This window comes from Aeromonas sp. 2HA2 (genome assembly GCF_029237345.1).
Classification (GTDB): domain Bacteria; phylum Pseudomonadota; class Gammaproteobacteria; order Enterobacterales; family Aeromonadaceae; genus Aeromonas; species Aeromonas salmonicida.
The window spans coordinates 173,015-227,881 of the sequence record NZ_JAACGB010000007.1 but is presented as its reverse complement, the minus strand read 5'-3'; the positions used below and the strand labels follow the sequence as shown (position 1 = coordinate 227,881).

50 protein-coding genes (1 of these 50 running past the window's edge) are annotated in these 54,867 nt (G+C 58.4%); 25 read left to right on the top strand and 25 right to left on the bottom strand.

All coding sequences use genetic code 11. The annotated features are described in order from the left end of the window. A partial coding sequence (locus GWQ29_RS11895; RefSeq protein ID WP_275919500.1) for an integrase core domain-containing protein occupies positions 1–124 on the top strand: 124 nt, incomplete at its 5' end. Positions 125–136: 12 nt separating this feature from the next. On the opposite strand, the gene GWQ29_RS11890 is transcribed toward GWQ29_RS11895, so the two are convergent. Continuing rightward, complete coding sequence (locus GWQ29_RS11890; protein ID WP_005315494.1) at positions 137–388, bottom strand: DUF1289 domain-containing protein; 252 nt, start codon at positions 386–388, stop codon at positions 137–139. Positions 389–538: 150 nt separating this feature from the next. On the opposite strand from GWQ29_RS11890, the gene mltA reads away from it, so the two are divergent. Further along, positions 539–1,690, top strand: a complete 1,152-nt coding sequence (mltA, locus tag GWQ29_RS11885; RefSeq protein WP_275919495.1) for a murein transglycosylase A — start codon at positions 539–541, stop codon at positions 1,688–1,690. 204 nt (positions 1,691–1,894) lie between these two features. Here mltA and yfaE read toward each other — a convergent pair whose 3' ends face one another. The 5 genes from yfaE to ubiG all read right to left on the bottom strand — a co-directional run bounded on the left by yfaE (position 1,895) and on the right by ubiG (position 7,732). Continuing rightward, the gene (gene yfaE / locus GWQ29_RS11880) at positions 1,895–2,215 is read right to left on the bottom strand and encodes a class I ribonucleotide reductase maintenance protein YfaE (protein ID WP_059167745.1); all 321 of its coding nucleotides are present in this window, start codon (positions 2,213–2,215) and stop codon (positions 1,895–1,897) included. Positions 2,216–2,291: 76 nt separating this feature from the next. Continuing rightward, the gene (gene nrdB / locus GWQ29_RS11875; RefSeq protein WP_275919494.1) at positions 2,292–3,425 is read right to left on the bottom strand and encodes a class Ia ribonucleoside-diphosphate reductase subunit beta; all 1,134 of its coding nucleotides are present in this window, start codon (positions 3,423–3,425) and stop codon (positions 2,292–2,294) included. Positions 3,426–3,505: 80 nt separating this feature from the next. Next, positions 3,506–5,773, bottom strand: a complete 2,268-nt coding sequence (gene nrdA / locus GWQ29_RS11870; protein ID WP_017411669.1) for a class 1a ribonucleoside-diphosphate reductase subunit alpha — start codon at positions 5,771–5,773, stop codon at positions 3,506–3,508. Positions 5,774–6,329: 556 nt separating this feature from the next. Continuing rightward, positions 6,330–7,016 (bottom strand): HAD-IA family hydrolase, encoded by a 687-nt coding sequence (locus GWQ29_RS11865; protein ID WP_275919493.1) that lies wholly within the window; start codon positions 7,014–7,016, stop codon positions 6,330–6,332. Beyond that, positions 7,016–7,732 (bottom strand): bifunctional 2-polyprenyl-6-hydroxyphenol methylase/3-demethylubiquinol 3-O-methyltransferase UbiG, encoded by a 717-nt coding sequence (ubiG, locus tag GWQ29_RS11860; RefSeq protein WP_042866469.1) that lies wholly within the window; start codon positions 7,730–7,732, stop codon positions 7,016–7,018. Before ubiG ends, GWQ29_RS11865 begins: the two co-directional genes overlap by 1 nt. Positions 7,733–7,933: 201 nt before the next feature. On the opposite strand from ubiG, the gene gyrA reads away from it, so the two are divergent. After that, positions 7,934–10,738 carry a DNA topoisomerase (ATP-hydrolyzing) subunit A gene (gyrA, locus tag GWQ29_RS11855; RefSeq protein ID WP_275919492.1) on the top strand — a complete coding sequence of 935 codons (2,805 nt, stop codon included), beginning with the start codon at positions 7,934–7,936 and terminating at the stop codon, positions 10,736–10,738. A gap of 268 nt (positions 10,739–11,006) precedes the next feature. Further along, positions 11,007–11,177 (top strand): hypothetical protein, encoded by a 171-nt coding sequence (locus GWQ29_RS11850; protein ID WP_275919491.1) that lies wholly within the window; start codon positions 11,007–11,009, stop codon positions 11,175–11,177. 83 nt (positions 11,178–11,260) lie between these two features. Here GWQ29_RS11850 and GWQ29_RS11845 read toward each other — a convergent pair whose 3' ends face one another. After that, complete coding sequence (locus GWQ29_RS11845) at positions 11,261–12,316, bottom strand: PA0069 family radical SAM protein (protein ID WP_275919490.1); 1,056 nt, start codon at positions 12,314–12,316, stop codon at positions 11,261–11,263. Positions 12,317–12,492: 176 nt separating this feature from the next. Here GWQ29_RS11845 and GWQ29_RS11840 point away from each other — a divergent pair, with 176 nt between their 5' ends. From GWQ29_RS11840 to cobB, 12 genes are all read left to right on the top strand, one after another. Beyond that, positions 12,493–13,080 (top strand): tetratricopeptide repeat protein, encoded by a 588-nt coding sequence (locus GWQ29_RS11840; RefSeq protein WP_192873205.1) that lies wholly within the window; start codon positions 12,493–12,495, stop codon positions 13,078–13,080. Between the two features lie 235 nt (positions 13,081–13,315). Further along, entirely contained in the window at positions 13,316–15,244 is a 1,929-nt protein-coding gene (gene thrS, locus GWQ29_RS11835; RefSeq protein WP_021138702.1) for a threonine--tRNA ligase, read from the top strand. Between the two features lie 21 nt (positions 15,245–15,265). Next, positions 15,266–15,796, top strand: a complete 531-nt coding sequence (gene infC, locus GWQ29_RS11830) for a translation initiation factor IF-3 (protein WP_155603220.1) — start codon at positions 15,266–15,268, stop codon at positions 15,794–15,796. A gap of 86 nt (positions 15,797–15,882) precedes the next feature. Further along, entirely contained in the window at positions 15,883–16,080 is a 198-nt protein-coding gene (rpmI, locus tag GWQ29_RS11825) for a 50S ribosomal protein L35 (protein WP_005315535.1), read from the top strand. Positions 16,081–16,095: 15 nt separating this feature from the next. Then, positions 16,096–16,452: a 50S ribosomal protein L20 gene (gene rplT / locus GWQ29_RS11820; RefSeq protein ID WP_005300683.1), complete on the top strand. Its 357-nt coding sequence runs from the start codon at positions 16,096–16,098 to the stop codon at positions 16,450–16,452. Between the two features lie 322 nt (positions 16,453–16,774). Beyond that, positions 16,775–17,758, top strand: coding sequence for a phenylalanine--tRNA ligase subunit alpha (pheS, locus tag GWQ29_RS11815; RefSeq protein WP_005315542.1), 984 nt, complete (start codon positions 16,775–16,777; stop codon positions 17,756–17,758). 12 nt (positions 17,759–17,770) lie between these two features. After that, a complete protein-coding gene (gene pheT, locus GWQ29_RS11810; protein ID WP_275919489.1) occupies positions 17,771–20,170 on the top strand; it encodes a phenylalanine--tRNA ligase subunit beta in 2,400 nt (799 codons plus the stop codon). 3 nt (positions 20,171–20,173) lie between these two features. Next, positions 20,174–20,470, top strand: a complete 297-nt coding sequence (gene ihfA / locus GWQ29_RS11805) for an integration host factor subunit alpha (protein ID WP_005300715.1) — start codon at positions 20,174–20,176, stop codon at positions 20,468–20,470. Between the two features lie 54 nt (positions 20,471–20,524). Next, the gene (locus GWQ29_RS11800) at positions 20,525–24,487 is read left to right on the top strand and encodes a transporter substrate-binding domain-containing protein (RefSeq protein WP_275919499.1); all 3,963 of its coding nucleotides are present in this window, start codon (positions 20,525–20,527) and stop codon (positions 24,485–24,487) included. 1 nt (position 24,488) lies between these two features. Next, positions 24,489–25,736, top strand: coding sequence for a response regulator (locus GWQ29_RS11795; RefSeq protein ID WP_275919488.1), 1,248 nt, complete (start codon positions 24,489–24,491; stop codon positions 25,734–25,736). A gap of 3 nt (positions 25,737–25,739) precedes the next feature. Further along, positions 25,740–26,339 carry a GNAT family N-acetyltransferase gene (locus tag GWQ29_RS11790; protein ID WP_275919487.1) on the top strand — a complete coding sequence of 200 codons (600 nt, stop codon included), beginning with the start codon at positions 25,740–25,742 and terminating at the stop codon, positions 26,337–26,339. A gap of 90 nt (positions 26,340–26,429) precedes the next feature. Continuing rightward, positions 26,430–27,203 (top strand): Sir2 family NAD+-dependent deacetylase, encoded by a 774-nt coding sequence (gene cobB, locus GWQ29_RS11785; protein ID WP_275907005.1) that lies wholly within the window; start codon positions 26,430–26,432, stop codon positions 27,201–27,203. 72 nt (positions 27,204–27,275) lie between these two features. On the opposite strand, the gene GWQ29_RS11780 is transcribed toward cobB, so the two are convergent. The 7 genes from GWQ29_RS11780 to GWQ29_RS11750 all read right to left on the bottom strand — a co-directional run bounded on the left by GWQ29_RS11780 (position 27,276) and on the right by GWQ29_RS11750 (position 34,055). Further along, positions 27,276–28,289 (bottom strand): substrate-binding domain-containing protein, encoded by a 1,014-nt coding sequence (locus tag GWQ29_RS11780; protein WP_275907006.1) that lies wholly within the window; start codon positions 28,287–28,289, stop codon positions 27,276–27,278. Continuing rightward, positions 28,289–29,221, bottom strand: a complete 933-nt coding sequence (rbsK, locus tag GWQ29_RS11775; RefSeq protein WP_275919486.1) for a ribokinase — start codon at positions 29,219–29,221, stop codon at positions 28,289–28,291. The genes GWQ29_RS11780 and rbsK overlap by 1 nt, the downstream gene beginning before the upstream one ends. A 109-nt stretch (positions 29,222–29,330) precedes the next feature. Beyond that, on the bottom strand, positions 29,331–30,206 hold the full coding sequence (gene rbsB / locus GWQ29_RS11770) for a ribose ABC transporter substrate-binding protein RbsB (RefSeq protein WP_021138711.1): 876 nt from the start codon (positions 30,204–30,206) through the stop codon (positions 29,331–29,333). Positions 30,207–30,243: 37 nt separating this feature from the next. Beyond that, a complete protein-coding gene (gene rbsC / locus GWQ29_RS11765; RefSeq protein ID WP_021138712.1) occupies positions 30,244–31,212 on the bottom strand; it encodes a ribose ABC transporter permease in 969 nt (322 codons plus the stop codon). Further along, complete coding sequence (gene rbsA / locus GWQ29_RS11760) at positions 31,209–32,774, bottom strand: ribose ABC transporter ATP-binding protein RbsA (RefSeq protein ID WP_275919485.1); 1,566 nt, start codon at positions 32,772–32,774, stop codon at positions 31,209–31,211. Before rbsA ends, rbsC begins: the two co-directional genes overlap by 4 nt. Before the next feature lie 20 nt (positions 32,775–32,794). Beyond that, positions 32,795–33,214: a D-ribose pyranase gene (gene rbsD / locus GWQ29_RS11755; RefSeq protein WP_275909193.1), complete on the bottom strand. Its 420-nt coding sequence runs from the start codon at positions 33,212–33,214 to the stop codon at positions 32,795–32,797. A 223-nt stretch (positions 33,215–33,437) separates the two neighbouring features. Further along, positions 33,438–34,055, bottom strand: a complete 618-nt coding sequence (locus tag GWQ29_RS11750; protein WP_275909194.1) for a glutathione S-transferase family protein — start codon at positions 34,053–34,055, stop codon at positions 33,438–33,440. 276 nt (positions 34,056–34,331) lie between these two features. On the opposite strand from GWQ29_RS11750, the gene GWQ29_RS11745 reads away from it, so the two are divergent. Further along, entirely contained in the window at positions 34,332–35,069 is a 738-nt protein-coding gene (locus GWQ29_RS11745) for a hypothetical protein (RefSeq protein WP_005315577.1), read from the top strand. Between the two features lie 76 nt (positions 35,070–35,145). Continuing rightward, positions 35,146–35,826: a DUF2987 domain-containing protein gene (locus tag GWQ29_RS11740; protein WP_059167760.1), complete on the top strand. Its 681-nt coding sequence runs from the start codon at positions 35,146–35,148 to the stop codon at positions 35,824–35,826. Positions 35,827–35,907: 81 nt separating this feature from the next. Here GWQ29_RS11740 and ttcA read toward each other — a convergent pair whose 3' ends face one another. The 11 genes from ttcA to ccoN all read right to left on the bottom strand — a co-directional run bounded on the left by ttcA (position 35,908) and on the right by ccoN (position 46,105). Then, positions 35,908–36,816 carry a tRNA 2-thiocytidine(32) synthetase TtcA gene (gene ttcA / locus GWQ29_RS11735; RefSeq protein ID WP_005315582.1) on the bottom strand — a complete coding sequence of 303 codons (909 nt, stop codon included), beginning with the start codon at positions 36,814–36,816 and terminating at the stop codon, positions 35,908–35,910. 82 nt (positions 36,817–36,898) lie between these two features. Further along, a complete protein-coding gene (gene uspE / locus GWQ29_RS11730) occupies positions 36,899–37,846 on the bottom strand; it encodes a universal stress protein UspE (RefSeq protein ID WP_005315586.1) in 948 nt (315 codons plus the stop codon). Positions 37,847–37,987: 141 nt separating this feature from the next. Continuing rightward, a complete protein-coding gene (locus GWQ29_RS11725) occupies positions 37,988–38,743 on the bottom strand; it encodes an FNR family transcription factor (RefSeq protein WP_275919484.1) in 756 nt (251 codons plus the stop codon). A 68-nt stretch (positions 38,744–38,811) separates the two neighbouring features. After that, positions 38,812–39,498, bottom strand: coding sequence for a sulfite exporter TauE/SafE family protein (locus GWQ29_RS11720; RefSeq protein ID WP_059112705.1), 687 nt, complete (start codon positions 39,496–39,498; stop codon positions 38,812–38,814). Beyond that, the gene (gene ccoS / locus GWQ29_RS11715; RefSeq protein WP_005315597.1) at positions 39,482–39,670 is read right to left on the bottom strand and encodes a cbb3-type cytochrome oxidase assembly protein CcoS; all 189 of its coding nucleotides are present in this window, start codon (positions 39,668–39,670) and stop codon (positions 39,482–39,484) included. The genes GWQ29_RS11720 and ccoS overlap by 17 nt, the downstream gene beginning before the upstream one ends. Positions 39,671–39,782: 112 nt before the next feature. Continuing rightward, positions 39,783–42,176 (bottom strand): heavy metal translocating P-type ATPase, encoded by a 2,394-nt coding sequence (locus tag GWQ29_RS11710; RefSeq protein ID WP_275919483.1) that lies wholly within the window; start codon positions 42,174–42,176, stop codon positions 39,783–39,785. 86 nt (positions 42,177–42,262) lie between these two features. Further along, positions 42,263–42,751: a FixH family protein gene (locus tag GWQ29_RS11705; protein ID WP_021138722.1), complete on the bottom strand. Its 489-nt coding sequence runs from the start codon at positions 42,749–42,751 to the stop codon at positions 42,263–42,265. A 130-nt stretch (positions 42,752–42,881) separates the two neighbouring features. Further along, positions 42,882–43,859, bottom strand: coding sequence for a cytochrome-c oxidase, cbb3-type subunit III (gene ccoP / locus GWQ29_RS11700; RefSeq protein ID WP_005315607.1), 978 nt, complete (start codon positions 43,857–43,859; stop codon positions 42,882–42,884). After that, on the bottom strand, positions 43,859–44,038 hold the full coding sequence (locus GWQ29_RS11695) for a CcoQ/FixQ family Cbb3-type cytochrome c oxidase assembly chaperone (protein ID WP_005315611.1): 180 nt from the start codon (positions 44,036–44,038) through the stop codon (positions 43,859–43,861). Before GWQ29_RS11695 ends, ccoP begins: the two co-directional genes overlap by 1 nt. An 11-nt stretch (positions 44,039–44,049) precedes the next feature. Further along, complete coding sequence (gene ccoO / locus GWQ29_RS11690) at positions 44,050–44,664, bottom strand: cytochrome-c oxidase, cbb3-type subunit II (protein ID WP_005315614.1); 615 nt, start codon at positions 44,662–44,664, stop codon at positions 44,050–44,052. A gap of 16 nt (positions 44,665–44,680) precedes the next feature. Further along, positions 44,681–46,105, bottom strand: coding sequence for a cytochrome-c oxidase, cbb3-type subunit I (ccoN, locus tag GWQ29_RS11685; protein ID WP_034523587.1), 1,425 nt, complete (start codon positions 46,103–46,105; stop codon positions 44,681–44,683). Positions 46,106–46,388: 283 nt separating this feature from the next. On the opposite strand from ccoN, the gene GWQ29_RS11680 reads away from it, so the two are divergent. The 7 genes from GWQ29_RS11680 to GWQ29_RS11650 form a co-directional block, all read left to right on the top strand. Next, positions 46,389–46,847 carry a hypothetical protein gene (locus tag GWQ29_RS11680; RefSeq protein ID WP_265462290.1) on the top strand — a complete coding sequence of 153 codons (459 nt, stop codon included), beginning with the start codon at positions 46,389–46,391 and terminating at the stop codon, positions 46,845–46,847. 110 nt (positions 46,848–46,957) lie between these two features. Further along, positions 46,958–47,416 carry a GAF domain-containing protein gene (locus tag GWQ29_RS11675; protein ID WP_005315627.1) on the top strand — a complete coding sequence of 153 codons (459 nt, stop codon included), beginning with the start codon at positions 46,958–46,960 and terminating at the stop codon, positions 47,414–47,416. A gap of 106 nt (positions 47,417–47,522) precedes the next feature. After that, the gene (gene proQ, locus GWQ29_RS11670) at positions 47,523–48,155 is read left to right on the top strand and encodes an RNA chaperone ProQ (RefSeq protein ID WP_017412180.1); all 633 of its coding nucleotides are present in this window, start codon (positions 47,523–47,525) and stop codon (positions 48,153–48,155) included. Positions 48,156–48,163: 8 nt separating this feature from the next. Then, a complete protein-coding gene (gene prc, locus GWQ29_RS11665; protein WP_275919482.1) occupies positions 48,164–50,179 on the top strand; it encodes a carboxy terminal-processing peptidase in 2,016 nt (671 codons plus the stop codon). 136 nt (positions 50,180–50,315) lie between these two features. After that, positions 50,316–52,940 carry an aminopeptidase N gene (gene pepN / locus GWQ29_RS11660; protein WP_275919481.1) on the top strand — a complete coding sequence of 875 codons (2,625 nt, stop codon included), beginning with the start codon at positions 50,316–50,318 and terminating at the stop codon, positions 52,938–52,940. A 113-nt stretch (positions 52,941–53,053) separates the two neighbouring features. Further along, positions 53,054–53,275: a DUF2835 domain-containing protein gene (locus GWQ29_RS11655; RefSeq protein WP_005315647.1), complete on the top strand. Its 222-nt coding sequence runs from the start codon at positions 53,054–53,056 to the stop codon at positions 53,273–53,275. A 278-nt stretch (positions 53,276–53,553) separates the two neighbouring features. Continuing rightward, positions 53,554–54,867, top strand: the 5' end (the start) of a protein-coding gene (locus tag GWQ29_RS11650) for an NAD-glutamate dehydrogenase (protein WP_275919480.1). Its footprint extends 3,528 nt past the window's final position; 1,314 of the gene's 4,842 nt are visible here — the first part of the coding sequence; it begins with the start codon at positions 53,554–53,556; the stop codon falls past the right edge of the window.

Here is a 54,867-nt window from a genome sequence, read left to right as displayed (position 1 = left end):
GGCAGAACACTTGCAACCGTGGCTGCATGAGTACAACTGGCATCGTCCTCATGCAAGTCTGGGCTATAAGCCCCCCATCAGTCGTCTTCAATCTGTGAACAACCTGGTGGGTTTACACAGCTAGCCCGTGGGAAATTTAAAAATCCCAGCCGGACTGCGCTGGCTGGTTGGCTTGCTCGGCCTCTTGTGCCTTGCGGCGCGCGGCCTCAACCCGTGCCTTGCGGCCACGGCAAAGACGCATCACCTCCTGCTGCTGGGTCTGTGTCATGGTGAGCCAGTTGAAACGCTCCTCCCGATTGCGCAGGCAGCCCTTGCAGTAGCCCTTGTTGTTCACTTCGCATACCCCGATACAGGGGCTCTGTAGCGGGAAGATCTCGAGCTGTTCCATCCATGGCCTCTCACACCTTGTTACCTTGTTATAACCCAGAAGATCCCCTTTGGAGAAATCCGTCGCCAAGGGGGTGAAGGCGTTTGCTTTCCCCCAGCAAATTTGGCATCTTCCCCGCCAAGCATGAGGCTTGGTGTTATATGAGGACATATGAACAAACACGCGTACTGGCTGACCGCTGCCGTGCTGGGGCTGGCCGGTTGTGCGGGCAATCCTGAGCAGGTGCAGGTGCCCAAAAAGAAACCCGATGCCGGATGTTTTCTCAACTGCGAGGTGCCGGAAAATCTGGGCAAGCAGTATCTGGACGGTGCCCTGCCGGGCGATCTGGTGCGGGTAGAGCGCATCAACAGCCGCCAGCATTCTGATTTCAGCAAGTTCGGCCCCCAGAGCCGGCTGGTGCTGGAGCGTTCCGGTAAGATGACCCGCCGTTATGGCGAGCTCTATCATCAGCTCTCCCGCTGGGTGGCCAATGGTGGCAATCCGGCCCATATTACCCAGTACGGCATCAGTCTGGCCCAGCTGGGCGGCGCCGATCGCATGGGCAACGTGCTGTTCACCGGTTACTACTCGCCTGTGCTGGAGGTGCGCCATCGCCCGGATGCCAAGTACAAGTACCCCATTTATGCCATGCCAAAATGTGGTGGCCGCTGCCCAAGCCGGGCCGATATCCATCGGGGGGCGTTGGCCAACCGTGGGCTGGAGCTGGGTTACAGCAAGTCTCTTATCGACAACTTCCTGATGGATGTGCAGGGCTCGGGCTTTGTGCATTATGGGGATGACGATCGGTTGCAATACCTGGGTTACAGCGGCAAGAACGGTCACGGCTATGTGAGCATAGGCCGGGTGCTGATCGACCGGGGCGAGGTACCCAAAGAGAAGATGTCGATGAAGGCCATCAAGGATTGGGCCAACGCCCAACCGGAGGAGAGCGTCAAGGAGCTGGTTGAGCAGAATCCCTCTTATGTCTTCTTCGAGCGTCGCCCCACCAATGACGTGATTGGTGCCGCCGGTATTCCGCTGTTGCCGCTGGCGGCCGTTGCGGCCGACAAGAGTTTGCTGCCGATGGGCACCCCCATCCTGGCGGAAGTGCCTTTGCTCGACAAGGCCGGCAACTGGACCGGCAAGCACCAGTTGCGGCTCTTGATTGCGCTGGATGTGGGTGGCGCCGTGAAGAAAGGGCACCTGGATCTTTACCACGGCATGGGTGAGAAGGCGGGTGTGGCGGCCGGTCACTACAAGCACTTTGGCCGGGTCTGGAAACTGGGTCTGCACCATGGGCCGACTGCTGCGCCTTGGTTATAAGCAACACAGGATATAAGCGAAACAGGGATTGTAATGGAATAAGGCGACTGTGGCGGGTGATGCCGTTTTTCAGCTAACCCATACAAGACGCTGATGACCCTTTCCCTGCTCCTCCTCCTTCGAGGGGCGGCGTCAAAGAAAAAGCCGCCGGAGGCAATCCGGCGGCTCTTTTGTATGTGCTTATGCCCTGTCTGCCGAGGAGGCTCAGCCCTTCGTCAGGTCCAGCCGGATGGCACCGACCGGTTTGCAGCAACAGGGCAGACATTCACCCGGGGAGACAAACGCCAGCGGCACATTGGGGTAGTGCACCGAGCCTGCCAGCAAGGGCGTGCGGCAGGCGCCGCAATAACCGCTGCGGCACTGGAACTCCAGCTGATGGCCGTGACGCTCCAGGGTCTCCAACACGCTCTCGCCGGGATGGGCGAGCAGGGTGCCATCACAGGTATGTACCAGCGGCGCCTGTGGTGCCTCCTGCTGCGTTGCAGGCTGCAGGGTAGGGGCCAAGGTGTTGGTTGCGTCACTCACAGTTCAACGTCACCTGATAAATTGTCTGCATCTAGGTTTCTGCCGGTCTGACCGAGCAGCATATCGGGTAGCTGACTTACAGCTCGAAGTCACCGAGATCATCGGCGTGTACTTCGCTGTCAATCTGGCCGACCAGGTAGGAGCTCACTTCCACTTCCTGCGGGGCAACCTGCACGTTGTCGGACGACAGCCAGGTGTTGATCCAGGGGATCGGGTTTTGCTTTGCGCCGGCAAAGGCTGGCTGCAGACCGACCGCGTTCATGCGCAGGTTGGTGATGTACTCCACGTACTGGCAGAGGATGTCTTTGTTCAGGCCGATCATGGAGCCGTCCTGGAACAGGTACTCGGCCCACTCTTTCTCCTGAATGGCGGCTTCCTTGAAGATCTCGAAGCAGGCTTGCTCGCACTCGGCGGCAATCTCGGCCATCTCGGGGTCGTCCTGGCCGGTGCGCATCAGGTTCAGCATGTGCTGGGTGCCGGTCAGGTGCAGCGCTTCGTCACGGGCGATCATCTTGATGATCTTGGCGTTGCCTTCCATCAATTCGCGCTCGGCGAAGGCAAAGGAGCAGGCGAAGCTGACGTAGAAGCGAATTGCCTCCAGTGCATTGACGCTCATCAGGCACAGATAGAGCTTCTTCTTCAGCTCGCGCAGTGTGATGGTGCGCATCTGTCCGGCGACGCTGTGAGTCCCTTCACCGTGCAGGTTGTAGAGCGCGGTCGCTTCAATCAGGTCATCGTAGAAGCAGCTGATGGAGCCCGCGCGTTTGAGGATCTGCTCGTTGGTCACTATGTCATCGAACACCTGACCCGGGTTGTTGACGATATTGCGAATGATGTGGGTGTAGGAGCGAGAGTGGATGGTCTCCGAGAAGGCCCAGGTCTCGATCCAGGTTTCCAGCTCCGGAATGGAGATCAGCGGCAGCAGCGCCACGTTCGGGCTGCGACCCTGGATGGAATCCAGAAGAGTCTGGTACTTCAGGTTGGAGATGAAGATGTGCTGCTCGTGGGGCGGCAGCGCCTGATAGTCGATGCGGTCGTGGGAGACATCCACCTCTTCCGGGCGCCAGAAGAAGGAGAGCTGCTTCTCGATCAGCCGTTCAAAGACTTCGTGTTTTTGTTGATCATAACGGGCCACATTGACCGATTGGCCAAAAAACATCGGCTCTTTGAGCTGGTCGTTTTGGGTTTGGCAGAAAGTTGAATAGGCCATGGTTACCAGAATGTATTGAATGGATAAACAGGAGAGCGGGAGCTTGTCGCTCCCGCCCGGTTGTCAGATCTTGCAATGGCTTATATTTTACAAGCCCCACCGGCACAACCGTCATCTTGCATATCGGCTTGTGCGTCATCCGCACCATCACGGGTGTTGTGATAGTAGAGGGTCTTGAGGCCGTATTTGTAAGCGGTCAGCAGATCCTTGAGCAACTGTTTCATCGGTACCTTGTTGCCTTCGAAACGGGCGGGGTCGTAGTTGGTGTTGGCGGAGATCGCCTGATCCACAAACTTCTGCATGATACCAACCAGCTGCAGATAGCCATCGACGCTCGGTTGCTTCCAGAGCAATTCGTATTGATCTTTCAGGCGATGATACTCGGGCACCACCTGTTTGAGAATGCCATCCTTGGAGGCCTTGACCGAGACCAGGCCGCGCGGCGGCTCTATGCCGTTGGTGGCGTTGGAGATCTGGCTGGAAGTTTCGCTCGGCATCAAGGCGGTCAGGGTGGAGTTGCGCAGACCCACTGTCTTTATCTCTTCACGCAAGGTTTCCCAGTCCAGGTGCAGCGGCTCGTTGCACAGGTTGTCGAGATCCTTTTTATAGGTATCGATGGGCAAAATGCCCTGGGCATAGGTGGTCTCGTTGAACGCCGGGCAGGGGCCGAATTCGCGGGCCAGCTGCACGGAGGCTTTCAGCAGGTAGAACTGGATCGCCTCGAAGGTGCGGTGGGTCAGTGCCAGACCGGAGCCGTCGGAGTAGCGGGCGCCGTTCTTGGCCAGGTAGTAGGCGTAGTTGATGACGCCAATGCCCAGGGTGCGACGGTTCATGCTGCCTTTCTGGGCGGCCTTGAGCGGGTAATCCTGATAGTCGAGCAGGGCATCCAGGGCGCGCACGGCGAGATCCGCCATCTCTTCCAGATCTTCCAGCTTCTCGATGGCACCGAGGTTGAAGGCAGACAGGGTGCACAGGGCAATTTCGCCCTCTTCGTCATCCACGTTGTTGAGCGGCTTGGTGGGCAGTGCAATCTCGAGGCAGAGGTTGGACTGGCGTACCGGCGCCACGCTTGGATCGAACGGGCTGTGGGTGTTGCAGTGATCCACGTTCTGGATGTAGATGCGACCGGTACCGGCACGCTCCTGCATCATCAGGGAGAAGAGGTCGACCGCCTTGATGGTCTTCTTGCGAATGGCCGGATCCTGCTCGTACTTGACGTAGAGTGCTTCGAACTTGTCCTGATCCGCAAAGAACGCATCGTACAGGCCAGGGGCATCGGACGGGGAGAACAGAGTGATGTCACCGCCCTTGATCAGGCGCTGGTACATCAGCTTGTTGATCTGCACGCCGTAGTCCATGTGACGGACCCGGTTCTCTTCCACGCCGCGGTTGTTTTTCAGTACCAGCAGGCTCTCCACTTCGGTGTGCCACAGCGGGTAGAAAAGGGTGGCCGCACCACCGCGTACACCGCCCTGAGAGCAGCATTTGACCGCAGTCTGGAAGTACTTGTAGAAGGGGATGCAGCCGGTGTGGAAGGCTTCGCCGCCACGGATGGGGCTGCCCAGACCACGGATGCGGCCGGCGTTGATGCCGATGCCGGCGCGCTGGGAGACATAACGGACGATGGCGCTGGCGGTGGCATTGATAGAATCCAGGCTGTCATCGCATTCGATCAGCACGCAGGAGCTGAACTGACGGGTCGGGGTACGCACACCGCTCATGATGGGGGTCGGCAGCGAAATTTTGAAGGTCGACACCGCATCGTAGAAACGCTTGATGTAGCTCAGACGGGTATCTTTCGGATACTTGGAGAAGAGGCAGGCCGCTACCAGTATGTAGAGGAACTGCGGGCTCTCGTAGATCTCGCCGGTGACGCGGTTCTGCACTAGGTACTTGCCTTCCAGCTGCTTGACGGCGGCGTAGGAGAAGTTCATGTCACGCCAGTGATCCAGGTGCTCGTTGAGCTCCTCGAATTCGGCCTGGGTGTAGTCGGTCAGCAGGTGCTTGTCATATTTGCCCATGTCTACCAGACGGGCGACGTGCTGGTAGAGGTGGGGCGGCTCGAACTGGCCGTAGGCTTTCTTGCGCAGGTGGAAGATGGCCAGACGGGCAGCCATGTACTGGTAATCCGGACTTTGCTCGGAGATCAGGTCAGCAGTGGCCTTGATGACGGTTTCGTGGATATCGGCGGTACGGATACCGTCATAGAACTGGATGTGGGACTTGAGTTCCACCTGGGAGACCGACACGTTGTCGAGCCCTTCAGCGGCCCAATCCAGCACGCGGTGAATTTTATCCAGATCGATGGGTTCTTTGTGGCCGTTACGCTTCGTCACAAACAAGTTCATTGGCTGATGACCTTCAGTTGATTCCCGAAAAACCATCGCACTGCGCTGGCCTCGGCGCCGTGAACGGCTGCGGGAGGTGGGGGCGTATTGTGCGATGAATCACAAGATATAGTGTTATTTTGAGTTCGAGCTACAAGATAGTGAGGTCGCCCTCGCTTTGCAATCTGTGGATAAGGCATTAGCTGTGGATAAATTGTGGGTGTCGAGACCCATGTTAGTGGACGCTCACAGTGAGTGGGTTTTCATGCGTCCGATCCGGTAAATGCAAGTCTGATGATCGAACATGGAAAATTTAAATAACTTTTTTTGCTTGCGAAAACGGGGTGTTTTTACTAGCAAATTCAGTCTGGTTATCCCTTGTGCAGCAAGGGTCAAAAGGTGTCCTGTCCCAGTCTGTTGGCGGTTGCCAAACCGCAAAAAAGGGAGATCAATCCGGACCTCCCCTGGTCTCATCCTTGTGCCTGCAACGGTCGCCAATCGTGCTCATCTGGCCACCGATTGGCGATAAAGCTGCCTTTATTATCCATCAATCTTGGCTGTCTGGCGGCTAACAGGATTAGCTCAGCTCGTAACGCAGCCAGTGGTGCAGGGCCTGCACGGTATCGAAGTGCAGATCCGCGCCCCAGTCGGCGGGATCCTCGTCATCACTCAGATAACCCCAGCCCGCGACGGCGGTGCGCATGCCCGCATTGCGGCCCGCCTCTATGTCACGCACATGATCCCCCACATAGAGGCAGTGGGCGGCGTCGACCCCCAACTGTTCACAGGCAAAGTACATGGGGGCGGGGTCGGGCTTGCGCACCGGCAGGGTGTCGGCACTGACCGTCACGCCGCAACTGGCAAGCTCGGGCAAGGCGGCCAGCAGCGGTTCGGTGAGAAAGCCCGGCTTGTTGGTGACTATGCCCCAGGGCAGGGCACGTTCGTCCAGCCATTCGATGAGTGCCACCATCCCCTCATAGGGGCGGGTGCCGACGCAGAGGTTCGCCGCGTAGTAGTCGAGCAGGGCGGTGCGCAGGCGAGTGGCCCCCAGCTCTTCGAGCAGCTCATCGCCAAGCCCGGCTTTGAGCAGCCCAAGCGCGCCGTGGGAGGTGGTCTGTCGGATGATGCCGTCAGAGAGCGGCGCAAAGCCTTCGCTCACCAGCACATGGTTGACGGCGGCGCCCAAGTCCGGCGCCGTATCGAGCAAGGTGCCATCCAGGTCAAACAGCACACAGCGCAGTGGTACCGGCGTGTTATCGATCATCAGCCATGCTCCGGGCGGATGAACTCCACCATGTAGTTGACGTCGACATTCTTGCCAAGCTTGAACTGGTTGGAGAGCGGCGCATAGTGCACCCCGCTCATGTCCCGTACCAAAAGGCCTGCTGCTTCACCCATGCGACACAGTTCGGCGGGGGTGATGAACTTCTTGTGATCATGGGTCCCTTTGGGGACCATCTTCATCAGGTATTCGGCGCCGATGATCATCATCAGATAGGCTTTCGGATTGCGGTTGATGGTGGAGACGAACACCCGTCCGCCCGGGCGCACCAGAGTGGCGATGGCGCGCAGCACCGAAGCCGGATCAGGCACATGTTCCAGCATCTCCATGCAAGTGACCACGTCATACTGGCCAGGGGCCTGGCCTGCGTGTTCCTCCGCCGTCATCTGCTGGTATTGGAGCTCTACCCCTTGTTCCAGGGCGTGCAGGCGGGCGACCCCGAGAGGCTCCTTGCCCATGTCGATGCCGGTGACGTGAGCACCCCGACGGGCCATGCTCTCGGAGAGAATGCCACCACCGCAGCCGATGTCGAGGATGCGTTTGCCAAACAGGCCGCCGCTCTTGTCGGTGATCCAGTCAAGGCGCACCGGATTGATTTGATGCAGTGGCTTGAATTCGCCCTCCATGTCCCACCAGCGGGAGGCAATGGCTTCAAATTTGGCGATTTCTGTCAGATCGACATTGGCATCACTATTCATATTTTGTGGATCCTGTGGCAGGGCGCGCAGGTAGCAAGACTCGGGCGCAATCTATTGTCCTGGCGGGCATTATAACGGAGACACTTTGTCACACCAGCCCGACTTGTTAGCCGGATTTGTGGCTTAAGGTATTTGGCTCAGTGTGTTACCATGGCGCGCTGTTTAAGCCAAAGAACAACTAATTAGGGATTAAGGCTTTCTATGAGCGATCTGGCCAGAGAGATCACGCCGATCAACATCGAAGAAGAGCTCAAGAGTTCCTATCTTGATTACGCCATGAGCGTGATCGTAGGACGAGCTCTGCCGGATGTGCGTGATGGCTTGAAACCGGTTCACCGCCGCGTTCTGTTTGCTATGAACGAGTTGGGGAACGACTGGAACAAGCCCTATAAAAAATCGGCCCGTGTGGTCGGTGACGTAATTGGTAAATACCACCCGCACGGCGACAGTGCCGTGTATGACACCATTGTCCGCTTGGCGCAGGATTTCTCCATGCGTTACATGCTGGTCGATGGTCAGGGCAACTTCGGTTCGGTCGACGGCGACAGCGCCGCCGCCATGCGTTACACCGAAGTGCGGATGGCCCGCATCTCCCACGAGCTGCTGGCCGATCTGGACAAAGAAACCGTGGATTGGGTGCCCAACTATGATGGCACCGAGATGATCCCTGCTGTCATGCCTACCAAGGTGCCCAACCTGCTGGTTAACGGTTCATCCGGTATCGCGGTGGGCATGGCGACCAACATTCCTCCTCACAACCTCACGGAGATAGTGAACGGTTGTCTGGCGCTTATCGAGAATGGCAATCTCACCATCGATGAGTTGATGACCTACATCACAGGGCCTGATTTCCCCACCGGCGCCATCATCAACGGTCGTGCTGGCATAGTGCAGGCCTACCGTACCGGTCGTGGCTCCGTCTATGTGCGTGCCAAAGCCGAAGTGGAAGTGGACGACAAGACCAGTCGCGAGACCATCATCGTTCACGAGCTGCCTTATCAGGTTAACAAGGCGCGGTTGATCGAGAAGATCGCCGAGCTGGTCAAAGAGAAGAAGGTCGAGGGCATCAGTGCCCTGCGCGATGAGTCTGATAAAGACGGCATGCGCATCGTTATCGAGATCAAACGTGGCGAGTCTGGCGAGATTGTGCTGAACAATCTCTACAAGCACACCCAGCTGCAAACCACGTTCGGCATCAACATGGTGGCGCTCGATAACAACCAGCCCAAGGTGATGAACCTTAAAGACATTCTGGATGCGTTCCTGCTGCACCGCCGTGAGGTCGTGACCCGCCGGACCGTGTTCGAGCTGCGCAAGGCGCGGGATCGGGCTCACATCCTTGAAGGTCTGGCCGTCGCGCTGGCCAACATCGACCCGATCATAGAGCTGATCCGTCACTCCGATACGCCCGCAGATGCCAAAGCCAAACTGGTTGCCCGCGGTTGGGAACTCGGCAACGTGGCCGCCATGCTGGAAAAAGCAGGCGACGACGCGGCCCGCCCCGAGTGGCTGGAGCCGGAATTCGGCATCCGCGAAGGTCAATATTTCCTGACCGAGCAGCAAGCCCAGGCCATCCTTGACCTGCGTCTGCACAAGCTGACCGGCCTCGAGCACGGCAAGATCCTGGAAGAGTATCAATCTCTGCTGGATCTGATTGCCGAGCTGCTGTTCATCCTGGCAAGCCCGGAACGGTTGATGGAAGTGATCCGCGATGAACTGCTGGCCGTGCGCGAGCAGTATGGCGACGAACGTCGCACCGAGATCAGCGCCTCCAGCGCCGAGATCAACATCGAAGATTTGATCACGCCGGAAGACGTGGTGGTTACCCTGTCTCACCAGGGTTACGTGAAATACCAGCCGATCACCGACTACGAGGCCCAGCGCCGCGGTGGTCGTGGCAAGTCGGCCACCCGGATCAAGGAAGAGGACTTTGTGGAACGTCTGCTGGTGGCCAACACCCATGACACCATTCTGTGCTTCTCCACCCGTGGCAAGGTCTACTGGCTCAAGGTGTATCAGCTGCCGGAGGCGTCCCGTGGCGCCCGTGGTCGTCCGATCATCAACTTGCTGCCGCTGGAAGAGGGTGAACGTATCACCGCCATCCTGCCGGTCAAAGAGTATGCCGACGACAAGTATGTCTTCTTCGCTACCGCCGATGGTACCGTGAAGAAAACCAGCCTGTCTGCGTTCAGCCGTCCGCTCTCCTCCGGTATTCGTGCCATCAACCTCAAAGAGGGTGATGAGCTGATCGGGGTGGACATCACAGATGGCAGCAACGAGATCATGCTGTTCTCCGATGCGGGCAAGGTGGTTCGCTTCAATGAAGGTAGCGGCCGCGCCGATGCAGCCGATGCTGATGTCAGCGATGATGTCGACGGGGATGACGAGAGTGTCATTGACGCTGGCAACGACGATGATGGCAGCGACAACGGCGAAGGCAGCGAGAGTACCGAAAGCAAGGGTACCTTCAAGGGCGTACGTCCCATGGGCCGTACCGCCGGTGGGGTACGCGGTATCCGCCTGCTCAACGGCGACAAGGTGGTTTCCCTGATCGTCCCCCGTGGCGAGGGTGCCATCCTGACCGCGACCGAGAACGGTTACGGCAAGCGTACCGCGCTGATCGAGTACCCGACCAAGAGCCGTGGTACTCAGGGCGTTCGTTCCATCAAGGTGGACGAGCGTAACGGCAAGGTGATCGATGCGATCCAGGTCGACGATACCGACCAGATCATGCTTATCACCAATGGCGGCACCCTGGTCCGTACTCGTGTCTCCGAAGTGAGCATCATAGGCCGCAACACAGGTGGTGTTCGTCTGATCCGTACCGGTGAAGATGAAACCGTGGTTGGCCTGCAGCGCATTGCCGAGAGCGATGAGGAAGAGAACGACGTCATGGCCATTGACGGTGAGGTGTCTGAAGGCACCGACACCACGCCAGACGCCGGCTCTGCCGCCGCAGGATCCTCTGAAGGGTCTACTGAAGAGGGCGCAGCGAGCGACGAATAATCGCGCGTTTGCCCCCATGAAAAAGAGCGACCCTTGGGTCGCTCTTTTTATTGCTGTTTTGTGCCTTGCTGCTGCTTTTACATCCGCCCCTGGGAGCCAGCTGAACGGGCCCGCTTTGATCCCTCTGCATTGCCGCACTCCCGCAATTTACCCTAAATCCTTCATGCTGGTGTCATCTCGCTGTCATTGGGCGGGGCCAAGCTGCCCCTTGTACTCAACAAGCATGCCAAGCGGGCCTGGCGCCTGCACCCATCAACAGGAGCATCTTATGACTAGCTGGGTAATGTGGGAGATCTGGTGGAGCCGGGTATGGGGCGAACATCAGCAAGGATCGCTGACAGAGGAGTATGAGGACGAAGTGGCCCATGAGCCTGCACGACTGCCCGCCGAATTGACAGCACAGGGCAAGGGCACGTACGCGCCTCGGCCAAGGGGTTGAGACCCTGCTTGTCGGCATAGTTCACCTTGTGGTGCGCCGATTAAGGGGAGGCGTTGTGATCCTTGCTGATGCTGTCGGGGTGATCAGAAGAGCCGCAGTTGTTCGCCCGGGCGGATAAAGCCGTCCCGCCGCAGCTGAAGATGGCGCTTGCCCAAGCCCAAACGCTTGCTGATGAGCCGAAAGCGCTGGGCGAGCAAGTCCGCAAACTGCCCCTCACCGCGCATGCGGGTGCCAAAGGCGGGGCTGTTGAGCCCGCCATCCCGACTGGCTCGCAACTGGTTCAGGATGGCCTCCTTCTGACCGGGGTAGTGCTCCTCCAGCCAGTCGCTGAACAGTGTGGTCAGCTCGTGGGGCAATCGCAGCAGTATGTAGTCGGCGCTCTGGGCGCCGGCTTCGGCTGCCGCCTTGATGATGTGCTCGAGCTCAGGTTCGTTGAGGCGCGGGATTATGGGCGCCGCCAGCACGCCGACCGGTACTCCTGCCTGTGCCAGCTTTTCAATCACCTTGAGCCGACCCGTGCCTGTGCTCGCCCTGGGCTCCAGCTGACGGCGCAGGGTTTCATTCAATGTCGTCACCGACACCATCACCTGACAGAGTCCCTCCCGAGCCAGTTCGGCCAGCAGATCGAGGTCGCGCAAGATCATGGCGCTCTTGGTGATGATACCGACCGGGTGGCGATGGGCCTGCATCACTTCCAGCAATTGGCGGGTGAGGCGATAGTGATGCTCGATGGGCTGGTAAGGATCGGTGTTGGCGCCGAGCACTATGGTCTGTGGCTGATAGGTTGGCTTGGCAAACTCCCGGCGCAACAGCTCGGCGGCATTGAGCTTGGCAAACAGCCTGGTCTCGAAGTCGAGGCCGGGGGATAGCTCCAGATAGGCGTGACTCGGTCTGGCATAGCAGTAGATGCAGCCATGCTCACAGCCCTGATAGGGGTTGATGGATCGACCAAAGGGCACATCCGGCGAGCGGTTGTAACTGATGATGCTGCGGGCGGTTATCTCCTTCACCTCGGTGCGGGGATCACTGGCGGCAAATGCCGCTTCCCACTCGGGTTGAGCCCAGCTGTCATCGACCGCGTCGACCCGCTGGCCGCTGAAGCGGTGTTCAACATTGTGGAAACTGCCTCGTCCTGCCATCACATCACACTGACACTGTTTATATATACAGTCATCTTGCAAGCCTCAGTGCCAAAAAACAAGCTCTCGCCATCGCTTCCTTGCTTAAAACAGCATGACAAATGGATCTCTTGCTTGATCCACCTGATACATTTCGTTTACATAGACAAAATGCGAACTGGATCACGGAAATCATCATGAAACCCATTGTCTCCCGCTGGCTGTTTGTTGGAGTGCTTGGCCTGGTCATCTGGCGGCTGATCCCGCTCTCTACCGATCAGGAGCTGGCATCGGCCAATCGAGCCTGGCGTAGCGGCCAGTTCGAGACGGCGACAAAGATCTGGCAACCGCTGGCCGAGCAGGGGATCCCCCGGGCTCAGGCGCTGATGGGCTGGAGCCACGAGGTGGGGCAGGGCACGGCGCAGGACATGGAGCAAGCCATCAGCCTTTATCGCCAGTCGGCGCAGGCCGGAGACGCCTTTGGCCAATACCGGTTGGCGGAGGTCTATCTGCGCGGCGCCGGGGTGAAACGGGACCTGCGGGAGGCATTTCACTGGATGGAGCTGGCGGCCCGCAACGGTGACGTGCCCGCCATGCTCAAAGTCGGTGTGCTGCACCTGATGGGGGTAAGTGGTCGAGTCGATCTGCCCCAGGCCAAGCAGTGGCTCTATCAGGCTTCGCAGAAGGGCAACAAGCTCGCATTGAAGGTGTTGGAGGAGCTCGCCCTGGCCGAGGAGGGGAGCAGTACCTTCGATTTCAACTGGCAGCCTCTGCTGGGTGAGTGACTGGCAAGCGATGCATTTGGTTGTAGAAAATCTCACCAAACTCAATACAGCCCCGCCTACTTCTGGTAGCATGGTCCGGTTTTTGGTTTGCCTTGTGCCGTTAAGCAAGCTGTTTGCGTCGCAGTGCACCTCTGCAAAGTGCTGTAGAGAGCCAGAACATCACCCTTTTTGAATGATTTCTTCCATCCCGCATGTGCCCTTTGGTAGGGGGCACCACTGTATAAGGAAACACACAATGCCAATCATTACTCTGCCTGACGGCAGCCAACGTCAATTTGCCCACTCCGTTTCCGTCATGGACGTGGCCGCGGACATAGGTCCCGGTCTTGCCAAGGCGTGCATTGCCGGTCGGGTAAACGGTGAACTGGTGGATGCCTGCGAGCTCATCGAAGCCGATGCTTCCCTGGCCATCATCACCGCCAAAGACGAAGAAGGTCTGGACATACTGCGCCACTCCTGTGCTCACCTGCTGGGTCATGCCATCAAGCAACTTTGGCCCCAGACCAAGATGGCCATAGGTCCTGTCATCGATAACGGTTTCTACTACGACATCGATCTGGATCGCACCCTGACCGACGACGATCTGGCTGCCCTGGAAGAGCGCATGCTGGCGCTGGCCGCCAAGGATTACGACGTTATCAAGAAAAAGGTCTCCTGGCAGGAAGCGCGCGACGTGTTCGAAGCCCGTGGCGAGACTTACAAGGTCGAGATCCTGGATCAGAATATTGCCCGTGATGACCAGCCAGGTCTGTATCATCACGAAGAGTACGTCGACATGTGTCGTGGCCCGCACGTGCCCAACATGCGTCACTGCCACCACTTCAAGTTGCAGAAGATGTCTGGCGCCTACTGGCGTGGCGATTCCAACAACAAGATGCTGCAGCGCATTTACGGCACGGCCTGGGCTGACAAGAAGCAGCTCAAAGGCTACCTGCAGCGTCTGGAAGAGGCGTCCAAGCGCGACCACCGCAAGATAGGCAAGCAGCTCGACCTGTATCACATGCAGGAAGAGGCGCCTGGCATGGTGTTCTGGCACAACGATGGCTGGACCATCTTCCGTGAGCTGGAAACCTTCATCCGTGGCAAGCTCAAAGAGTACGACTATCAGGAAGTGAAGGGTCCCTTCATGATGGACAGGGTGCTGTGGGAGCGTTCAGGCCACTGGGAGAAGTATGCCCAGGCCATGTTCACCACCCAGTCCGAAAACCGCGAATACGCCATCAAGCCGATGAACTGCCCGGGTCACGTGCAGATCTTCAACCAGGGGCTGAAGTCCTACCGCGATCTGCCGCTGCGCATGGCCGAGTTCGGCTCCTGCCACCGCAACGAGCCATCCGGTTCCCTGCACGGTCTGATGCGAGTGCGTGGTTTTACCCAGGATGATGCTCACATCTTCTGTACCGAAGAGCAGATCATGGAAGAGGTGTCTGCCTGTATCCGTATGGTCTATGACGTCTACGGTACCTTTGGTTTTGAAAATATCGTGGTCAAGCTCTCAACCCGTCCTGAGCAGCGTATCGGTTCCGATGAAGCCTGGGATCGCGCCGAGGCCGCCTTGGCCGAAGCCCTGGTGCTGAACGGTCTGAAATACGATCTGCAGCCGGGCGAGGGGGCTTTCTACGGTCCCAAAATCGAATTTACCCTGCATGATTGCCTTGATCGTGCTTGGCAGTGTGGTACCGTGCAGCTCGACTTTGCCCTGCCTGGACGTCTGGGTGCCACGTATGTGGGTGAAGACAACGAACGCCACGTACCGGTGATGATCCACCGGGCCATTCTGGGTTCACTCGAGCGTTTCATCGGTATTCTGACCGAAGAGTACGCCGGACTGTTCCCGACTTGGTTGGCTCCGACTCAGGCTGTGGTCATGAATATCACAGATAATCAGGCCGATTATGCGGTAAAAGTAGCCAAAGCATTGAATGATGCGGGTCTTCGCGCAAAAGCGGACTTGAGAAATGAGAAGATTGGCTTTAAAATCCGCGAGCATACTTTGAAGCGAGTACCTTTCATGCTGGTCTGCGGCGATAAAGAAGTTGAAGCCGGTAAGATTGCAGTACGGACTCGTAAAGGGGCTGACCTGGGCACTTATCCTGTTGAAGAGCTAGTTGCTCTGTTGACCCAGGAAGTTCAGACCCGCGGACAAAAGAAAGTGGAGGAATAAGCTATAAAAGGCGGAAAAAAACTGGGCAAGCAACCGCAAGCCCGCGCTCACCGGATCAATACCGAGATTCGTCTGAAAGAAGTTCGTCTCACTGGTATTGACGGAGAGCCTTTGGGTGTCGTCGAGATCCATGATGCACTGAACTTGGCCCTTGAGGCTGGAGTAGATCTGGTCGAGATCAGTCCTAACGCTGAACCGCCCGTTTGCCGCATCATGGATTACGGCAAATTCCTCTACGAAAAGAGCAAAACAACCAAAGAACAGAAGAAAAAGCAGAAAGTCGTCCAGGTCAAGGAAATCAAATTCCGTCCTGGTACTGACGAAGGCGACTATCAGGTAAAACTACGCAACCTGGTTCGCTTTCTAGAAGACGGGGACAAGGCTAAGGTCACCCTGCGCTTCCGTGGTCGTGAAATGGCTCACCAGGATCTTGGTATCAAGGTTCTGGAGCGCGTCAAGAACGATCTGGAAGAGTTGGCCGTAGTGGAGTCGTTCCCGAAAGTCGAAGGCCGTCAAGCTGTGATGGTCCTCGCACCCAAGAAGAAATCTTAAGGCCCACAAGAAATTGACTCATGGGTTTGCGCCCATGAGTTGGTTCGCCTTGCGATTTTGTTGTCACTCACAATGCGGAGTATGAAATGCCGAAGATGAAAACCAACCGGGGTGCTGCAAAGCGCTTCAAAAAGACTGGCTCGGGTCGCTTCAAGTGCAAGCATAACCACCTGCGTCACATCCTGACCAAGAAGAGCAGCAAGCGTAAGCGCAAGCTGGGACCGAAGTTCATGGTTTCCGCTGCCGACCACAAACGTGTTGTCGCTTGTCTGCCGTACGCATAAGGGGGGATGTAAAAAATGCCAAGAGTTAAACGTGGTGTGACTGCTCGAGCTCGTCACAAGAAAGTAATGAAAGCCGCCAAAGGTTACTACGGCGCCCGTTCCCGTGTTTACCGCGTAGCGGTACAAGCGGTAACCAAAGCTGGTCAGTATGCCTACCGTGACCGTCGCCAGAAAAAGCGTCAGTTCCGTCAGCTGTGGATTGCGCGTATCAACGCTGCAGCACGTCAGAACGGTCTGTCATACAGCCGTCTGATCAACGGTCTGAAGAAGGCTTCTATCGAGATCGATCGCAAGATCCTGTCCGATATCGCCGTTCACGACAAGTTGGCTTTCACCGCCCTGGTTGAAAAGGCTAAAGCAGCACTGGTTTAATCCGGTTCTGTTATGAAAGATAAAAGGAGGCTCAGGCCTCCTTTTTTGTTGTCTGCAATTTATCCAGTTCTGTTGTCAGACCCGACTGTTACCTCTGTATATCTGCAACATGATTTCATTATATGCCAACAAACTAGTATTGTTTCCCCATATTTAACGAGGAGAGGGAATCGGGTCAGCCTCTTCCCCGATAACAAAATGATTTCTAGGGAGAAAAGGCCACCTTAACTATGGTCAGCGAAGGGGCTTTTTTTGTATTATTCCCCTCTTGACCTTATTTAGCCTAACAGGCTCCTGTTTCGGGAGTGGTGACGAGGAAGACATGCAACAGCTTGAAGAAGTAGTCGGCCAGGCCAAGGCCGAAATTGAGGGCGTCAACGACGTTGCGACCCTCGACGAAATCCGGGTCAAATATCTGGGTAAAAAAGGCTTTTTTACCGAGCAGATGAAGACATTGGGCGCCTTGTCCGCCGAAGAGCGTCCCGCAGCGGGCGCCGTGATCAACCAGGCCAAGCAGCAGGTTCAGGATGCCCTGAACGCACGCCGTGATGCACTGGTGGAGCAGGAGCTGAACCAGAAGCTGGCTGCCGAGACCATCGATGTGAGCCTGCCGGGCCGTCGCATCGAGAATGGTGGTCTGCACCCTGTGACCCGTACCATTGAGCGCATTGAGCGCCTGTTTGGCGAGATGGGGTTCAAGGTGGAACGCGGTCCCGAAATTGAAGATGGCTTCCACAACTTCGATGCGTTGAACATTCCGGCTCATCATCCGGCACGTACAGATCACGACACCTTCTACTTCAATCCCGATCTGATGCTGCGTACCCACACCTCGGGTGTGCAGATCCGCACCATGGAACATCAGCAACCGCCGATCCGCATCATAGCGCCGGGCCGCGTCTATCGTAACGACTACGACATGACCCACACGCCAATGTTCCACCAGGTTGAAGGCCTGCTGGTTGACGAGCATGCCAGCTTTACCGAGCTCAAAGGCATACTGCACGACTTCCTGCGCAACTACTTCGAGGAAGATCTCACCATTCGCTTCCGTCCTTCCTATTTCCCGTTCACCGAGCCGAGTGCCGAAGTGGACGTCATGGGCAAGAACGGCAAGTGGCTGGAAGTGCTGGGTTGCGGCATGGTGCACCCGAACGTACTGCGTTCGGTCGGTATCGATCCGGAAAAATACTCCGGCTTTGCCTTCGGCATGGGCGTTGAGCGCCTGACCATGCTGCGTTACGGGGTCAACGACCTGCGTGCCTTCTTCGAAAACGACCTGCGCTTCCTCAAGCAGTTCAAGTAAGGGCGAGAGAACATGAAATTCAGTAAATCCTGGGTGATGGAGTGGGTCCGCACCGAGTTGAGTGACAACGCACTGGCCGAGCAGATCACCATGGCTGGTCTGGAAGTGGACGCCGTGGAAGCGGTGGCTGGCCAATTCAACAACGTGGTCGTGGGTGAAGTTGTCGAGTGTGCCCAGCATCCGGATGCCGACAAGCTGCGGGTGACCAAGGTCAACGTGGGCGAAGCCGAGCTGCTGGACATAGTCTGCGGTGCGCCGAACTGCCGCGCTGGCTTGAAAGTGTGCGTTGCCAAAGTAGGGGCGACCCTGCCGGGTGATTTCACCATCAAGAAAGCCAAGCTGCGTGGCCAGCCGTCTCACGGCATGCTCTGCTCTTTCAGTGAGCTGGGTATCGACGTTGAAGCCGATGGCATCATCGAGCTGCCTGCCGATGCCCCCATCGGCACCGATATTCGCGATTACCTCAATCTGAACGACGTCTCCATTGACGTGGACTTGACCCCGAACCGTGCTGATTGCCTTGGTATCGCGGGGCTCGCCCGCGAGATTGGCGTGCTCAACAGCGTGGACGTGGTCGAGCCGACCTGGGCACCTGCTGTTGCCACCTGTGATGTCACCTTCCCGATCCGGGTGGAGGCGCCAGCCGATTGCCCCCGTTATCTTGGCCGCGTCATCAAAGGGCTGAACCTGCAAGCCAAGAGCCCGCTCTGGATGCAAGAGAAGCTGCGCCGTGGCGGTATCCGCTCCATCGACGCTATCGTAGACATCACCAACTACCTGTTGCTGGAATACGGTCAGCCGATGCACGCCTTCGATCTGGCCAAGCTGGCTGGGGAACTGGTGGTGCGTCGCGCCCGTGCTGACGAGCCGATGACCCTGCTCGACGGCAACGAGGTGAAGCTCAAAGAGACCACCCTGGTGATTGCCGATGCCAAAGGCCCTGCCTGTATGGCCGGTATCTTCGGCGGTGATCGCACCGGTGTGTCCGAGACCACCACCGACATTCTGCTGGAGTGCGCCTTCTTCGCGCCGCTCTCCATCACGGGTCGTGCCCGTGCCTACGGTCTGCATACCGACTCTTCCCATCGCTTCGAGCGCGGGGTCGATCCCGAGCTGCAAGCCAAGGTGATGGACAGAGCCACCCGTCTGCTGCTGGACATTTGTGGCGGAGAGTGCGGCGGCGAAGCCGGTCCGGTCATCGAGGTCAAATCCGATGCCCATCTGCCCAAAGCGGCCCCCATCAAGCTGCGTCGCACCAAGCTCGACAAAGTGATCGGTATCAGCGTGGCTGATGCTCAGGTGGTCGAGATCCTGACTCGCCTCGGCATGCAGGTGACTGTGGATGCCGACGGTTGGACTGCACTGGCACCCTCCTGGCGTTTCGATATCGCCATCGAGGAAGATCTCATCGAGGAAGTGGCCCGCATCTACGGCTACAACAATATCCCGAACCTCAAACCCGCTGCCTCTCTGGCGATGGTGGAGCAGGCTGAAGGGCAGGTGACCCTCAAGCGGGTGCGTGACCTGCTGGTTGACCGCGGCTTCCAGGAAGCGATCACCTACAGCTTCGTCGATCCCAAAGCGCAGCAACTGCTCTATCCGCAAAGCGATGCCATCGTGTTGCCGAACCCGATTTCGGTCGAGATGTCCGCCATGCGCGTCTCCCTGTTCCCAGGGCTGGTGCAGGCGGTGGTCTACAACCAGAATCGTCAGCAGCCGCGGGTACGTCTGTTCGAGCAGGGTCTGCGTTTCATCAAGGACGCGAGCGCCGAGAACGGCATCCGTCAGGAGCCGATGCTGGCCGGTATCATCACCGGCAACCAGAGCGACGAGCACTGGGACATCAAGAGCCGCGCAGCTGACTTCTTTGATTTGAAAGGGGATCTGGAAGCCGTGCTGGACTTGACTGCCGAAGGAGCTACTTTCAGCTTTGAGCGTACCGAGCACAGTGCCCTGCACCCGGGCCAGAGCGCAGCCATTTTGCGCAATGGCGAGGTGTTCGGCCATATCGGCGTGATCCACCCGAGCCTCGAGAAGAAGCTGGGTCTCAAGACCCGGGCCATCATGTTCGAGCTGGAATTGAACAAGCTGCTCCCTGCCAAGGTGCCGGTTGCTGCCGAGGTTTCTCGCTTCCCAGCCAACCGTCGTGATATCGCCGTGGTGGTAGACCGTCAGGTTCTGGCCGGTGATGTCCTCGCAGTAATTAAAAAAGTTGGCGGAAATCAGGTAGTTGGAATAAACTTGTTTGACGTATACCAGGGTGCTGGTATGGCCGAGGACAAGAAGAGCCTGGCCATCAGTCTTGTATTGCAAGACACCCAGCGCACTCTGGAGGAGAAAGAGATTGCCGAGACCGTAGACAATGTCGTGCGGGCCCTTGGTGAAGAGTTGAATGCATCCTTGAGGGATTGATCTATGGCGCTTACCAAAGCCGACATTGCAGAGCACCTGTTCACCCAACTCGGGATGAGCAAGCGTGAAGCCAAAGATATGGTGGAAGCCTTCTTTGAGGAAATCAGACAGGCGCTTGAGCGTGGTGAACAAGTCAAGATTTCAGGCTTCGGTAACTTTGACCTTCGTGAGAAGAATCAGCGTCCCGGACGCAACCCCAAGACAGGCGAGGATATTCCTATCAGCGCCCGTCGTGTGGTGACCTTCCGGCCTGGCCAGAAACTCAAGGCCAGGGTAGAAAATGTTGAACCCAACGAGTGACAAAAAGCCAGGCAAACGCCTGGCTTTTACTTTTTCATGATGAAATCCAACTTATTGTTCGGTCTTTTGCTGGCCATGCCGGTGCAGGCCATGACGCTGCCTCTGTCTCCCGCCACCCAGGCGTATGCCGACACTCTCACCTCGCTGACCATTTGTTACCCCGCCCTGATCCGGCCGCCCTATCTCGAGGAGTCGGGGGGGCTGCTTATCGATCAGCTGGACCGGCTGGCCGAACAGCTGCCGGTGCCCTTGCTGCACGAGAAGCTGCCAAACTGGCCCGCGGTTCAGCAGGCCCTGCTGGCGGGGCGCTGCGATCTCATTCCTGACATAGGTCCTTCACGGCAGGCGTTGCCTGGCATGGCGCTCAGTCGCGCCCTGCTGGAAGCCGAGTCCGCCATTCTTTACAAGGGTGAGCTGGAGCGTGCCACCTTCCTGGTGTCACCCCTTTGGCAGGCGAGCAAGGTGCTCAAAACGCTCTATCCCCATTCGACCCAGCTGGTCCTGACCGATGCCGTCAACTGGTACTCGTCACTGGTAGCGGGCAAGGGAACGGCCTACCTCGGCGACTACCTGCAACTGCGTTACCTGATGCGCGAATACCCGGATGTGGGACTGCGTCTGCGCCGTTTGCGCAGCGATGAGCTGGTGCTCAGCTATCGGCTGATGATGCGTGACAAGCCAGAGCTCAGGGAGCTGGTCGACATGGCGATCCGCTATATGCCGCCCGGGGGCGTCTACAAGGATCTCGAGCGCTATCTGGAGCAGGGAGAGCAGGATATCAACCCCTTGCACTTTACCGACAAGGAGCAGGCCTGGCTGGTCGGTACCTCCCGTGCCGTCAAGTTGGTGGTGAACCCTGCATTGATGCCTTATAGCGGCATCGACAAGCAGGGGCAGCTCAGTGGCTGGAGCGCCGATGTGCTGCGCCGGGTGAGTCAGCAGACCGGGATGATTTTTCATGTGGTGCCAGTCAAGGACACCGAAGACGCCCTGGCCAAGCTGCGCAGTGGCGAGGTAGACATGATGGCGGGTCTGCTGGAGACACCGGCCTTGACTGGCGAGTTTGATTTCACTCGCATCGTGGTAGCCAGTCGATATGCCCTGGTCAGCCGCAAGTTGCGGTCTTTCGATCGACTCGAGGAGATCAAGGGTGAGGTAGTCGTGCCCGCCAGCCTCTATGATCCCGACATGCTGGCCCGTTTGGGCAAGCATCAGTGGCGCAAGAGCGAGACCCTTGAGTCGGGCATTGCAGAGGTACAGGCGGGCAGGGCGGACGCCATGCTGGCCGAGCTGTATCAGTTGCAATATCCGCTTCGCAACAATCTGCTGGCTGGACTGGATATCAAGGAGCTGCCGGATCGTTTCGGGCTAGGGTTTGCCATCAGTCACCACAGCCCCAGGCTGGCCGGTGTGATGGAGCAGAGTCTGATGACGATCACAGGCCAGCAGAACGCTGATCTCAACCAGCGCTGGCGTCAGCTGGTACTGACCCAGCAAAGTGGCGTCAGCTATGGCATCTGGCTGGGATCCGTGTTGCTTGCATTGCTGATCAGTGCTGGTGTTATCTGGTTGATCTGGCGCTCCCGCCAGCAGCTGGCGCGAGAAGTGAGCCGGCGTCAGGAGATGGAGCAGACGCTGGCACTGGAGAGTCAGTTCAGGGAGTCCCTGTTCCAGGCACTGCCTGTGCCCGTCTTCCTACGAAATGATCAGGGGGAGATCATCAAGCGCAACAAGCAGGCCAAACGGCTGGAGGCTCGCTATCTGGCCGAGCTCAGCCTGCCGCAGTCCCAGTTGCAGGGAACCGAAGGGGAAATGACCCTCGGCGATCAGGTGTTCTCCTATGCCCAGATCCCGCTGCGACTGGGCAAGCAGGCGCCGGCGGGGGATCTGATCGCGCTCTCCGACATCAGCGCCCTGCGCGAGCGCACGCGTTTGCTGCATCAGGCCGAGCGACGTCTGCGCGCCCTTACCAATACGGTGCCCGGCGTCGTCATCCAGTTCCTCTTGCAGCAGGGGAAAATAACCCGGGTCGAATTTATCAGCCGTGGCAGTTACGAGCTGCTGGGCCTGGCCAGCCAGCAGATCCGCCGCCATCCCGACAGCGCACTCAGCCGTCTTGTACATCAGGACAGGCGTGAGATGCGGGTGCCCATGCTGGCCATGTTGCATGCCGGCCAACCTTTTTCCTACGCGCTGCGCTATGAACATCCGGTCAAGGGCACGCGCTGGCTGCAATGTTATGGTCGTGGCCGCAGCCAGCAGGAAGGGGGGTGGCGGGTTTACGGTGTGGTGCAGGATGTGACCGCCAGAGTCGAGCAGGAGCGTGCCTTGCAGGCATCCCATGAGCGTGCCGAACAGGCCGTCCTGGCCAAGGGGCGCTTCCTCGCGGCGGTGAGCCATGAAATTCGTACTCCCATGAATGCCATTCTGGGGCTGCTGGAGTGGCTCAATCACACCCCCTTGTCAGCGGAGCAGCACTCAGCGCTCTCCCATGTCAGACAGGCGGGGGACGAGCTGCTCGGTCTGCTCAACGATGTGCTCGATTTCAGCCGCAACGAGAACCGGCAGCTGGCGCTCTCTCCCCAGCCAACCGACCTGGTTGATTTGTGCGAGCATGTGGCGGCGGTGCACTGGTCCAAGGCCCGCTCCAAGCGGTTGCAGCTGCGACTGGATATCGACCATCACCTGCCCGCCCAGGTGGAGCTGGATCCCCATAGAGTGCAGCAGGTGCTGCACAATCTGCTCGCCAATGCCATCAAGTTCAGCTCTGCAGGTGAAGTCGTGCTGTGGGCACGCCGTCAGGGCAACCGTCTGCTGTGCGGCGTGGATGATGACGGGCCGGGTATCAGCGACGATCTGTTGCCTCGCCTGTTCCTGCCATTCGAGCAGGGAGGAGAAGATGGCCAGCCCAGGGCTCAGGGCACCGGATTGGGGCTGGCCATCAGCCGCCAGCTGATGGAGCAGATGGGTGGCGAGATCCGGGTCGAACCGCGTCCTCTCGGGGGCAGCCGTTTCACCTGCAGCTTGCCCTTGGTGCTGCTGCACGAGATGCCGCGCTGGCAACCGAGAGTGGCCAGCGTCAATGTTCAGCTGAACGATGCGGAGCGTGCCTATCTCGTGCCCTGGCTTGGCGAGCTCGGCCTGACCGAGGATCCCGTGGGCCCCCTGCTGCGCGCCGCCGAAGATGATCAGGGTCTGCGTTACTGGGACTGGCAGGGCGAGCCCTGGGTGCCAGGCTCTGTGGTCAGCCTGTTGCAGCCCAGGCTGGTGTCCTCTGCTCTGGAGGAGATGAGTTTGCCGGGGCAGGGGATGCGGGTGTTGCTGGTTGAAGATCACGAAGTGAATCGGGTGTTGATCAGCATGCAGTTGACCCAGCTGGGGGCCGAGGTACTGAGTGCGGCCAATGGTCGGCTGGCGCTCGATATTCTGCAGCACGAAACCGTGGATCTGGTGCTAACCGATCTGCAGATGCCAGTGATGGATGGTGCCCAGCTGTGCCAGCAGTTGCGGGATTCTGCGCGCTGGCATCATCTGCCTGCCTACGTTATCACCGCCGATCTCAGCGAGCAGGCAGCGCAGCGACTGGCCAGCTGTGGTTGTCGAGGACATCTGGACAAGCCCTTGCTACTTAAAGATCTGGCTAATTTACTGCGCAGCGTGCCAAGGCTTGCGGACACGAGTGTCCTCTTGTCCGCACCTTCTCCCGGCACCTCAGGCGAGGAAATGGGGGCCGGGTGGCATGAGCCGGCACTGCCCCTCCTGAGTCGCGAGTTGATAAACCTCTATCTGGAGGCAACTCGTCAAGATCTGGCTGACATTGAGCAGTGCATCACACAAGGAGATGCTGAAGCGCTTGATGCGGCTTTACACAAGATGAAGGGGGCGGCCAAAATGGTGGGCGCCACCCCGCTGATCCAGGTGATCGAGCAGTGGAAACGGGATCCACAGCAACCCCTGATGCCCCCGCTGCGGCACGCTCTGGATGAAGTCTGCCGGCGATTAGGTGAGAGAGTCTGACATGATCATCACAGATGAAGAGTTATTGGCGTTGCTGAACTCGGAAGAGACCCAGGAGCGTTTTTTTTACCCGGTGACCCTCTATGCACTGGACGGAGTGGCCTATCAGGCGGCAAAAGCCGTCACCTTGCCCGAATTTGCCACCTTGCGTCGCACGCAACCCGATGCCCGCTGGCCGTGGGAGGGGTTGTTCGCCGCCGGTGCCATCGCCCTGTTTGATCCAGCTTCTCACGCCGGTGCCGACTATCTGCCGCAGTTGATGAACCAGAGCGATGGCATCTATCGGCTCTCGGATGACTGGCTGGAAGGGGTCCATGACAGGTATCAGCAGTGGCTGCAGTGGCTGGCACAGATGCAGATCTTGTTGCTGGAGGATCACCCGTTTCAAGGCGCCCATATCCAGCAGGAGATCCAGGGATTGGGTCTGTCCTGCCAATGGGTGCAGGATGGCGATGCCTGTATCCAGGCCCTGGAACAGGGGGGCGTCAAGCTACTCATCAGCGATCTCAGCCTGGTGGAGCAGGATGCCATCGGTCTGCTAATGAGCCAGCCTCAATATCAGCAAAGCGGCCTGCCCATCATATTGCTGTCGGCACACGATCAGACCCTGATCGACGGGGCCCGCCGGCTGTTGCACGATGCGGGTTTCAATGTAGTGGCCGCCCTGGCCAAACCGCTGTTGAGCGATGATCTGCTGCGGCTGCTCAAGGCGCTCTATCTGGGGCCACAGCGGCAACAGCGGCTCAGTGGCCTGCGCCGTACCGTCCGCAGCTGGCAGGGGGAGGAGAAGGGGCTGCTCGGACTCTTGTCCGACCCGCCATCCCCGCTGCCCATCTGGCTGGCGGTGACAGGTTTGCCGCCACGGTGGGAGCTGGTGCGGGATTGGCTGGGCAGACAGGGACGAGATGCCACTGAACTGACCCTGGTCATTCACCGCCGTGATCACCTGCTCAGCCAGGCCGAGCGGTTCGCACTGGTGCTGCAAGCCAGTCTGGCTGGCGTCAAGCTTGCGCTGCTGCTCGACAATGACCAGCATATGCCGTTTGATTTGCTGGAGAGGGTGCCATTGCAGCACCTGCTGCTGGGGCAGAGCCTGCTCCCGGGGCTCGAGGCCATGACGGCGGACTCCCTGCTGGGCCGCTTCACCCATAGGGCCAGGGAGCTTGGCATTGCCCTCTATCTGGATGATCCCTTCAATCTGCTAGACAGTACCCTGTGGCGCGATCGCGGCATGACAGGGCGCTGGTAACCCGTGCCCCGTTACCTCTGCTGGCCCCCCGATGAGGCGCGTTTGCGACGTAGCCTGGCCGGCTGGCTGCATCCGACGTCTCGGGCCTCCTTGCCCTTGATGATGGAAGTGGGCGGGGTCCCCTGTAGCTTGCAGGAGCTGGCTGGCGCCGATCCGGAATCGATCAGAGCCGCCTACGAGGCGTTGAGCGAGCAGAGCATTTACCTGCGCTTCATGCGGGCAAAACAGCCGGTTACCGAGGATCAACTGGCCTTCTTTCTCGACTATCCCAGAGCCCCCCAGATTGCGCTGCTGCTGACCGATGGTCAGGGGCGGCCGCTGGCCCAGGCCCAGTCCATACGTCGGCGGCTGCACCCGGACCGGGCCGAGTTCTCCTGTCTGGTCGCAGATCACTTCCAGCACAGAGGGGCGGGCCGGCGCATTCTGCTGGCGTTGGCACTGCTGGCGCGCGCCGAGGGCATTCGGGAGTGGACGGCGGAAGTATTGGCCCAGAATCGCCCCATGCTGGCGCTCCTGCGCGGGTTGGGGCTGCCGCTCACTCTGGTGACGGGGCGGGAGCTGGTGTTTGTCCGGCTCGATCTGAGCGTGCTCGATACCCTGTGAAGCGGGTATCCTCATAAGACCAAGGGTGAATAGGCTGCCTTTTCACCCTGTGCTAAGGTCAGCCTTGTATGGGATCAGAGGGAAGCAGTCATGGTGCAATCAGCGAAACACATCGTCATTCTTACCGGCGCCGGTATCTCTGCCGAATCCGGCATCAAGACCTTCCGTGCCTGTGACGGCTTGTGGGAAGAGCACAGGGTGGAGGATGTGGCGACCCCGGAAGGGTACGCCCGGGATCCCGCCCTGGTGCAGGGTTTCTACAACTCGCGCCGTCATCAGCTGCAACAACCGCAGATCCATCCCAATCCTGCCCACTATGCCCTGGCCCGTCTTGAGCGCCTGTTGCCTGGCACAGTCACCCTGGTGACCCAGAATATCGACAACCTGCACGAGAGTGCAGGCAGCAAAAACCTCATCCACATGCACGGAGAGCTGCTCAAGGCCCGCTGTCCCGAGTCGGGCCAGGTGATCGAATGGCGCGGCGATCTCCATCAGGATGAACTCTGCTCCTGTTGCCAGTTCCCCCAGCCGCTGCGCCCGCACGTGGTCTGGTTTGGCGAGATGCCGCTGGGGCTGGATCGCATCTATGGCGCCCTGGCCCAGTGCGACCTTTTCATCTCCATCGGGACCTCGGGGGCCGTCTATCCTGCTGCCGGCTTCGTGCACGAGGCTGGCCTCAACGGTGCCCATACCATAGAGCTCAATCTGGAACCGAGCGAGGTGGGCAGCCAGTTTGACGAGAAGCGTTATGGACCGGCCTCTCTGCTGGTGCCCGCTTTCGTTGACGAGTTGCTGGAGCGCTGCGGCGTGCATCAACCCAAACAGATAGAGGGTCACAACTGGATGGAGATGCGCGAGCCTTAATACGGCTCAGCTCCCAGTGCCGTTGTTCGAAACAAAAGGCGACACCAAGGTGTTGCCTTTTGTTGCCTTGGATCATGGGCGGGGGAAGAAGGGCGCGCAGGATTGTCTGATCACCAGGTCTGGATCAACAGTGATCAGGTGATTATCCACTGTCACCCCATTGATACGTGCCAGCAGCCGGGTAACGGCGAGGCGCCCCAGCTCCTCCTTGGGTTGATTGATGGTGGTGAGTGGCGGCGACAGATACTGCGCCAGCGCGACATTGTCATAACCGACGATGGAGATGTCCTGCGGTATGTTCAACCCCGCCTGATGGGCGGCACTGATGGCCCCCATGGCCATCATGTCGTTGAAGATAAACAGGGCGCTTGGCCGTTTGGGCTGAGCCAGCAGGCGCTGCATGGCATTGAAACCACTGGCACAGTCGAAATCTCCCTCCTGGATCCAGGCCGGATTGACGGTCAGACCCGCTTCCTGCATCGCCTGCTCAAAGCCAGCCTGTCGCTGATTGGCGGGGGCTCGGCTGTGGGGGCCCGTGATGCAACCGACATCGGTGTGACCGAGTGCCAGCAGATGGCGGGTGGCCAGATAACCGCCGCGATGGGAGTTGTCGGCGATGAGGTCCACGTCCTTGCTCTCCATGCCCCAGTCCATCACCACAACGGGCAGGCTCTTGAGCCAGTCGAGCTGGTTGAACACCTCCTGTTGCCCCTCGCTGCACATGATGAGCAGGCCGTCGACCCGCTTGCGCAACATCATCTTGAGGTAGGAGAGCGCCGTTTCAGCCTGCCCCTCTGTGTTGCCCAGCATCAGGTTGTAGCCCTGCTCGAAGCAGTAGCGCTCCACTCCACGCACCACCTCGGCAAAGAAGGGGTTGCTGGAGGTGGTGACCAGCATGCCGATACTGTTGGTCTCCTTCACCTTGAGGCTGCGGGCCACCAGGCTGGGGGCATAGTTGAGTTCGCGCATGGCGGCAAAGACCCGCTCACGGGTCTCTTGTGCCACGAAGCGGGTCTCGTTGATGACATGGGAGACGGTAGTGGTGGAGACCTCTGCCCGCGCCGCCACCTCCTTGATGTTGGCCATCAGTGCCCCTGCGCAGTCTGGGCAAGCAGGAAGGCGTCGACCTCAACCTTGCTTGGGATCGATCTCTGGGCGCCGAACTTGGTGACAGAAAGCGCCGCTGCGCCGTGGGCAAAGCGCACCGCGGCGTTGAAGTCTGCACCGGCAAGCTCGGCGGCCAGCAGGGCACCGTTGAAGGTATCGCCCGCGGCCGTGGTGTCTACTGCCTCAACCCGAAACCCCGGGATGAGCTGTTGCTGTCGGGCGTTGCTGCAATAGACCCCTTGGGAGCCCAGGGTGATCATCACATCGCTTATTCCCATCTGGTGGAAGTGGGCCGCCGCCTGAGCCGCGCTGGCCTCGTCGGTCACCTTGACGCCGGTCAACAGCTCGGTTTCGGTCTGGTTGGGGGTGATGAGATCCACCAGCGCCAACAGCTCGGCCGGGAGCGGGCGGGCGGGCGCCGGATTGAGTACCACCCGGGTGCCGTGGGATCTAGCCAGCTTGGCTGCTTCAAACACGCTTTCAAGCGGCACTTCCAGCTGCAGCAGCAGGGTATGGGCATCGGCAATCATGGCTTCATGCCGTTTGACCATGGCAGGAGAGAGAGCGCCGTTGGCCTCGGCGGAGATGCCTATGCTGTTCTCCCCCTCGTCGCTCACATAGATGATGGCGATGCCGGTGGGCAAGGTCTCATCGAGTTCTACTGCACTGACGTCTATGCCATCTTGCTCGAAACCCTGGTGCATCTGCTGGCCGATGGCGTCATCACCGATGCGGGCAATAAAGGAGACAGGGGCGCCGAGACGTGCGGCAGCCACCGCCTGATTGGCCCCCTTGCCACCCGGTACCACCTGATAGCTGTGGCCGGTCAGGGTTTCACCGGGGCGAGGAAAATGAGGGACGCGCAGTACATGATCCGCATTGACACTGCCCAGAACAACGAGACGATTCATTCTTATCACCCTTGATTTGGAACATCTTGGTTTGAGTGGGCCCAAGCCAAGATGCACAGCTGATGGAAACTCCAGAAACAAAGGGGGAGGCCAAGCTCCCCCTGTCACATTACTTGCTGACGATTTGCAGCGGTACCGGGATGGATTTTTCTACCGGCTGACCCTTGAGTACCTTGTCGGCGGTTTCCACGCCGATGGCACCGATCAGGGCCGGTTGCTGCGCTACTGTGGCGGCCAGTTTGCCACGGGAAACGGCGGCCTTGCCATCATCAGTGCCGTCGAAGCCGACGATCATCACCTCTTTGCCGGCAGCCTGTACGGCGCGGATGGCACCCAGCGCCATTTCGTCGTTCTGGGCAAACACGGCTTGCACGCCCGGGTGCGCGGCCAGCAGGTTTTCCATGACGTTCAGCCCCTTGGTGCGGTCAAAGTCGGCAGGCTGGGAGGCCAGCACTTCCAGCTTGTTGGCAGCCACGGCCAAGGCAAAACCTTCGCCACGGTCACGGGCGGCGGAGGTACCTGCGATCCCCTCTAGCTGGATCACCTTGGCGCCAGCGCCCAGTTTCTGGGTGATGAAGTCGCCAGCCAGCTTGCCGCCAGCCACGTTGTCGGAGGCAATGTGGGCTTTGACCTCACCCTGAGCGGCACCGCGATCCAGGGTCAGCACAGGGATGTTGGCCTTGTTGGCCAGGCGGATGGCATTGCCAACGGCCTCGGAGTCGGTCGGGTTGATCAGGATGGCGTTGACCTTGCGCACTGTGAGATCTTCCACGTTGGAGAGCTCCTTTGCCGGGTCATTCTGGGAGTCCAGTACCACCAGTTCATAACCAAGCTCCTTGGCTTTGGCTTCGGCCCCTTCTTTCATGGTGACGAAGAAAGGGTTGTTGAGGGTGGAGACCACCATCGCCAGGGTCTGATCGGCGGCCTGGGCGGTGCCCAGCACAGACATGATGGCGGCAGCGAGCAGGGTATTAAGCTTTTTCATCATTTCATTCCTTGTGTGTGTGGCATGGCTTAGGTTGTTATCGATTGCTTTTGTTATCGACCATCACGGCGAGCAAAATGACGCTGGCCTTGGCGATCATCTGGTAATAGGACGAGACGTCGAGCAGGTTGAGGGCGTTGTTCAGGAAGCCGATGATGAGGGCCCCTATCAAGGTCCCCATGATGCGACCCTTGCCCCCCATCAGGCTGGTACCACCCAGCACAACGGCGGCGATGGCGTCCAGCTCGTAGCCCATACCAGCCGTCGGCTGAGCAGAGGAGAGGCGGGAGGTGACAATGAGGCCAGCCAGAGCCGACAGCATGCCACACAGACCATATACGGCGAGTTTGACCCTGGCCACATTGATGCCGGAGAGGCGGGTGGCAGATTCGTTGCCGCCCAGGGCATAGATGTAACGGCCCAGACGAGTGTGGTTGAGCAGGTACCAGGCCAGCAGGAAGACGATGGCCATCAGCCAGATGGGCACAGGCAGACCAAGCAGGTAACCGGTACCGAGCCAGGCGAAGTGATCGGATCCCTCGCTAAAACCGGTGGAGATGGGGCGCCCCTCGGTATAGACCATGGTCACGCCGCGCAGGGCTGTCATGGTGACCAGGGTGGCGATGAATGCCTGCACCTTGCCCTTGGCAATGATGAGGCCGCTGATGCCGCCGAGCAGGGCACCGGCCCCCAAGGTCAGTGGCACTACCAGCGCTATGGGCAGCTCCATGGCTACCATGGTGGCTGCCAGGGCGCCGCACAGGGCGAGCACAGAGCCGACAGACAGATCGATGCCGGCGGTGAGGATGACCAGCGTCATGCCGACCGCCATGATGGCGTTGACCGACGTCTGGCGCAGTATGTTGAGCAGGTTGTCGGCGGTGAAGAAGTTGGGGCTCAGAAAGGAGACCACGCCTATCAACACCAGTAGGGCGACCAGGGATTTGTTCTCAATCCACCAGGCCTTGCTCATGATGCCGCGGCGGGAAAGGGTTTGGGTTGTCATTGAAAGGCCTCTTGCTCTGATTGCCACTGTTTACCGACTGCCGCCGCCATCAGTTTCTCCTGATTGGCGTCCGCGGACATGAATTCTGCGCTGATGCGCCCTTCGTGCATCACCATGATGCGATCGCTCATGCCGAGCACTTCCGGCATCTCGGAGGAGACCAGGATGATGCTCATCCCCTCCTGCTTGAACTGGTTGATGAGCTGGTAGATCTCTTTCTTGGCACCCACGTCGACGCCGCGGGTCGGCTCATCCAGGATCAATACCTTGGGCTTGGTCAGCAGCCCCTTGGCGATGGCCACCTTCTGCTGGTTGCCACCGGAGAGCAGCTTTATCAGCTGCTCCTGACTCGGGGTCTTGATGTTGAACAGGCGCACATAGTCACTCACTGCCTGGCGCTCGGCCTTGCCGTCGATCTTGCCGCCACGGATGAACTCATCGAGGGCGCACAGACTCATGTTTTCCCGCACCGAGAGTTCCAGCACCAGCCCATCCCCCTTGCGATCTTCGGAGATATAGGCGATGCCGACGGCCAGCCCATCGGCAGGGGTGCGTGGCACCATGACCTTGCCATCGACCTCGACAGCGCCGGCGCTGATGGGACTGGCCCCGTAGATAAGTTTCATCAGCTCGGTACGGCCTGAGCCCATCAGGCCACTAAAGCCCAGTATCTCCCCCTGACGCAGTGAGAAGCTCACCCCGCGCACACCCGGGCCAGCCAGATCTTTGACTTGCAGGCTGACAGGACCCAGTTCCCGATGCAGGCGCGGGTACTGTTCTTCCAGCCGCCGACCGACCATCATCTCGATGATCCTGTCTTCATCGAGATCGCTCACTGCTTTCTCGCCGATCCACTTGCCGTCACGCAGCACGGTAACCCGGTCGCAGATCTGGAAGATCTCCTTGAGGCGATGGGAGATGTAGACGATGCCGCAGCCCTGCTGGCGCAGTTCGCGGATCACGGTGAACAGTTGCTCTGTTTCGGTGTCGGTCAGGGCATCTGTGGGCTCATCCATGATGATGACGCTGGCATCGAACGAGAGGGCTTTGGCAATTTCCACCATCTGCTGTTCACCAATCGACAGCTCTCCGAGCCGGGTATCCGGACCATGCTTGACGCCGAGACGACCGAGCAGGCTGCTGGCGCGCTCGCGCAACTGCTTGTGGTCAATGCTGCCAAAACGGGTACGCGGTTCGCGGCCAAGGAAGATGTTGGCGGCAATGGAGAGCTCCGGCAGCAGGTTCAGCTCCTGGTGGATGATGCTGATGCCCTGATCCTGGGAGTCGCGGGGACCCTTGAAGTGCACAGGCTGGCCGCGGTAACTGACGCTGCCCGCATCGGCTTGATAGATGCCGGTCAGCACCTTCATCAGGGTGGATTTACCGGCGCCATTCTCGCCGAGCAAGGCCATCACCTGGCCCGGGTAAACCTTGAGTCCTGCCTCATCGAGGGCGCGGACACCGGGAAAGGTCTTGACGATCCCGGTCAGCTCCAGAATGGGCGAGGGGGGCGTGTCAACGCTCCCGGTGAGCCCCGAAAGGGGGGAGGGAGTTGTGCTCATTGCAGCTTCCTTGAAGAGGCTTAAAACGCCACGCCGGCGCAGAGAATGAGGTTGGCATAGGGTGTTACTTCGCCGCTGCGTACTATCGCCTTGCTCTGGCGGGAGCGGGTCTTGAACTCCTCATGCAGGCAATATTCGATGGTAATGGGTTTGCCTTGCTCGAGCGCGTGGGTCTCAATCTGATCGAGCAGGGCTTGATGGGCGTCAGGGCTGATCAGCTTTATCTCGCTGGCCATGATCACTTTTTCTACCACAAGATCCGTCAGTAGCGCTTTCAGCACTGTCTGCAGATTGGGGGTGCCCGCCATCAGCGCCAGATCGATGCGCTCTGGCCCCGCCGGAATGGGTAATCCCGCATCGCACACTGTGATCTCGTCGGTGTGGCCCATCTGTGCCACCAGGGCACTCAAAGGAGCATTGAGCAGTACGCCTCGTTTCATAACAGCACCTCGGCAGACTTGCGTCTGCGTATCTGATGTTTATCAAGGCAACCGGTTACGCAACCGGTTGCGTCATGAGGTAAACGATAGGCGCTAAGGCACGCTTGATCTACAGGGAGATGGCAGAAATGTGAAAACGATCTCAATGCCGGGGGAAAAGGATGAAAAGAGGTGCCAGACAGCGTGCAGGCACCCATATGCAGAGGATTGAAGGAGCGCGGGATCAGAGGGCCAGGGCCTGCTGCACGCCGGGGCGTGTGAGCATCTGTTGATAGTGGGCTGCTACCCTGGGGAACTCACTGATGGCCACCCCATCGCTTTCGAGCCAGCCGGCAACCACGAACAGGTAAATGTCGGCAAGGCTGAAGCGCTCCCCCAGCACCCAGGGGCCGACCAGATAGTGGCGTTCAATTTCGGCAAAGCCATCGCGCATGTTTTGCGGCACCTTGGCCTGCATGGCGGCGACAGCCTGTTCATCATCGGCCCAGCGGCTGCCGCGGCGTCCGTGGGCATGGGAGACATGCACGGTGGAGGCAAGGAAGCTGTTGACATCCTGCATGCGGGCCAGCAGGAAAGGGTCATCCAACGGGGCAAGCTTGGCATCGGGAAAGCGCTGCGCCACATAGAGCAGCAGTGCCGGGGTTTCAGTCAGCATGCCGCGCTCGGTAACAAGCGCCGGCACCCGGCCTTTGGGATTGATGGCGAGATAGGCGGCAGAGCGCTGCTCCCCCGCCGCCAGATCAAGTCGCTTGACCTGATGGTGGGCCTGGGCCTCGGTCAGCGCTATGTGTACGGCCATGGCGCAAGTGCCAGGGGCGAGATACAGGGTCAAATCAGACATGCATGTCTCCTTGTGAAGTGTGTTCTCCTCGCGTCATCCGGATGGGGAAGGGCGGAGGCAGTCAGCAAATGCGGTATATCTGTTGGCATCCTACGCCCATCACAACGGCGGGCCAAGGCGGGAAAGGAAGGAGGTGAACCGGCCTGCGCTTATGAAATCAAAGGCTTTCCCACCAGCAGATAAGGGGAAAAACGGCTACGCATACCGGGTCAAATCGCTATAATGTGCCCCCTGAATAGTGTTTTTCTGATGTTGGATAGTCCATTGAGTAATAAAATGCGGATCGGTGGTTCCCTCGAGCAATCCCTGAGTCAGGGATATCGCCTCGACCTCAAGGGGGTACTGCAAGAGAGTTGGCAACAGACGCGCCGTACCGGTTTTGGCCTGCTGCTGGCCATAGTCGGGGTTACCTCCATCTGGATGTTGCTGAGCAATACCCTGCTGGCGCCTTACGTCAATCAGGAAGGGGGGATGGATATTGCCCTGGTGCTGAGTCTGCTCATCACCATCATGATGGCCCCCATGACCTCGTCCCTCGACATGCTGGGATTGCAGCAATCGGTCGGCGTCCGTGCCCGTCCGAGCCAGGTATTCGATTTCTTTCGCCACTTCCTGCGCCTCGGCAGCCTGAGCCTGCTGGGCAGCATGATCACCAGCTTGTTCGGTCCCCTGTTTGAACTGGTGGGCTTGCCGGTGATGCTGGCGTTCATACCGTCTGCGCTGATCGGCATGGGGCTGGTGTTTACCGTGCCGCTGGTGCTGGAACGCGGCTTGTCACCGGTGCAGGCCATTCTGGTGTCGCTCAAGTTGTTTGTTCGCGGCTGGCCCAGCATAGTGCTGCTGCACGGTGTCATGCTGGCGCTGTTTTTCCTGGCGCTTCTCCCCATGGGCCTGGGGCTTATCTGGGTGGCTCCTCTCTACTTCAACTGCAAGGGGATCCTCTATCGGGATCTGTGCGGGGTCGCGGTAGAAGTGACCGAAGTGAGCGAAGGTCCCGATCATTTCAGCGCTTGACCGGCGTATTCAGTGCCAAGAGATGGCACACCAAGATTTCAACGCATGACGAGTGCGTGATGCAAAAGGATGGCACATGAAGATGGCTCGACATGGCGTAGCGGCAAGCTTGCTGCTGTTGCCCACCCTGGGGTTGGCACAGCCTTCACTGGATCTGCAATACAGTACTTTCTACAGCCAGATGAAGACCTTTGCCAAGGGGGAGTTTGGTCATGCCAGGCTGGGGTTTTATCTGACCGATCAACAAAATGGACAGCGTTGCCTGCTTACCTCGGCCCGGGTTTCTACCCTGGATCGGGACGTAGCTGCCGAGGTGACGGTAGACAGCGAGCTGCGGTTGCCCTACGACGATGATCTCAATCTGGACAAGGCGACCGTGGTGGTGGGCTTGACCGAGGCGCACGCTGCCTGCGATCTTTCGGTGCAGGTGATGGCCGATGCCCCGCCCGTGTCAGGCAGCCAGTGGGAGCTCAAGGTGGCCGAGGTGGTCAAGCGCCAGCAGGATATGCAGGCCCTGCTGAGCAAGCTGGCCGGCATGGTCGGCAAGTATTTCCTGCCCGAGATGGCGGGTGTGCGGGTGACACTGGTGCAACCGACTGGCACTGCCTATCTGGTTGATGGCGCCCGCCAGCTGCCGCTCTCCTGGCAAGAGGGGCAGTTGCTGCTGAGCAACGCACAACTGGCAGACTTCGCCGCGGGCAAGCTGCAACTGAAGGGGGACATACTGCGACTGACCCCCTGGTTGCACAAGGGCTGAGCAAGCGTCACGCCAAAAAGATAAAAAGGAGCGCCAGGCGCTCCTTTTTCGTTGCAGATTTCGTTACCGATTGTGTAGTGCCTAGCGCACTTCGATCACGTCCAGCACGTCCATCTCGTCGATGTTCAGCAAGGGGGCTGTCGGCAGTTCGGGCGGATCAAATGCCTTGTCGCCGCCATCTATGATGCCGGAGTCTCGGTTGATGCTCTTGAAGTCGAACAGCTTGTGATCGAGCAGGTGGCTCGGGATCACGTCCTGAATGGCGGTGAACATGGTTTCGATACGACCCGGGAAGCGGCGATCCCAATCCTGCATCATCTGCTTGATAGCCTGACGCTGCAGGTTCTCCTGTGAGCCGCACAGGTTGCAGGGGATGATGGGGAAGGCCTTGACCTCGGCGTAACGTACCAGGTCTTTCTCCTTGCAGTAGGCCAGCGGGCGGATCACCACGTTCTTGCCATCGTCGCTCACCAGTTTGGGCGGCATGGACTTGAGCTTGCCGCCGTAGAACATGTTGAGGAACAGGGTTTCAAGGATGTCATCCCTGTGATGGCCGAGGGCAATCTTGGTGCACCCCAGCTCTTGCGCCGTGCGATAGAGAATACCTCGGCGCAGGCGGGAGCAGAGGGCGCAGGTGGTTTTGCCTTCCGGTACCTTGTCCTTGACGATGGAGTAGGTATCTTCTTCAACGATCTTGAAGTCAACGCCCAGGGTTGCCAGGTACTCAGGCAGCACATGCTCGGGGAAGCCAGGTTGCTTCTGATCCAGGTTGACGGCCACCAGATCAAAATGGATGGGGGCGCTTGCCTTCAGGCTCATCAGGATGTCGAGCATGGCAAAGCTGTCCTTGCCGCCGGACAGGCACACCATGATCTTGTCGCCCTCTTCAATCATGTTGAAGTCGGCGATGGCCTGACCTACGTTGCGCCGCAGGCGCTTTTGCAGTTTGTTGAAACTGTATTTATCTTTGGCGTTCAGCTCTTCTAGCATGCTCGTAAAACCCGGGACACAAATAAGCGCGTTATTATAGCCATGTCCCGGGGGAGGGCAAGGTGCCAGGATGAAAGGCGCCTTATGATTGACGACGCCGGCTGTCTACCGGGCAGCTGTAATCGTCGGGTTTGAGGATCAGGATGTCGCAGGAGAGTCTGTCCACCACATGTTCGGCGGTATTGCCGAGCAGGGCGGCAGAGAGGCCGGTGCGACCGACACACCCCATGATCATCAGGGTGGCTTGCAGGTCGTCAGCCAGGTCGGGCAACACCTCTTCCGGCAATCCTTCCGCCACCCGGGTCCACAGATGGCCTATGCCATATTTGTCGGCATGGCTCAGCAGCAGGCTCTCATGGTGTTTGCGAATAGCCTCGTTGTAAGCGTTGGGGTCGAACTCCGGCAACTCTATGGCCACATTGACCGGGGTACCGGGATAGGTGTTGACCAGATACAGGTTGGAGCCGAGCAACTCGGCGATGCCAATACCTTCCTCCGTGATCCGTTCGTTCAGCACTTTCTGATCCTGATCGTCGCTGGAGCAGTTGATGGCCGCAATGATGTTGCCACCCCGTTGCCAGTGGCCCTCCTTGACCAGCAGGACAGGGCAGGGGCACTTGCGCAGCAGATGCCAGTCGGTCGGAGTAAAGATGAAGGTTTGCAGGAAGGAGTGATGATGGGTCGCTTTGACCACCAGATCGTGGCGATTCTCCAGTACTTCCTGAATGACACACTCGAAGGGACGATTGTGCCAGACTACCTTGACCTCGTAGTCCAGTCCCTTGGCACGGTAGGGTTTGAGAATGTCGTCTAGCCATTCACGACGCTGGGCGATCACGCCGTGGCGCATCTCTTCCCGTTCATCCACCGACAGCATGGCGGTCATTTCGTACGAGAAGTCATAAATAGTGAGTAACAGGGTCAGTTGAGCGCCTTCATCGAGCTCAGCTACTTTGACCGCACGTTCGAGGGCAACTTGCCGCTCTTCTTCCGGGTTGATAACAACCAGAATTTTTCGGTACTTGACCATGTTCTCTTCCTCCTTGGCAAAAATACCAATGATGACAGACCTTTAGCCATTACAGCTTAGCTCAGGAGGAAGCTGGGGGACATGTGCCGGATCAAATTTCAGACTAAACCGATCCGGCAACAAGGGCAGACAGAGGGGAAATTAACCGCAGGCAGGACGGGGGGCACCAGCCATGACGCCGAGGGCAATCTGATCCAGCACGGTAATGTATTTGCCTTTGACGCTGATGAGGCCGGACTTCTGAAAACGGCCAAGCAGACGGCTGATGGTCTCCACCGTGAGGCCGAGATAGTTGCCGATATCACCCCGGGTCATGGAGAGGCGGAATTCCTTGGCGGAGAAGCCGCGTTCGGAGAAACGCACCGACAGATTGTGCAGGAAGGCTGCAAGGCGCTCTTCCGCATTCTTCTTGGAGAGCAGTAGTATCATCTCCTGATCGCCCATGATTTCGTTGCTCATCAGTCGCATGATTTGTTGGCGCAACTTGGGCATCTTGCCGGAGAGATCGTCGAGCACGTCGAACGGGATCTCGCACACCATGGCCGTTTCCAGCGCCTGGGCAAAGGACGGATGCGCATGCTTGTGAATGGCATCAAAGCCAACCAAGTCCCCTGCGAGGTGAAAAGCGGTTATCTGCTCGTCACCCTGTTCTGTGATGGTGTATGACTTGATGGTCCCGGAACGGATCGCATAGAGCGACTTCAGCTCATCGCCGGCTTTGAACAGCTCCTCACCCTTCTGGATCGGCTTCTTGCGCTCAATGATGCTGTCGAGCTGATCGAGTTCACTGTCGTTCAGAGTGAAGGGAATGCAGAGCTGGCTGATGCTGCAATCCTGGCAATGAATTGCACAGCCACCGCTCTGAATACGTCTGCCAGGTTTCTTTTCCGGGATCATAGGCTCATACGAATAATTGATTTATATCAAACAAGTTTACCATCAACTCATCCGTTTTGGATAGGGTTTCAAAAGGACGCTATCCCGACCCATAGGGTATGCAGCCCATATGCAATGAGCAAAATAGCCCCGCCTTGACGCAAACTGCGCAAGGTCAGCCAGTAGCGCAGCCGGTCCGCCAGTCCCCCCAGTGCAAAGAGTGTCGGCAGGGTTCCCATGCCAAAGCAGAGCATGATCAGTGCCCCGCCACTGGCAGAGCCAGCTGCGGCACTCCAGGTCAGCATGGAGTAAACCAGACCGCAGGGCAGCCAGCCCCATATCATGCCGAAAGGGAACGCCTGCCAGGCCGAGGTGAAGGGAAGAAACTTGCCTGCCAGCGGCTTGATCCGCGGCCAGAGTCGGGCACCGATCCGCTCGAGCAGCAGTATGCCTTGCCACCAGCCGGCAAGGTACAGGCCTAGCGCTATCATCAAGAGCGCCGCCATCAGCCGCAATCCGGCGATGGCATGTTTGCCTGCACCGAGCTCGCTGGTGGTGGCCAGCAGCCCGCCTACCAGAGCGCCAGCGATGACATAGCTGAGGATCCGCCCCAGGTTGTAGTTGAGGAGATAGCCAAGTCGGCCCCAAAAGTGCTGTTTCTCGGGGGGAATGGCCATGGAGAGGGCGGCCGAGACGCCACCACACATGCCGATGCAGTGGCCAGAGCCTGCGAGCCCCACCAGCAGGGCTCCTACCAGATCAAGGCTGGCGGTCATCGGACTTGGACTCTATGGGTTTCTGGGCAGGTTTGTCTTCATCAAACAGTATGTTGGATCCCTGGCGGTCGAGATCTTCAAACTGCTCGGAGCGAATGGCCCAAAAGAAGACGGCGCCTGCGATGATGACAAACAGGATGGCGATGGGGATCAGGACGAAGATGATGTTCATGATGCAAGCCTTGCTATGAGAGTGGTCATGGTAAACCAGTTACCGGCCAGGATCCCTCTTCATTCAATGTGTTGGCGCGCTCATATTGGCATGAGCACGCCGTCTTCACGGTTCAGCGATTGAGCCTCATGGAGTTGGTGACCACGATGAGGGAGCTCAAGGACATGCCAGCCGCCGCCAGATAGGGGGGTAACCAGCTGCTGGCCGCCAGCGGCAACACCAGCAGGTTGTAGCCGATGGACCAAGCGAAGTTCTCCTTGATGATCTTGCGAGTGCGGATGGCCAGGGTGCTGGCGTCCAGCAGGCGTGACAGGTCATCGGCCAGCAGGATGGCATCTGCGCTGTTTTTCGCAAGATCCGTGCCGCCCGCCATGGCAAAAGAGGCGTGGGCTCCGGCCAGTACGGGGGCATCGTTGATGCCGTCACCCACCATGATGCTGATATCACCTTCAGCTTCGCGCGCCTTGAGGTAGGCCAGCTTGCCATCCGGGGTGACGCCTTTGACCAGCTCATCCACTCCAAGCTCGCGGGCCACTTCGTCGGCCTGGGCAGAGCTGTCACCGGTGAGAATGGTGGTCTGCAAACCGGCGGCCTTGAAGGCCTGGATCAGGGCCCTGGCATCCGGGCGTAGTGTATCGGCCAGGATAAAGCGGGCCAGCACTCGGGATTCATCCGCCAGATAGATGGCAAGGCCATGGCTGGCGGTGTGCTCTGTGGGAAGAGCCAGCCAGCGGGCGCTGCCGATGCGATGATGCTTGCCTGCCACACACCCCTCAATACCGTGGCCGATGACTGGGACCACCTCGCTTGCAGGCAGCAAGACGTCGTCGGCTGCCGTGCTTTTAAACGCGCGGGCGATGGGGTGCTCGGAATAGGCTTCCAGTGCCCGTGCGATGGCGAGGCATTGATCTTCGCTCATCTCAGCCAGCGCCGTTGTGCTGGTCAGGCTGATATTGCCCGTGGTCAGGGTGCCGGTCTTGTCCATCACTATCCGGTTGGCCTTGGTCAGCACGTCCAGCACATGGCCGCGACGCAACAAAATACCGGAGCGAGTGAGGCGGGCGGTGGCCGAGGTGAGAGCTGTCGGCGTGGCCAGTGACAGGGCACAGGGACAGGTGGCGACCAGCACGGCCAGGGTGACCCAGAAGGCTTGCTCCGGTTGATGGAAGTGCCAGAAGGTCCACACGGCTGCGGCAATGATCAGCAGCACCAGGATGAAGTGACGGGAGAGCACATCCGCCATCTGGGCGATGGCTGGCTTGTCGTCCAGCGCATGATCCTGCAGCCGCATGATCTGGGCGATGCGCGACTCTTCGATGCGATGGCTGACCCTGATCTGGAGCGGTGCATCCGTGTTGATGGTGCCGGCATAGACGCTGTCGCCCACCTGCTTGAGCAGTGGCAGTTGCTCGCCGGTCAGCATGGATTCGTTGAGGCTGGCCTGTCCCTCGACAATGATGCCGTCCGCCGGCAGGGTAGCACCGGCCAGCACTCGTACCCGATCGCCGGTCTGCAAGGTCTTGGCCGCCACCTCGTGTTCACCCTCCTCATCAATGCGGGTGGCCATGATGGGCACCAGCCGTGCCAGGTTGGAGCTGGACTCGGACGCCTTGCGCCGGGCCCGCAACTCCAGAAAACGTCCCAGCAGCAAGAAGAAGACAAACATGGTGATGGAGTCGTAATAGACCTCACCTGTGTTGAAGACGGTGGCCCACATGGAGGCAACGAAGGCGCCGATCAGTGCCAGCGACACCGACACGTCCATGGAGAGGTGGCCCTGTTTCAGGCTACGCCATGCCCCCACGTAAAAGGGCTGGGCCGAATAGATCATGATGGGGGTCGAGAGCAAGAGGCTGATCCACTTGAAGTAGACCATGAACTCATCCTCGACACTGATGAAGAGATCCATGTAGAGCGCCACGGCGCACATCATCACCTGCATGGACCCCAGGCCCGCCAGCGCCAGCCGGAACATGTAGTTGCGCACTTCTTTGGCGTAAATAGCCTCTTGGCTGTGGGTCTGGAAGGGGTAGGCTCGATAGCCTATCTTGGCGAATCCCTTGAGAATGTCGCTCAACGAAAGCTGGTCCGGATCCCACTTGATGCGGGCGCGGTGAGTAGTGGTGTTGACATTGATGTAGTGCAGACCGGCAAGGCCGGTCAGATGGCGCTCGATAAGCCAGGCACAGGCGGCGCACGTAAGCCCCTCAACGCTGAGCTGGATCTCGCGCACCCTGTGGCTAGCCGTGCCACTGTTGGTGACAAAATCCTGTTGCACTTCGGCAAGATCATAATGGGTGAGGGCCGCCAGCTCTTCGGGCACCAGTTCTCCCCTGGTACCGGGCGCTGTGCGGTGATCGTAATAGCTGGAGAGACCGCACTCCATGATGGTTTCTGCTACGGCCTGACAGCCCGGGCAGCACATGGGCTGCACTATGCCCTTTATCTCGAGGGCATAGTGGCTGGCGGCGGGAACCGGCTCGCCGCAATGAAAGCAAGCCTTCATGGTGTGTTACCCCGGGGGATGGCGAGCAGGGCACCTGGACTGTTGGCGGCAACCGGCTCGCCACAGTAAAAACCGCCTGTCATGACTTAACGCCCTTTGGGATCGAGTTCGACGGGTGCTGTGGTCGGGAGCTGGACTGTCTCTTGCAACCGCCACTCATGGTCGAAGGCATCGACCCGTATATGCCACTTGCCACTCAAGGGCTGGTCGAGCAGCAGGCGATAAACGCCGCTGGCGTCAGCAGTCACCATGTGTTCGCTGTCCATGCCGGCCAGGGTCGGGTGAAACAGGGAGAGGTAGAGGGCCTGACGGGGTGGGATCTCTCCCGAGAGGGGCTTGAGAGTCAGCTCGTTGCCGTTCACTTCCAGCGCAATGCGGATATTGAGGGCTTCGGATCGATCGAACTTGCTCAAGTCCTGATTAATCTCTTTGCCTTGTTTGTAATAGTCTTCTGCGACCAGATTGACGCCATCCTTGCTGGCGATGATTGCCGTGCTGATGCCGGCAATCACGGCGGCGGCCGGGAGGGCGATGATAAACCAGGGCCAAAATTGGCGATACCAGGGTTGGGACATAGTGCTACTACCGTGAAACCTGTGATTAACGAAATAGAGGGGATTTAGCCAACACAAGATAACAAAAAGCCTCGAAGAGTCGAGGCTTTTTGCTGAGTAATCACGTGCTTATCACATGTTACTGCTGATTTTACTTGTCGGTGTGGGACAAGCTGTAAACGTAGGAAGCAAGCAGGTGCACCTTGTCTTCACCCAGAATATCCTGCCAGGCTGGCATGACACCGTGACGACCGTGGGTGATGGTCTGCTCGACCACCTGACGGGAACCGCCGTACAGCCAGATGTTGTTGGTCAAGTCCGGGGCACCGAAGGCGATCCCTCCCTTGGCATCCGGACCGTGACAAGCGGCGCAGACGGCAAAGCGGGCTTCCCCTTTCTTGGCTTCCACCAGGTCAACCTTGCGACCGGACAGACCCAGCACGTAGGAGGCCACTTCCTTGACGCCGTCCTTGCCCAGGATCTCGCCCCAGGCAGCCATCACACCCTGACGACCACCCATGATGGTAGTCTTGATCTGGGCAGGCTCTCCGCCCCATTGCCATTCGCTGTCGGTCAGGTTCGGGAAACCGCGACCGCCGCGGGCATCGGAGCCGTGGCACTGGGAGCAGTTCTGCAGAAACAGGCGCTGTCCGACTTTCAGTGCTTCCGGATCCTTGGCGATCTCGGTGATATCTTTGTAAGTCTTGCCGTCTGTCTGATAGGTCAGCTCGCGGAACTTGGCGCCGTAGATCTCGTCAGCCTTGAGCAGCTCACGGTCGTACTCCACCGCACGCCCTTCAGCCTTGGCAGAGGCTGCCGCCGCCTTGGACTCCGCCAGGGAGCGAACATCCTGATTGGAGCTCTGCCAGCCCAGCAGACCCTTCCAGTTGCCTAGGCCCGGGAAGGCCAGCAGGTAGACCAAGCCGGTGACGATGAAGAAGATGAACATATAGGTCCACCACTTCGGCAGCGGATTGTTGATCTCTTCGATGCCGTCGAAGGCGTGTCCCATGGACTTGCCTTCCTCTACACCCATCTTGTCCCGCAGGCACCACACCAGCAGCAAGAAGCAGCCGAGAATGGTTCCCAGACTTATGACGGTCACAAAAATGCTAAACAAAGTGCTCATTATTGTTTCGCTCCTGCGTTCTTGTTATCAGCACCGGGTTGCTCGTCATCGGCAAAAACCAGGTTGGCTGCCTCGTCGAAAGAGGCCTTGCGGCGTTTGCTGTATGCCCAGACGATGATGCCGATCATGATGGCCATCAACAGCAGGGTATAAAGGCCGCGAAATGTGCCGTAATCCATATCCTGACTCCTTATTTCAGGGCATGACCCAGTGATTGCAGATAGGCTACCAGTGCATCGAGCTCTGTCTTGCCCTTCACTGCGTCGCCTGCACCTTGCACGTCGGCCTCTGTGTAGGGCACGCCAAAGTGATCACGGAACAGGGCCAGTTTTTTGCCGGTCAGTTCACCTGTCATCACAGTGGTATCGAGCCAGGGGTAGCCAGGCATGTTGGACTCAGGTACCACATCGCGCGGGTTGATGAGGTGAGCACGGTGCCAGTCGTCAGAGTAACGACCGCCCACACGGGCCAGGTCCGGACCCGTACGCTTGGAGCCCCACAGGAAGGGGTGCTCCCACACACTTTCACCCGCGACCGAGTAGTGACCGTAACGCTCGGTTTCGGCACGGAACGGACGGATCATCTGGCTGTGGCAGTTGGTACAGCCTTCGCGAATGAAGATGTCGCGTCCTTCCATCTGCAGGGCGGTATAGGGCTTGAGGCCCTCCACCGGCTCAGTGGTCTGCTTTTGGAAGAACAGCGGAGTGATTTCAACCAGCCCCCCCAGGCTGATGGCAAAGATGATGCCGACCACCAGCATGGGTACGCTCTTTTCAAAGATCTCGTGACGGTTATTGTTGCTCATGCTTTGACCTCTTCAATCATGCGGGCGTGGCGACAGGTTCCAGGGAACCCTTGGGCGCAGAGATGGTGCGGTAGGCGTTGTAGGCCATCAGCAACATACCGGTGACAAAGAAGCAGCCACCCAGGAAGCGCACGAAGTAGAAGGGATAGGATGCTTGCAACGCTTCTACGAAGCTGTAGGTCAGGGTGCCGTCATCGTTGACTGCACGCCACATCAGACCCTGCATCACACCGGAAATCCACATGGCAACGATGTAAAGTACTGTCCCCACGGTCGCCAGCCAGAAGTGCACGTTGATCAGACGAATGCTGTACATGCGGCCCTGATCGAACAGGTTCGGGATCAGGTGATATATGGCGCCGATGGATACCATGGCAACCCAGCCCAGGGCACCTGAGTGGACGTGGCCCACTGTCCAGTCGGTGTAGTGGGAGAGGGCATTGACTGTCTTGATCGCCATCATGGGGCCTTCGAAGGTGGACATGCCGTAGAACGACAGGGACACGATCAGGAAGCGCAGAATGGGGTCATAACGCAGTTTGTGCCAGGCACCGGACAGGGTCATGATGCCGTTGATCATGCCACCCCAGGAGGGAACGAACAGGATCAGGGACATCACCATGCCCAGAGACTGAGCCCAGTCAGGCAGGGCGGTATAGTGCAGGTGGTGCGGACCGGCCCAGATATAGAGAGAGATCAGCGCCCAGAAGTGCACGATGGAGAGACGGTAGGAGTAAACCGGACGTCCCGCCTGCTTGGGCACGAAGTAGTACATCATGCCAAGGAAACCGGCTGTCAGCAGGAAGCCAACCGCGTTGTGGCCATACCACCACTGCACCATGGCATCCATGGCACCGGAATACATGGAGTAGGACTTCATGCCGGAAAGCGGCACTTCCATGTTATTGACGATGTGCAGCACGGCAACCGTAATGATGAAGGCGCCGAAGAACCAGTTCGCCACATAGATATGGGAGGTGGTGCGCTTGACCAGGGTGCCGAAAAAGACCACTGCATAGGCAACCCAGACCACTGTGATGGCGATGTCGATAGGCCATTCCAGCTCTGCGTACTCCTTGGCGGAGGTGAATCCCATCGGCAGCGAAATGGCGGCAGAGAGGATAATCGCCTGCCAGCCCCAGAACACGAAGGAGGCAAGCTTGCCTCCAAACAGTCTGACCTGACAGGTGCGTTGCACCACATAGAAGGAGGTCGCCATCAGGGCGCTACAACCAAATGCGAAGATAACTGCATTGGTGTGCAGAGGGCGCAGGCGGCTGTAAGTCAGCCAGGGAGTGTCGAAGTTGAGGGCAGGCCAGATCAGCTGGGCTGCTATCAGTACGCCAACCGACATGCCGACAATTCCCCAGACAATTGTCATGACGGTGAACTGGCGAACAACGGTGTAGTTGTACTCAGGATGGTTAGTTATATGGCTCATCGTTGTATTCCGCTTCCGATGCTGCTGTTGTTTGATTTTGTGTCCAGTGACATGGACCGACATCATTGGCTACTGCCCTGCCTCTTGTTAACAACTGTTAATGAAAGGAAAAGCAAAAAGTAGCTAAATGAAAATTCAATGGGAATGATACTGAACGGACAGGTAAAATAACAGTATAAACAGTGATATATTTGGCTCCGTCGGGTCCCGCCTGCTTAATAAATTACCTTGCGCGAGATCACGAAAATGTCATTTTTCAGGCATCTTAAAAGGTTGTTTTTTCATGAAAGAGAGACTCACTTCACGCAAAATTGTGCACTTGGCGATCGTCCTGGCTATTTTGCTCGGATTGGTTGCCTATCGAACCTGGTTTGGCGGGGGGCAGGCCCAGGTGGCGGGATCAGAAAAAGATCAAATCTGCGATCTGTCTCACACCTCATGCAGCATGGTTCTGGGTGACAAACCCTTGACCGTCAGTATCGCGTCGCTGCCGGTACAGGCCGAACATGACTTCATGATACTGCTTCAGGGCGGGGATCCGGGGATCAAACCGGTAAAAGCATGGCTGGAGGGGCGGGACATGTTCATGGGCACTATACCGCTCAGTTTCGAGTCCACCGGCACTGGCTGGCAGGGGACGACCATGGTGGGATCCTGTACCTCGGCGATGATGATCTGGCTGCTCAATATCGAGTGGAGCAATGGCCAGCGCCAGCAGCTGGCGCTCTCGGTTGCCCGCTAAATCCTCTCCTTTAAATAAGAAGAGGATGGGGTTGAGGTGAAAATTGATTTGAAATTTTCAGGCAGGGCGTTACCTTGCACAGATTATCAAGGAGTGAAGTTCATTTAATCATGATTGAAAAACAAGCATTTTATCGCGGACTCAACCAGCAAGCACAGGCCCTGCTGGAAGGGGAGCCGGACCTCATTGCCAATCTGGCCAATCTCTCCGCCTTGCTGGCACTGGAGCTGACCGACATCAACTGGGTGGGTTTCTACCTGTTGCAGGGAGATACTCTGGTACTCGGGCCCTTCCAGGGCAAACCGGCCTGCGTGCGTATTCCGGTTGGGCGTGGGGTATGCGGCACTGCGGTTGCTGAGGGTAAAACCCAGCTCATTGACGATGTGCATCAATTTGAAGGGCATATCGCTTGCGATGGTGCCAGCAATGCCGAAATCGTGATCCCGGTGCGCCGTGGTGGCGAGATTATCGGCGTGCTCGATATCGACAGTCCAATTTTTAACCGTTTTGATGAGAAAGACCGGATTGGACTCGAAGAAACGGTGCAAATATTGGAAAGCATGCTCTAAGTCATTGCTAGATGGTTCGCAAAAGGCCCCAAGCTCTCTATAATGGGGCCTTTGTTGTGTTGTGCTCGGGCGTACCCGCGCGTTTATATGAAAGCCAAGGTTATACATGGAAAACACTGAAAAGCTGAAGAACAGTAAAGAGATCGTTGCCTACCTGGTCGAGAAGTTCCCGGCCTGCTTCATTGCTGAAGGAGAGGCCAAGCCGCTCAAGATTGGCATCTTCCAGGATTTGGCCGAGCGTCTCGCTGACGATGCCAGAGTCTCCAAGACCATGCTGCGCTCTGCACTGCGTCAATACACCTCCAGCTGGCGTTACCTGCATGGCCTCAAAGCCGGCCAGGCCCGTGTCGATCTGGACGGCAACCCGGGCGAGCTGCTCACCGAAGAGCACATCGAGCACGCCAAGCAAGCGCTGAAAGAGAGCAAAGAGCGTGTCTTTGCCAGCCGCCGCACCAACAATAAAGAAGAGAAGGCCAAGCAGCCCCGTCGTCCTGCCCCGCGCAAGGCCGATGCTGCCGCCAAATCTGACAAGCCCAAGGCCGCACCCAAGGCAGTCGTTGCCGATGCGCCTCTGGTGAAGGTCGATGCCGCCAATCTGAAAGTGGATCAGGGTGTCAGGGTCGTGCTGGGCAAGTCTCCGGTGCCGGCGACCATCAAGGAAGTGACCAAGGATGACGTTCAGGTCCAACTGCAGACCGGCATGATGCTGCGGGTCAAATTTGAGCATCTGGTTCTCTAAGGAGACAAATGTTGAAGCATGGCGTAATTCGTTTTTCCCTCGTTGCCTGTAGCCTGGCGCTTGCCGGGCTTGCACAGGCCATCGAGCCGGTGCTCAAGGAAAGTGATTTGCCTGTGTTGGCTCAAGAGAGCCAACATGCTACGGCTAGCAAGCGAATTGCCAATCTGTTTACCCGCTCGCATTACAAGCAGTTCAAGCTGGACGATGCCTTTTCCTCCGTGATTTACGACAAGTATCTGGAGAATCTGGACTACAGCCGAAACCTGTTTTTGGCCTCTGATATCAGCCGCTTTGAAAAGTACCGTAACGGCTTTGACACCGATCTCGAAAGAGGACGGCTGGCGCCTGCTTACGAGATGTTCAATCTGAGTCAGCAGCGGCGTTATGAGCGGTTCGAATACGCCCTCAAACTGCTCGATACCCCTTTCGATTTTACCCAGCCCGACAATTACCTCTTTGATCGGGAAGGGGCGGCTTGGCCCAAAGATGAAGGCGAACTCAACGAGTTGTGGCGCCAGCGGGTCAAGTTCGATGCCCTGAGCCTCAAGCTCAGCGGCAAGGAGTGGCCCGAGATCAAGGAGCTGCTTGGCAAGCGTTACAACAACGCCATCAAGCGGATGTCCCAGACCGAGAGCGAGGATGTGTTCCAGCTCTTCATGAACTCCTTCGCCCGCGCCATCGAACCGCACACCAGTTATCTCTCCCCGCGCAGCGCCGATCGCTTCAACACCGAGATGAACCTCTCGCTGGAAGGCATCGGAGCCGTGTTGCAGGCAGAGGATGACTTTACCGTCATTCGCTCCCTGGTGCCGGGTGGCCCGGCTGCCAAGTCCAACCACCTCAAACCCGATGACAAGATCACCGGGGTAGGGCAGGACGATGGCAAGATTGTCGATGTGATTGGCTGGCGTCTTGATGACGTGGTCGAGCTCATCAAGGGACCCAAAGGCAGCAAGGTCAAGCTGGAGATCCAGCGCGGCAAGGGCGCCGGCGTCAAGACCGAGCAGATCGAGCTGACCCGCGACAAGGTGCGCCTGGAAGACAGGGCCGCCAAGTCCAAAGTGATCACAGCGGAAGGCAAGAAAATTGGGGTGCTCGAAATCCCGAGTTTCTACGTCAACCTTCACGATGATGTGATCAAGGAGATCTCCAGCCTCAACAAGCAGAAGATCGAAGGCCTGATCGTCGATCTGCGCGGCAATGGCGGCGGTGCGTTGACCGAAGCCTCTGCCCTGAGCGGTCTCTTCTTTGCTGGCGGGCCCGTGGTGCAAATTCGTGATCACATGGGCCGTATCACGGTCAATGGCGATGACGATGGCAACATCTATTACGGTGGCCCCATGTCGGTGATGATCGACAGGTACAGCGCGTCTGCATCCGAGATCTTTGCCGCCGCCATGCAGGATTATGGCCGTGCCCTGATCCTCGGCGAAAACTCGTTTGGCAAAGGCACTGTGCAGCAGCATCGCAGCCTCGCCAAAGTCTATGACTTCTACGAGCAGCCGCTGGGTCACGTGCAATACACCATTGCCAAGTTCTACCGGATCAACGGTGGCAGCACCCAGAACAAGGGCGTCGCTCCCGACATCGGTTTCCCCACTGCGGTAGCACCGGATGAGACGGGTGAAAGTCGCGAGTTCAACGCCTTGCCCTGGGACAAGATTGCCTCGGCCAGTTACAAAAAACTCGGTAACTTCGCCAGCCTCTTGCCCAAGCTGAAAACGGCCCACGAGGCACGGATCGCCAAGGATCCCGAGTTTGCCTATGTGATGCAGGACATCGCCGACTACAAGGTGGAGCACGACAAGAAGTCTGTCTCCCTCAATGAGGCGGAACGTCTGGCAGAGCAGGCCAAGCAGGACGAGAAGGCGCTGTTGCGCACCAACGAACGTCTGGCACGCCTTGGCAAACCTGCGGTGAAGAGTCTCGACGAATTGCCGGCGGATTTTGAAGCCCCCGACGAGTATCTGATCGAAGCGGCCAATATCACGGCGGATCTGGCCAAACTCAGCAAACAAGGCTGACGTTGGCTTGGCAATAACAGGTACACAAGGGCGACTCAGGTCGCCCTTTCTTTTGCCTGAATGCAAACTATTTGACCCTGCCAACCGGTTGTGACAGCCTCTGACACGTCAATTACAAGCGTGGAAGCAAACAATAATGACCGATCACTCCCAGGCCATGACGGCCAAATATCGCCAGGATTATCAGGCTCCGCTCTACTGGATCGACAGCATCGATCTGGATTTTCAACTGCAGGAGCCGCTGACCCAGGTCACCGCCATCTCCCGTCTGCGCCGTAACGGTGAACATAATGAGCCGCTGGTACTGGATGGTGAGGGGCTCTCCCTGCACAGTGTCAGCGTGGATGGCGTGCCTTATCAAGAGCACGAACAGGGGGAGAACACCCTGACCCTGTTCAACCTGCCGGTCGAATGTGTGCTGACCATAGTCACACTGCTGGATCCTGCCGCCAACACGGCGCTGGAAGGACTCTACAAGTCAGGTGATGCCTACTGCACCCAGTGCGAGGCCGAAGGTTTTCGCCGCATCACCTATTATCTGGACCGCCCCGACATACTGGCCCGTTACAGCACCCGGATCACCGCCGACAAGGCCAAGTATCCCTTCCTGCTTTCCAACGGCAACAAGGTCGACAGCGGTGAGCTGGATGGCGGTCGCCACTTCGTGCAGTGGCAGGATCCCTTCCCAAAGCCGAGCTACCTGTTTGCCCTGGTGGCCGGTGACTTTGACGTAGAGCGCAGCCACTACACGACCAAAAGCGGCCGCAAGGTAGCCCTCGAGATCTTCGTCGACAAGGGCAACCTGGACAGAGCCGGTTTCGCCATGGAGAGCCTGATCAACTCCATGCGCTGGGACGAGCAGCGCTTTGGCCTCGAGTACGACCTCGACATCTATATGATCGTCGCGGTGGACTTCTTCAACATGGGCGCCATGGAGAACAAGGGGCTGAACGTTTTCAACTCCAAGTTCGTGCTGGCCAACCCGGCCACTGCCACCGACAGCGATTACCACGGTATCGAGCGGGTCATAGGTCACGAATACTTCCATAACTGGACCGGTAACCGGGTCACTTGCCGCGACTGGTTCCAGCTCAGCCTCAAAGAGGGGCTGACGGTGTTCCGGGATCAGGAGTTCTCCTCCGATCTGGGTTCGCGCGGCGTCAACCGCATCAACAATGTGCGTACCGTGCGCGGTCCGCAGTTTGCCGAAGATGCCGGCCCCATGGCCCACCCCATCCGCCCGGATGTGGTGATCGAGATGAACAACTTCTACACCCTGACCGTCTACGAGAAAGGGTCGGAAGTGATCCGCATGCTGCATACCCTGCTGGGAGAAGAGAATTTCCAGGCGGGTATGCGCCTCTATTTCGAGCGCTTTGACGGTCAGGCGGTGACCTGTGATGATTTCGTGCAGGCGATGGAAGATGCCGGAGGCCGAGATCTCGGTCGGTTCCGCCGCTGGTATAGCCAGTCCGGCACCCCTGAGCTGACAGTGACCGATGAGTACGATGCTGCCAGCGGCGTCTATCGCCTGCATGTGAGCCAGCACACGCCGCCGACTCAGGATCAGCCGCAGAAACTGCCGCTGCACATCCCCCTCGACATCGAGCTGTATGACCAAAATGGCGTAGTCATCCCGCTGCAATATCAGGGCAAGGAAATAGGCCAGGTGCTTGACGTGCTCGAAGCAGAGCAGACCTTTATCTTCGATAAGGTGACAGTCAAGCCGGTTCCCTCTTTGCTGCGGGACTTCAGCGCGCCGGTCAAGCTGCATTATGACTACAGCGACGAGGCACTGGCCTTCCTGATGCGCCACGCCCGCAACGAATTTGCCCGTTGGGATGCGGCCCAGATGTTGATCAACAAGGCGGTGATGGAAGGGGTTGTGCAGGTGCAGCACGGACAGGGAGTCGATGTCTCCGAGACCCTGCTGGCAGCCTTTGTCGCCATCCTGGATGACGCCTCGCTGGATCCGGCACTCAAGGCCGAGATCCTTGCCCTGCCGGGGGAAGCTACCCTGGCCGAGCTGTTCGAGGTGGCCGATATCGATGCCATCCATCAGGTGCGCGATGCTATTCATGCTCGTCTTGCCGCAGCGTTCGGCGCTCGATTGGCATCCACCTATGCGAGCCTGCAACTGCAAGGCTATCAGGTGGTGCATGCCGATATGGCAAAGCGTGCGCTCAAAGGGGTTGTGCTCGGTTATCTGGCGGCACTGGATGCCGCGCACGCTGATGCGCTGGTGCGCCAGCAATACGCCAATGCCGACAACATGACCGATACCCTGGCGGCGCTACAGGTGGCCAACGGCTATCTGCTGCCGTGCCGTTCCGAACTGCTGGCGGACTTTGAAGGCAAATGGGCCAGGGATGGGCTGGTACTGGACAACTGGCTGCGACTGGTGGGCAGCAAACCGGCGACCGATGTCCTCAGTGAGGTTCGTCAGGCGATGGCCCATCCCACCTTCAGCATTCGCAACCCGAACCGGCTGCGAGCACTGATCGGCAGTTTTGCCATGAGCAACCAGGTGCAGTTCCATGCCATCGATGGCAGTGGTTACCGTTTCCTGACCGATATCCTCATCGAGCTCAACGAGGTCAATCCCCAGGTGGCTTCTCGCCTCATCACACCGCTCATTCAGTTCAAGCGACTGGATGAAGGGCGCAAGGCCCTGATCCGCGCAGAGCTGCTCCGGCTGTTCAACCTGGACGGACTGGCACGGGATCTGTTCGAGAAGGTGAGCAAGGCGCTACAGCAGTAAGTGTTGACGGGGCAGGGGAGCCTAGCTCTCCTGCCCTTTTTGTTGAAAACACCATCGAGCAAGGCGCCGCAGTGACCACATCATGGTCGGGCGCTATCGAGAAGGAGTCAGTGTTGAAGCAGTTTACCTTTCGGCTGTCACTCAGTAGCGATGACATACTGTTGATGTATCAGGGGCACGCCAGGCGGCTGGTGGTACGTACCGAACAGGGGCTCACCATAGAGCTGGCCTTGGAAAAAATCCGGCCATTTGTCACTATCAGTGGGGTATACGGCTATTTTCGGCTGAAAACACAGGATGATTATCGCTTTATCAGCCTTGAGCGCATAAGTTAACAAAATTCGAACAGGATCCCGAGTAATTATCTGCTTTCAGTCACTATCTATCCGGTAAATCCGTAATCACCCAGTGGGATTTTCTGTTTTTTGCCAAATTGGCAAAATATTTCACAGCTCAAGCCGTGATCTGCCCCTTGTTTTTAACAAGTCGTTATCACCTTTGCTCGCCTTCCTTGATCCAAGACATTACACTTCGCAGCAACTCTGTACCGGTGGGCATCCAGGGTGGATGTCTTTCCGTCGGTGGTTCATGTCGTCCGATAAGGAATATAGCAATGGCATTGAAAGACGCCCCTACCTCAGTTCTGCTCGAAAACGTTCTCAGCCTGATCCATCAGAAGTTGCCCAAGAAGAGTGCCTCCCTGGTCGAATGCTTCGTTGCCAAGTTCTACGGCAACATGGCCAGCACCGATCTGCACGATCGCAATGACAGCGATCTCTACGGCGCCGCGCTCAGCCTGTGGAATGCGCTCAACCAGCGTACCAGCACGCAACCCTACATCCGGGTCTACAACCCCGAGCTGACCCGCCACGGTTGGCAGTCTCCCCACACCATAGTCGAGATCATACTGCAGGATTCTCCCTTCCTGGTGGACTCCATCCGGATGGCACTCAAGCGTCTGAACATCACGGCGCACATGATGCTGCACCAGCCGCTGCACCTTATTCGTGGCAACGAAGGCAAGATCAGCGCCATTCTGGATCTCGACAATACGGCCGGACAAACTTCGGTCGAAACCGCCTTCCTCATCGAGATCGATCACCTGACCGGTGATGAGCAGATGGATGCGCTGGCTGCCGAGCTCAACTCGGTTGCCGGGGAAGTGGCACTGGCGGTGGGGGACTGGCAACCCATGCTGGGTCGCCTGAACGAGATCATCGACGAGCTGCCCAAGCGCAAGAACCCGGTCAGCAAGGAGGAGGTCAACTCCTGTGTGGCTTTCCTCAAGTGGGTCGCTGCCCACAACTTCACCCTGATGGGATATCGCCGCTATGACGTCAAGGCGGTGGAGGGCGATCACGAGATACTGCCGCTGCCGGAATCCAGCCTGGGCCTGATGAAGAACTCCATCAAGGATGAGGGTCAGCGCCTTGGCAATATGCCGGCCAGCGCCCGCCATGCTGCGTTGAGCTCCGATCTGCTTATCCTCACCAAGTCAAACAGCAAGTCCCGCGTCCACCGCCCTGCCTATGTGGATTACATCGGCATCAAGCGCTTTGACGAGCACGGCAAGGTAGTAGGGGAAGATCGTTTCATCGGTCTCTACGCCTCTTCCATCTACAACACCAGTGCTACCCAGATCCCGCTTATCAGCCACCGGCTGGAACGCATCATGGCCTCCTCCGGTCATGAGAAGGGTTCACACGCCTACAAGGCGCTGCTCAACGTGCTGGAAACCTACCCCCGCGACGAGTTGATCCAGGCTCGTGAAGAGGAGCTGCTGGCCACCGGTCTCGGTGTGCTGGAGATGCAGGAGCGTGACATGTTGCGCTTGTTCGTGCGCCGCGACGTCTACGGTCGTTTCTTCTCCTGCATGGTCTATGTCACCAAGGAGCGCTACAACACGGCGCTGCGGGTCAAGACCCAG

Coding starts and splice junctions, on each gene's coding strand:
- GWQ29_RS11890 (WP_005315494.1), bottom strand. CDS start 388: ATGGAACAGCTCGAGATCTTCCCGCTACAGAGCCCCTGTATCGGGGTA.
- mltA (WP_275919495.1), top strand. CDS start 539: ATGAACAAACACGCGTACTGGCTGACCGCTGCCGTGCTGGGGCTGGCC.
- nrdB (WP_275919494.1), bottom strand. CDS start 3,425: ATGGCCTATTCAACTTTCTGCCAAACCCAAAACGACCAGCTCAAAGAG.
- nrdA (WP_017411669.1), bottom strand. CDS start 5,773: ATGAACTTGTTTGTGACGAAGCGTAACGGCCACAAAGAACCCATCGAT.
- GWQ29_RS11865 (WP_275919493.1), bottom strand. CDS start 7,016: ATGATCGATAACACGCCGGTACCACTGCGCTGTGTGCTGTTTGACCTG.
- ubiG (WP_042866469.1), bottom strand. CDS start 7,732: ATGAATAGTGATGCCAATGTCGATCTGACAGAAATCGCCAAATTTGAA.
- gyrA (WP_275919492.1), top strand. CDS start 7,934: ATGAGCGATCTGGCCAGAGAGATCACGCCGATCAACATCGAAGAAGAG.
- GWQ29_RS11850 (WP_275919491.1), top strand. CDS start 11,007: ATGACTAGCTGGGTAATGTGGGAGATCTGGTGGAGCCGGGTATGGGGC.
- GWQ29_RS11845 (WP_275919490.1), bottom strand. CDS start 12,316: ATGGCAGGACGAGGCAGTTTCCACAATGTTGAACACCGCTTCAGCGGC.
- GWQ29_RS11840 (WP_192873205.1), top strand. CDS start 12,493: ATGAAACCCATTGTCTCCCGCTGGCTGTTTGTTGGAGTGCTTGGCCTG.
- thrS (WP_021138702.1), top strand. CDS start 13,316: ATGCCAATCATTACTCTGCCTGACGGCAGCCAACGTCAATTTGCCCAC.
- rpmI (WP_005315535.1), top strand. CDS start 15,883: ATGCCGAAGATGAAAACCAACCGGGGTGCTGCAAAGCGCTTCAAAAAG.
- rplT (WP_005300683.1), top strand. CDS start 16,096: ATGCCAAGAGTTAAACGTGGTGTGACTGCTCGAGCTCGTCACAAGAAA.
- pheS (WP_005315542.1), top strand. CDS start 16,775: ATGCAACAGCTTGAAGAAGTAGTCGGCCAGGCCAAGGCCGAAATTGAG.
- pheT (WP_275919489.1), top strand. CDS start 17,771: ATGAAATTCAGTAAATCCTGGGTGATGGAGTGGGTCCGCACCGAGTTG.
- ihfA (WP_005300715.1), top strand. CDS start 20,174: ATGGCGCTTACCAAAGCCGACATTGCAGAGCACCTGTTCACCCAACTC.
- GWQ29_RS11795 (WP_275919488.1), top strand. CDS start 24,489: ATGATCATCACAGATGAAGAGTTATTGGCGTTGCTGAACTCGGAAGAG.
- cobB (WP_275907005.1), top strand. CDS start 26,430: ATGGTGCAATCAGCGAAACACATCGTCATTCTTACCGGCGCCGGTATC.
- GWQ29_RS11780 (WP_275907006.1), bottom strand. CDS start 28,289: ATGGCCAACATCAAGGAGGTGGCGGCGCGGGCAGAGGTCTCCACCACT.
- rbsK (WP_275919486.1), bottom strand. CDS start 29,221: ATGAATCGTCTCGTTGTTCTGGGCAGTGTCAATGCGGATCATGTACTG.
- rbsB (WP_021138711.1), bottom strand. CDS start 30,206: ATGAAAAAGCTTAATACCCTGCTCGCTGCCGCCATCATGTCTGTGCTG.
- rbsC (WP_021138712.1), bottom strand. CDS start 31,212: ATGACAACCCAAACCCTTTCCCGCCGCGGCATCATGAGCAAGGCCTGG.
- rbsA (WP_275919485.1), bottom strand. CDS start 32,774: ATGAGCACAACTCCCTCCCCCCTTTCGGGGCTCACCGGGAGCGTTGAC.
- rbsD (WP_275909193.1), bottom strand. CDS start 33,214: ATGAAACGAGGCGTACTGCTCAATGCTCCTTTGAGTGCCCTGGTGGCA.
- GWQ29_RS11750 (WP_275909194.1), bottom strand. CDS start 34,055: ATGTCTGATTTGACCCTGTATCTCGCCCCTGGCACTTGCGCCATGGCC.
- GWQ29_RS11745 (WP_005315577.1), top strand. CDS start 34,332: ATGCGGATCGGTGGTTCCCTCGAGCAATCCCTGAGTCAGGGATATCGC.
- GWQ29_RS11740 (WP_059167760.1), top strand. CDS start 35,146: ATGAAGATGGCTCGACATGGCGTAGCGGCAAGCTTGCTGCTGTTGCCC.
- ttcA (WP_005315582.1), bottom strand. CDS start 36,816: ATGCTAGAAGAGCTGAACGCCAAAGATAAATACAGTTTCAACAAACTG.
- uspE (WP_005315586.1), bottom strand. CDS start 37,846: ATGGTCAAGTACCGAAAAATTCTGGTTGTTATCAACCCGGAAGAAGAG.
- GWQ29_RS11725 (WP_275919484.1), bottom strand. CDS start 38,743: ATGATCCCGGAAAAGAAACCTGGCAGACGTATTCAGAGCGGTGGCTGT.
- GWQ29_RS11720 (WP_059112705.1), bottom strand. CDS start 39,498: ATGACCGCCAGCCTTGATCTGGTAGGAGCCCTGCTGGTGGGGCTCGCA.
- ccoS (WP_005315597.1), bottom strand. CDS start 39,670: ATGAACATCATCTTCGTCCTGATCCCCATCGCCATCCTGTTTGTCATC.
- GWQ29_RS11710 (WP_275919483.1), bottom strand. CDS start 42,176: ATGAAGGCTTGCTTTCATTGCGGCGAGCCGGTTCCCGCCGCCAGCCAC.
- GWQ29_RS11705 (WP_021138722.1), bottom strand. CDS start 42,751: ATGTCCCAACCCTGGTATCGCCAATTTTGGCCCTGGTTTATCATCGCC.
- ccoP (WP_005315607.1), bottom strand. CDS start 43,859: ATGAGCACTTTGTTTAGCATTTTTGTGACCGTCATAAGTCTGGGAACC.
- GWQ29_RS11695 (WP_005315611.1), bottom strand. CDS start 44,038: ATGGATTACGGCACATTTCGCGGCCTTTATACCCTGCTGTTGATGGCC.
- ccoO (WP_005315614.1), bottom strand. CDS start 44,664: ATGAGCAACAATAACCGTCACGAGATCTTTGAAAAGAGCGTACCCATG.
- ccoN (WP_034523587.1), bottom strand. CDS start 46,105: ATGAGCCATATAACTAACCATCCTGAGTACAACTACACCGTTGTTCGC.
- GWQ29_RS11680 (WP_265462290.1), top strand. CDS start 46,389: ATGAAAGAGAGACTCACTTCACGCAAAATTGTGCACTTGGCGATCGTC.
- GWQ29_RS11675 (WP_005315627.1), top strand. CDS start 46,958: ATGATTGAAAAACAAGCATTTTATCGCGGACTCAACCAGCAAGCACAG.
- proQ (WP_017412180.1), top strand. CDS start 47,523: ATGGAAAACACTGAAAAGCTGAAGAACAGTAAAGAGATCGTTGCCTAC.
- prc (WP_275919482.1), top strand. CDS start 48,164: ATGTTGAAGCATGGCGTAATTCGTTTTTCCCTCGTTGCCTGTAGCCTG.
- pepN (WP_275919481.1), top strand. CDS start 50,316: ATGACCGATCACTCCCAGGCCATGACGGCCAAATATCGCCAGGATTAT.